A 56027-nucleotide genomic window follows, 5' to 3' on the forward strand; every position below is an offset into this window, starting at 1 on the left:
GTCCGCGGAAATCTGCGTCGCGGAATTGCACATCTGCTCGACGGTTTCAGCCACATTGCTCACCTTCTGGGCCGTCTGCTTGGCGAAGTCGATGGATTTCAGCCGCGTGTGGATCATCGCCGTCACATCGGACGCGAACTTCACGACCTTCAGCACCTCGCCGGATTCTGACAGCACCGGGTTGTAGCTGGCGCTGATCCAGACCTCCGATCCATCCTTCGCCCTCCGACGGTACAGGGAGGTGTGGAACTTCCCGCTTCGCAGGATCCGCCAGAACTCGCGATACTCGTCGGTGTCGCGCACATCGGGGAAGACGAACATGCAATGGTTATTGCCCACCACTTCGTCCAGCCGATAGCCGAGCGCCTTCAGGAAATTGTCGTTGGCATTGAGGATCGTGCCGTCGGGCTGGAAATGGATCACCGCCTGGGAGCGGTTGATCGCTTCGATCTGGGCACGGAAATCGTCGTTGCGGCGGCGCTGCTCCGTCACGTCGGTCGCGAACTTGACCACTTTCCACACGAGCCCGGCCGGATCGCGGATCGGCGTGTAGGTCGCCTGGATCCAGACCTCGCCGCCATCCTTCGCGAAGCGCCTGAATTCCCCGGCTTCGTGTTCACCCTGACGGAGCTTGTCCCAGAAAGCGGCATAACCTGGGCTGGCAGCTTCCGCCTGATCCACGAAAATCCTGTGATGCTTCCCCCGCACCTCGTCCGCACCGTACTTCATCAGGTCGAGGAAGTGCCGGTTCGCCGCCAGCACCGTACCGTCCAGGGCGAACTCGATCACCGCCTGGCTGCGGTCGATGGCAGCGAAACGGCCGTCGGCATCGGCCGCCTTGAGCTTCTCCCCGGTGATGACGGTCGCGAACTTGATCACGCCGGTCGGACGCCCCCCGGCCCCGATGATCGGATTGTAGGTGGCGCGCAGCCAGATATCCTGGCCCGAGCGGTTCACACGGCGGAACTCCCCCGACTGGAACCGGCCGGCCCGCAGGTCGTTCCAGAAGGTCCGGTACTCCTGGCTGCGGGCATGGTCGGGATCGACGAAGAGACTGTGAGGGCGGCCTTCGATCTCGTCCAGCCGGTAGCCCATCGCATCCAGGAAGTTCCGGTTGGCCGTGACCACCGTTCCGTCCATCGTGAACTCGATCACAGCCTGCGACCGGTCCAGCGCGTCGAGCTTGGCCCGCTCCCTGCCGGCGTCCCTGGCGAACAGAAACATGGTTCCTCCATCCCTTCGGTGGGCCGGATGGATGCGCGACAGCCTTCAATCACGGATCCGACGATTCATTTCATGGATACGGCATAAGTCGCACCGGGAAATGAAATAATGGATACGAACCAAGCGGCACCTGCATTCGGCGTTGCCTTTATTCATAGGTGAGAAGAAATTCCGAACCAGTCGGGACTCCCCCTAATGACCGGCATCATCGCTCATATGGATGTTGGCACCGACTGCGCCGCCTTGGTTTTCGTCAGGTCATGGCCGGAGATGGTTTCCGCCTTCCCCGGTCACAGGCTAGCGGCTGGGATGGAACGACGCAGGCCGGGCAGGAGGCCTGCTTTCGGCCGGTGAACGGGCCAGCGCCCGCTCCACCACCAGCTTCTTCAGCGGGCGTGGGATGCGGGTGCGGTCGTTCCAGACCACGACGATGCCGGCGGCCTTGCATTCGGCGGCGAGTTCCCGCCCATTCTCGTAGCGGTGCTGGTCGAGCATCGGCCAGCAGTCGAGCAGGCGGTAATTGAACGGCTGTCCGGCCTGGAAATCGATGAATCCCAGAAACAGCTTGGGATGAAGCAGGACCGGTTTGGCCTGGCGCCAGGACAGCGCCCCGTGGATGCGGTTGTTGGTCACCCCGGTCATTGCAGGGTCAGCGACGACGGCGTGGAGGTTTCGCCGACCGCCTCGCCAAGACGCGCCAGCAGGCGGCTGGTGCTGACGGGACCGTTCAGCGCGGCGAGGCGATTGACCGCTTCGACCACCATCGCCCAGGCCAGTGCCCGTTCCGGCACATCGTCATTGTTCCACATGGCGCGCACGACGGCGATCGCACGGATGAAGTCCTCGGGAACGCCGAAGGGATCGTCGGAATTTCCGGCCATGGCCTATCCTCGGGGCAAGACATGAAATGTTATATCATTACTTATTTCACTCTGCACAGCCCGGCGCCGGATGGCAAGTCCGGTCGTTGCACAGGACAAGCGGCGACCCTACGCCTGTGGAAGGCGGTCCTCCGGACATCGCACGCCCCGACCCGCGGTCGGGACTGCCCTCAGACGATGCTGTCCGGCGAGATGGCCGTCAGCGCCGCCTTGATCTTCGGCACCATGTGGTCGGCGAAGGCCCGCACCTTGGCGGGAACCAGCGCGCGATGGGGATAGAGCACGGCCAGCGTCACCGGTTCCGGCGGAAAATCGGGCAGCACCGGCACCAGGGCGCCGCTGGCCAGATGCTCCGCCACCTCCCACAGCGGCTTCATGGCGATGCCGCGCCCATCGAGCGCCCAGCCGGTCAGCACGTCGCCGTCGTCGGCGTCGAAGCGGCCCGACACCGGCAGCTTCACCGGCTCGCCGCCCTCCAGCACGCTCCATTGATATTGCTGGGTGCCGGGAAAGCGCAGCAGCAGGCAGTTGTGGCCGGACAGGTCCGCCGGCCTTTCAGGCCGTCCGCGCTCCGACAGGTAGGAGGGGGCCGCCACCAGCACGCGCCGCACGTCGGCGATCTTGCGCACGACGAAGCTGGAATCCTTCAGCGCAGCCATCCGAACCGCCACGTCGACCGCCTCGCGCAGCAGGTCGAGCAGATGGTCGGACAGGCGCAGCCGCACCTCCACCAGCGGGTGGGCGGCACAGAAATCGGGGACCAGCGGCGACAGGATGCGACGGCCGAAGCCGAGCGGCGCCGTCACCCGCACGCTGCCCGACGGCACGCCGGAGCCGGCGGCGATGCTGCTGTGGGCACGCTCCACCGCCTCCAGAACCTCCAGGCAGCTCTGGTAGAAATCCATGCCGGTCTCGGTCGCCTGCAACTGCCGGGTGGTGCGGTTCAACAGCCGGACGCCGAGATGGGCTTCCAACTGCTGGATGCGGTGGCTGACCATGGCCGGCGACATGCGCAGGTTCCGTCCGGCAGCCGACAGGCTGCCCAGCTCGACGACGCGGACGAAGATGCGCATGTTCTCAAGCAACGCCATGCTCGCGCGGACTCCCTGTCGGAAGAATGGACCTGACCGGTGGGTTACGGATCGGCAGCGACGCTAGCACGGGTGTTGCGGCGAGGGAATTTCCGCGACGCAGCATGCCCGCCAAAAGAAAAGCCGCCGGAGCGCGGCAGCGCCCCGGCGGCTTTCCGGCCGGACGGGATGGGGCCCGAAGGACCGGATCGTCAGACCAGAACGGTCTCGCTCTCCTCCACCGGCAGGTCAAGGGTCTCCTCGAACTCGGTGACGCTGTCGATGTCGGCACCCATGGAGATGTTGGTCACACGCTCCAGCACCAGCTCGACGACGACCGGCACCTGATACTCGTCCATCCAGGCCTGGGCCTGGGCGAAGGCGTCCTGGATGCGATCGGGCTCGGTGACGCGGATCGCCTTGCAGCCCAGCCCCTCGGCAACCGCGACGTGATCGACGCCATAAACGCCGATCTCAGGCGCGTTGATGTTCTCGAAGGACAGCTGCACCTGGAAATCCATCTGGAAGGCGCGCTGCGCCTGCCGGATCAGGCCGAGATAGGCGTTGTTCACCAGAACATGGATGTAGGGCAGCTTGTGCTGGGCACCGACCGCCAGCTCCTCGATCATGAACTGGAAGTCGTAGTCGCCGGACAGCGCGACGATGCGCCGCTTCGGATCGGCCACCCGGACGCCGAGCGCCGCCGGCAGGGTCCAGCCCAGCGGACCGGCCTGGCCGCAGTTGATCCAATGACGCGGCTTGTAGACGTGCAGGAACTGCGCGCCGGCGATCTGCGACAGGCCGATGGTGGTGACGTAGGTGGTGTCCTGGCCGAAGGCGCTGTTCATCTCCTGATAGACGCGCTGCGGCTTCATCGGCACCTGATCGAAGTCGCTGCGGCGGTGCATCGACCGCTTGCGGCCCTGGCAGTCCCTGACCCAGCCGCCGAGATCCTTGAAGCGGCCCTCGGCCTTCCACTCCTTGGCGACCTCGATGAACAGGTCGAGTGCCGCGCCGGCATCCGACACGATGCCGAGATCCGGCATGAAGACCCGGCCGATCTGGGTCGGTTCGATGTCGACATGCACGAACTTGCGGCCCTTGGTGTAGACCTCGACCGAGCCGGTGTGGCGGTTGGCCCAGCGGTTGCCGATGCCCAGCACGAAGTCGGACTTCAGCATGGTGGCGTTGCCGTAGCGGTGGGCGGTCTGCAAGCCGACCATGCCGGCCATCAGCGGATGGTCGTCGGGGATGGTGCCCCAGCCCATCAGCGTCGGGATCACCGGCACGCCGAGCAGCTCGGCGAACTCAACCAGCTTGTCGGACGCATCGGCGTTGATGATGCCGCCGCCGGCCACGACCAGCGGACGCTCCGCCGCCGCGAACATCGCCAGCGCCTTCTCGACCTGGGCACGGGTGGCCGCGGGCTTGTAGACCGGCAGCGGCTCATAGGTTTCGTCGTCGAACTCGATCTCCGCCATCTGGACGTCGATCGGCAGGTCGATCAGCACCGGGCCGGGACGGCCGCTGCGCATCAGGTGGAAGGCCTGCTGGAAGACGTAGGGCACCTGCGCCGGTTCCAGCACGGTCAGCGCCCATTTCGTCACCGGCTTGGCGATGTCCGGCACGTTGATCGCCTGGAAATCCTCCTTGTGCAGGCGGGCACGAGGCGCCTGCCCGGTGATGCACAGGATCGGGATGGAATCGGCGATGGCCGAGTAGAGGCCGGTGATCATGTCGGTGCCGGCCGGGCCGGAGGTGCCGATGCACACGCCGATGTTGCCGGCCTTGGCCCTGGTATAGCCCTCCGCCATGTGCGAGGCACCCTCCACATGGCGGGCCAGGACATGGCGCATCGTGCCGCGCCGCTGCATCGCCGCATAGAAGGGGTTGATCGCGGCGCCGGGGACGCCGAAGCAGACGTCGATGCCCTCCCGCTCCAGCACCCGCACCGCCGCTTCCGCCGCCGTCATTCTCGCCATCGCTCGACTCCTCACCAAACGCGATTGTTCGTGAGGACAGCTAAGCGCTCTGATGGTGCGTGCGGCAAATCAATGGGTTGCCTTTTCCACAGGCTGGAAAGCGGCGCGAACGGAGGAGTGGGCGTCAGCTGCCGCGGTAGGTCGAATAGGCCCAGGGCGAGACCAGCAGCGGCACATGGTAATGCTGGGAGGCGTCCTTGATGCCGAAGCGCAACGGCACCTCGTCGATGAAGTCGGGGCCGTCGCCGGAGATGGAACCGGTGCGGCGGAAATAGTCGCCGGCCATGAACAGCAATTCATAGCGGCCGGGCATGAGATCGTCGCCCTGCAGCGCCGGAGCGTCGAGCCGTCCGTCAGCGTTGGTGGTGAACTCGCCCAGAACGGCGCCGCTGTCGAGCGAGGTCAGGCGGATGCGCATGCCCGGCGCCGGACGGCCGGCGGCGATGTCGAGGACGTGGGTGGTCAGGCGGCCCATGGGGTACGGTCTCCGCGACGGTGCATCTCTGGATGCCGCAGCTTAAGCCCTGTCCCCTCCCCTGCCCACCCGCGAAAATCCGGAAACTGTCTTCACCCCTGCGCCCAATCGGCCGATTGAACCCCCTGCCGCCAATGGCTTAGCGTAGGTCCCGCTTCGACCGCAGCGTGAAGGCGAGACGACGATGACCGACACCGCCCATCCCCAGGGCTATCCCCGCGACATGATCGGCTATGGCGCCACCCCGCCGCAGGCCAACTGGCCGGGCGGCGCCCGCGTGGCGGTGCAGTTCGTCATCAATTACGAGGAGGGCGGCGAGAACTGCGTTCTCCACGGCGATGCGGCGTCGGAAGCCTTCCTGTCGGAGATCGTCGGCGCCCAGCCGATCCCCGGCGCTCGGCACATGAACATGGAGTCGATCTACGAATACGGCTCCCGCGCCGGCTTCTGGCGGCTGCACCGGATGTTCACCGAGCGCAACCTGCCGGTCACCGTCTATGGCGTCGCCATGGCGCTGGAGCGCAATCCCGAGGTGGTCGCCGCCATGAAGGCCGCCGGCTGGGAGATCGCCACCCATGGCTGGCGCTGGATCGACTACCAGCATCTGCCGGCGGAGGTGGAGCACGAGCACATGCTGCGCGCCATCGAGCTCCACACCCGCGTCACCGGGGAACGGCCGCTCGGCTGGTATCTCGGGCGGTGCAGCCCCAACACCTGGCGTCTGGTCGCCGAGGAGGGCGGCTTCGTCTACAACGCTGACTCTTACGCCGACGACCTGCCCTATTGGGACGACAGCCATGGCCGGCCGCAGCTGATCGTGCCCTACACGCTCGACGCCAACGACATGCGTTTCGCAACCAACCAGGGCTTCAACAGCGGCGACCAGTTCTTCGCCTATCTGAAGGACAGCTTCGACACGCTCTATGCCGAGGGCGAGACGGCACCGAAGATGCTGTCCATCGGCCTGCATTGCCGTCTGGTCGGGCGTCCCGGCCGAGCCGCGTCGCTGGCCCGTTTCCTCGACTATGTGCGCAGCCATGACAAGGCGTGGGTGGCGACCCGGCTCGACATCGCCCGCCACTGGATCGCCGAACACCCCTACACCGCGACGTGAGAGCGCAGCAGATGCCCTATAGCATTGACGATCTGAACCGGATGGACCGCGCCGCCTTCGTCGCGGCGCTGGGCGCGGTGTTCGAGGACAGCCCCTGGGTGGCGGACGCCGCCTGGGAGCAGCGACCCTTCGCCGATGCCACCGCCTTGCGCGCGGCGATGACCGGCATCGTGCGCGCGGCGGGGACGGAGCGGCAGCGCGCCCTGATCCTGTCCCACCCCGACCTCGCCGACCGCGCCAGCCGCCCGGCCAACCTGACCGCCTTCTCGCAGACCGAACAGGCGAAAGCGGGCCTGAACGAGTTGACGAACGCGGAGGCCCAGGAACAACGCGACCTGAACCGCGCCTATCGCGAGCGCTTCGGCTTCCCCTTCATCATGGCGGTGCGCTTCAGCAGCAAGCAGGAGATCCTGGCGGCGATGCGCGAGCGCGTGGCGAACGAGCCGGATGTGGAGTTTGGCCGGGCGCTGGAGGAGATCTACAAGATCGCCGGGTTCCGGCTGGACGATCTGGTTAAGGGATAACACCCACTCCAAAACAGAAAAGCGCGCCGCCCCAACCGGAGCGGCGCGCTTTTTCCGTCGACGTGTCCGTTACGCTTCCATCGCCTTGACGACCTCTTCGGTGACCTTCTTGGCGTCGCCGAACAGCATCATGGTGTTGGGGCGGAAGAACAGCTCGTTCTCGACGCCGGCGTAGCCGGCGGCCATGCCGCGCTTGATGAAGAACACCGTCTTGGCCTTCTCCACGTCGAGGATCGGCATGCCGTAGATGGCGCTGGTCGGGTCGGTCTTGGCCGCCGGGTTGGTCACGTCGTTGGCACCGATGACGAAGGCCACATCCGCGGTGCCGAAGTCGCGGTTGATGTCCTCCAGCTCGAACACCTCGTCGTACGGCACGTTGGCCTCGGCCAGCAGCACGTTCATGTGACCGGGCATGCGGCCCGCCACCGGGTGGATGGCGTACTTCACGTCCACGCCCTCATGCTTCAGCGCATCGGACATCTCGCGCAGCGCATGCTGGGCCTGGGCCACCGCCATGCCGTAGCCCGGCACCACGATCACCGACTGGGCGTTCTTCATGATGTAGGCCGCATCCTCCGCCGAGCCGGCCTTGACCGAGCCCTGCGGACCCTTGGCACCGGCCGCGGCCCCCGCCGCCTCGCCGCCGAAGCCGCCGAGGATGACGTTGAAGATCGAGCGGTTCATGCCCTTGCACATGATGTAGGACAGGATCGCGCCCGAGGAGCCCACCAGTGCGCCGGTGATGATCAGCAGGTTGTTCTGCAGGGTGAAGCCGATGCCGCAGGCCGCCCAGCCGGAGTAGCTGTTCAGCATCGAGATGACGACCGGCATGTCGGCGCCGCCGATCGGCAGGATCAGCAGGAAGCCCAGCGCCAGCGCCACGACGACGATCAGCCACATCGCGACATCGGCGTTCGACTGCACCAGCCAGCCGATCAGGATGACGGTCAGCACGCCGAGCGCCGCGTTCAGCGGATGCTGCATCGGGAAGACCAGCGGCTTGCCGGTGACCAGACCCTGGAGCTTGGCGAAGGCGACGATGGAACCGGTGAAGGTGATGGCACCGACCGCGGTGCCGAGCGCCATTTCAATCAGCGAGCCCTTGGCGATGGCGCCGCGGACGCCGATGCCGTAGGCCTCCGGCGAGTAGAAGGCGGCGAGCGCCACGAAGACGGCGGCCAGACCGACCAGCGAGTGGAAGGCGGCGACCAGCTGGGGCAGCGCCGTCATCTCGATCTTCTTGGCCACCACATAGCCGATGGCGCCGCCGATGGCGATGCCGAGCACGATCATCCAATAGGACTGGACGATGGGCGAGGCCAGCGTGGTCAGGATGGCGATGGTCATGCCGACCATGCCGTAGATGTTGCCCTGGCGCGAGGTCTCCGGGCTGGAGAGCCCGCGCAGCGCCATGATGAAGCAGATCGAGGCGACGAGATAGAGAAGGGCGGACAAGGTTTCCATGGTCTTACTTGCCCTTCTTCTTGAACATGGAGAGCATGCGCTGGGTCACGAGGAAGCCGCCGAAGATGTTGACGGAGGCCAGGATGACGGCGAGGAAGCCCAGGACCTTGGAGAAGCCGAAGCCGGCCGGGCCGGCGGCGACCAGCGCGCCGACGATGATGACCGACGACACGGCGTTGGTGACGGCCATCAGCGGCGAATGCAGGGCCGGAGTGACGCGCCAGACGACGTAATAGCCGACGAAGCAGGCCAGCACGAGCACCGTCAGGCCGGTGACGAAGAAGCTGCCATGGCTGGCCGCCTCGGTGACGGGGACCGGCGACAGCTGCGCCACCTGCACGGCCAGCGCATCGACCTGATTGGTCAGCGCCGCCAGGGTCTGGCGGAACGCGGCGATGTTGCTTGCGGGATCCGGGTGTTCCATGGGATCCGCCTCCTCACGCGGGTTGCGCTTCGCGGGCGTCCGCGAAGGCAGGATGCACGATGGCGCCGTCGCGGGTCAGCGCGATGGCCTTGACGATCTCGTCGTCCCAGTTGACGGCGACGCCGGTGTCTTTCCCGTGCAGCGACGTCAGCAGTGCCAGCAGGTTCTTGGCATAGAGCAGCGAGGCGCTCTCGGCGATGCGGCTGGCGTAGTTGGCATGGCCGACGATCTTCACGCCGTTGGCCGTGGTCACCACCTCGCCCAGCTTGGCGCCCTCGACGTTGCCGCCCTGCTCCACCGCCAGATCGACGATCACCGAGCCCGGCTTCATCGACGCCACATGCTCCGCCGTCACCAGGATCGGCGCCTTGCGGCCGGGGATCAGCGCGGTGGTGATGACGAGATCCTGCTTCTTGATGTGCTCGGCGACCAGGGCCGCCTGCTGGCGCTTGTAGTCGTCGGACATCTCCTTGGCGTAGCCGCCGGCGGTCTCGGCCTGCTTGAACTCCTCGTTCTCGACGGCGACGAAGCTGCCGCCCAGTGACTGGACCTGCTCCTTCACCGCCGGGCGCACGTCGGTGGCCGAGACGATGGCGCCGAGGCGCTTGGCGGTGGCGATGGCCTGGAGGCCGGCGACGCCGACGCCCATGATGAAGGCTCTCGCCGGCGGAACGGTGCCGGCGGCGGTCATCATCATCGGGAAGGCGCGGCCATACTCGCTGGCGGCATCGACGACGGCCTTGTAGCCGGCGAGGTTGGCCTGCGAGGACAGCACGTCCATGACCTGGGCGCGGGTGATGCGCGGCATGAACTCCATGGCGAAGGCGTTCACGCCGGCATCGGCATAGGCCTTCACATGGTCGCGGCTGTTGTAGGGGTTGAGGATGGCGAACAGCAGCGCGCCCTTGCGGATAAGCGCCAGCTCGTCCTCACCGCCTTCGCCCTTTTCAATTTCTTGGGCGATCAGCGGACGCTGCACCTTCAGCACGATGTCGGCATCGGCCAGCGCCGAGGCCGCATCGGCGGCGATGGCGGCCCCCGCCGCCTCAAAGGCCGAATCGGTGATGCTGGAACCGAGGCCGGCCCCGCTCTCCACCACCACGTCCAGCCCGAGGGTTTTGAGTTTCTTGACGGTTTCGGGAGACGCGGCGACGCGGCGCTCGCCCGGACGGCGCTCCCTGGGTATGGCGATCTTCATGTCGTTTGCTTTCGAAGGCCGGCGCCGGCAGCAGGCATGGGGCAGCGGACGGAGGGGCGGCGGCCATGGCCCGCCCACGTCGGTCCACCCGCATCCGGTTCATGGCCGGGGATGCGCCGAAGCGGCGAAATTCACAAAATGGCACTGTCGGGCGGGAAAGGCCGCGCGGCCGGCGACGGAACCCCGCCGGCCACTTGCGCACCGCTTACTGGTTGGCGACGACGGGAAAGTCCCAGCTGTCCGACCCGGCGGCGGCGACCGGCGCGAGGCCGTCGGCCCGCATGTCTTCCAGCTGCTGGCGGATCAGGTCGCGGACGCTGACGACACCGACCAGGGTCGATCCCTCCAGCACCGGGACATGGCGGATGCCGTGCTCGTCCATCAGGCTCAGCACATGGCGCACCGGATCGGACGGGCTGCAGCAATAGGGATCGCGCGTCATCAGCGCCGACACCGCCTGTTCCAGGATGCCCGGCCCGCGGTCGACCAGCGCGCGGACCACGTCGCGTTCGGAAATGACGCCGACCACCGTGTTGCCCTCGGTGCGGCAGACGTCCTTGACCACCAGCGCCCCGGTGTTCTCCGCCTTCATCAGACGCAGTGCGGTGGCGACGGTTTCGTTGATGCGCACCATGCCGATGCGCGTGCCCTTCTTGCGGAGAATGTCCTCGACCTTCATGACGGTCCTCCCCATTCAATATGGCCGGCCCGGCATTCGGGATCCGCGCCGGCCGTGCCACCTGCGTTGCTTACTGGGCAGCCGCCACTTCCCGGGCAGATGCCGGAACCGCCGTGGCCTGCGGCCTGCTGTAGCAGCCGGCGGTCTCCCCGCGCTGCTTCACCAAGGCCAGCACCACGTCGATGGTCGGGGTCGGCACGCCGACCATGCGGCCCATTTCCTGGACCACCGACAGAAGCGGGTCGATTTCCATCGGCCGTCCGCGCTCCAGGTCCTGCAGCATGGAGGTCTTGTGGGCACCGACCGCCGCAGCGCCGTTGATACGGCGTTCGACATCGACGCGGAAATGGACGCCCAGCCGGTCGCCGATCTCCTTGGCCTCCAGCATCATCGCCTTGGCGACGGCGCGGGTCTCGGCATCGCCGCAGATGACCTCCAGCGTGCCGTGGGTCAGGGCGCTGATCGGGTTGAAGCACAGGTTGCCCCACAGCTTCAGCCAAATCTCGTCGCGGATGCGGTCCAGCACGGGGGCGCGCAGGCCGCCGGCCTCCATCGCCTTGGACAGGGCGACGACGCGGTCGGACTTCGACCCGTCAGGCTCACCCAGCGAGAACTTGTCGCCATAGACATGCTGGATGACGCCGGGCTCCACCACCTCGGTCGCCGGATAGACGACGCAGCCGATGGCGCGCTGCGGCCCCAGCCCGTTCCACTGAACCGCACCGGGATCGACCGTCTCCAGCGTACGGCCGTCGAACTCGCCGCCGGTGCCATGGAAGTACCAATAGGGGATGCCGTTGACCGCAGTGACGACGGCGGTGTCGTCACCGAGCAGCGGCTGCATCGCGGGGACGACGCCGGGGACGGAATGGGCCTTCAGCGCAATGATGACGTAGTCTTGCGGGCCGAGTTCGGCCGGGTTGTCGGTGCAGCGGGGATGGACGACGGTCTTCTCCTCCCCCATCAGCAGGGTGACGCCGTTCTCGCGCATCGCCGCCAGATGCGCACCGCGCGCCACCAGACTGACTTCGGCACCCGCCTGGTGCAGGCGAACGCCGAGATAGCCGCCGATGGCCCCGGATCCGTAGATGCAGATCTTCATGCCGGATTCCCCTCTCCCCCGATTTCGCTTTTCGAATGCTGTGGGGCTGGACGACGCCAGCCTGCCCACACCGGCCGCATCCATCGGCTGACCGGTTGCTATTGCAGCGGCATTCAACAGTCTGTCGCGCAAACTGTGCTTGGAGTTTGGTATACCACATACCGTATGTCAATGCGGAATGTGGGGGCACCGGAGAGAATGCGGCACCGGCATTTCTCCGACCGGATCAGGCTCCCTTCGCAAAGAAGTGCAGGGTCAGAGCCGTTCCGATGAGGACGACCAGTGTCTTCAGACTCCTCTGATCGACCCGCTTCGCACCCATGGCGCCGGCATAGCCGCCGGCAACCGCCGCCACCGCCATGGCACTGGTCTCTGGCCACGACACCGCTCCGGCGACGATGAAGGCGCCGACCGCAGCCGCATTCATCAGCATCGCCAGCAGCAGCCGCAGCCCGTTCATGGCGTGGATGTCGCGCAGTCCGAACAGGGTCAGCGCCGCCAGCATCAGAAAGCCGATGCCACCGCCGAAATAGCCGCCATAGATCGAGATGCCGAACTGCACGACCAGAACGCTCCGCCCACCCAGCCGCAGCCGCGACACGATCCATGGCGCATAAGCTCCCACGGCGAAGACGGCAGTCGCGAACAGCAGCAACCAGGGCACGAAGCGCGCGAACACCGCGTTCGGCGTCAACAGAAGCAGCAGGGCGCCGGTCAGCCCGCCGACGAGGCTGATGGCTGCGAAGACCGGCACATTCACCTGACCGCCGGCCGCGATCTCGCGCCTGTAGGCCCAACTGCTGGCCGCCTGCCCCGGAAACAGCGCCACGGTGCTGGAGGCATTGGCGGCCACCGGCGGCACGCCGGCGAACAGCAGGGCCGGAAAGGTGATGAAGGCGCCGCCTCCGGCAACGGCGTTCAGCGCACCCGACGCAAAGGCGGCCAGCATCAGGACGGCGAGACTCATCATGATCGATCCTCCCCTTTCGATCCGTATTGACCGGCATTTCCGTATTCTGTATACAGAATATCAATCTTGGAAGCAGGCTTTCGCCGGGATGCCGGAGTCCGGCGGGTTTGCACAAAGCCGGTCTCAGAACGCGACAAACCGACACCGGAGCCAATGCGGTGGCTCCGGTGCCGGTTCGTTTCGCGGCAGGGTTGCATCCCGGCGGTCAGACGACCGCTATCTCCTTTCCCGGCCAGCCGGGGTCTTCCCCCTTCAGTCGGCGCCCTCGGTCACCAGCTTGCCCATCGGCTGAGGGGTGTCCTCGGCGATCTGGCGGGCGCGCATCGGCTTCAGGACGAACAGGGCCATGAAGGCGGCGATGGCGTTGACCGCGGCGGCGAAGAAGAACACCGTCTGCCAGCTGCCGGTGGAGGCCACGATCACGTTGGCGAAGGGAACCACCAGCGACGCCGTCCCTTTGGCGGTGTAGAGCAGGCCGGCATTGGTCGTCGCGAACTTCGAACCGAAGCTGTCGGCGCAGCAGGACGGGAACAGGCTGTAGATCTCGCCCCAGGCGAAGAACACCAGACCGGTCAGGACGACGAAGGCGACCGGGTGTTGACCCCACTGGTTCAGCGCCAGGATGCCGACGGCCTCGATGGCGAAGGCGACGAACATGGTGTTCTCGCGGCCGATATGGTCGGACACCCAGCCAAAGAAGGGACGGGTCACGCCGTTCAGAACCCGGTCGATGGTCAACGCGAAGGTCAGCGCCGGCAAGGTCAGGCCCATGATGCTGACCGGCATGCCATCGAGATGGAAGTCCTTGGCGATGGGACCGAGCTGGGCGGTGGCCATCAGACCGCCGGCGGCGACCATGACGAACATCAGGTACATCACCCAGAAGACCGGCGACTTCAGCGTCTCCTGCGGGGTGTAATTGCGGCGGCTCTGCACGATGTTGGACTTGGTCTTCGGCAGCAGGGCCGGGTCTGCTTCCCTCAGGAACCAGGCCAGCACGAAGACGACCAAGCCTTGGCCGAGGCCGAAGACCAGGAAGGTCTGCTCGAAGCCCGAGGTTTCGATCATGGTGGCGATCGGCACGACGGTGAGGGCGGAGCCGGCGCCGAAGCCGGCGGCGGTCAGGCCGGCGGCGAGGCCGCGACGGTCGGGAAACCACTTCAGGGCGTTGCCGACGCAGGTGCCATAGACGCCGCCGGCGCCGATACCGCCGATGGCCGCACCCAGATAGAGCAGCGCCAGCGAGTCGGCGACCGAGTTGATGACCCAGGCCAGCGCGCACAGCACGCCGCCGATCAGAACGACGATGCGGGGTCCAAATTTATCAACGAACCAACCTTCGACGGGAACCAGCCAGGTTTCGGTCACGACGAAGATGGTGAAGGCGACCTGGATGGCGGCACGACCCCAGTGATACTTTTCTTCGATGGGGTTGACGAACAGCGTCCAGCCATATTGCAGGTTGGCGATCATCGACATGCAGATCACGCCGATGACCAACTGCATCCAGCGGCCGCCGAGCGGTGCGCCCTGCGCCTCCGAATTCGTATGCTGCATCTATCTATCTCCTCCTAGGAAGCGGTCTTTTGCCGGTTCGGGCGTCGCTTCTGTTTTGATGCTTGAGCGTCTTGTTTGATGCTTCAGAGATTTGACGCGGTTCTTTGCTGTCGGTGGTCGTGCGGCGAGGATGCGGCCTCGGGGCACTCCACGGTTCTTCGGGGGCGGTTTATGCCCCCGCCAGACCGATGCGGTCCTGGGACGGTCTGGAATTATCAATATGGTATACCAGATGCCGAGCAGCAGACAAGCAGTCAGTGGGGCGCACCAACTGTTTCCGCGCCCCGCATTTGCGGCAGCAGCCATGCAGCTTTGGAATGCTGATTTTCCGTTACGCGGAAAGCAGTGCCGGCTGCCTTTGGGCGGCGGATTTGTTGGCATATGGTATGCCAGCGCCGGTGACACGGAGGCCTGTCCCGGCAGAACCAATATTGATAAGGAGTCGACCGCCATGGACCAGCAGCAGACCATCGAGATCGCCGTGGCGCGGGACGATGCCGATATCGCCGCCAGCTACCCGATCATGAAGGAGTTGCGGACCCATATGACCGACGCCGACGCCTACCGCGCACAGATCCGCCGGCAGATGGACGACGGCTACAACCTCGCCCTGTTGCGGATCGACGGCGAGATCGCCGGCTGCGGCGGCTTCCGCGTGCATGAGACGCTGTCGCGCGGCCGCTACATGTATGTCGAGGATCTGGTGACCAGCGCAGCCAAGCGCTCCTACGGTCTGGGCGACAAGCTGTTCGACTGGCTGGCCAACGAGGCGCGGGAACGCGGCTGCGCCCAGATGGAGATCATCTCCGGCATCCAGCGCGGCGAGGCCCACCGCTTCTATCATCGCAAGCGGATGACCATCAAAAGCTTCCAACTGGTGCTGCCGCTCGCCTGAGCGACACGCTGCGGACAACAAAAAAAGACGGCCTGCGGAGGCCGTCTTTTCGTGATGCCGGTGCTGCGGACAGGGAAATGCGGCGCTCAGAACGCGCGCGGGAAGCTGGCCCAGGCCGGACCGGGCGGCAGTTCGTCTTCCTGCTCCTTCAGGTCGGCGGCGGTCGGGTTGGCAAGGCGAAGAGGCGCGGCGGAAAAATCGCGCTGCGACTTGCCGGCATTGGCCACCTGCATCGACAGGATGTGATGGACGGTGCCGCCGAAGACGGACAGCACAAGCGCCAGAACCAGGATTTCCAACATGTTCATCGCTCCGGTGTCTCGGTGGGGTGTTTTTTCCGAACGGCTTCGGCTTGGCTGGATTTTATGACGCGCCGCAAAAATTGGATCAAGTTTTTTGGTATACAAGGTACAAGATGCCGGACATGCACGCATCGCATGCCGCACTCTATTTGCATGCATAACAAACATACCGTGCAGCCAACATTTGCGCTCTGATGCCTTCGTACAATGAGCCGAACAGCGTGAGCGACGATGAGGTCCGCCGCCACCTGATTGGCCGACAAAATTGTTTGATTGGCGTACTGTATTTGGTATACCATATTTACAGCATGATGCCGGACCGCGCACCCCGCCGCTCCCTCATCCGTTCAGCCGCCAGGAGCCACGCCATGAATGTCGAACATATCCTGCGCACCAAGGAATCCCGCGTCGTCGCCGTGCGGACCAGCGCCACGGTCGCCGAAGCCATCCGCCTGATGAAGGCGGAGAATATCAGCGCCCTGATCGTCAAGGACGTCTGCCGCACCGAAGGCAACACGCTGGCCGGCGTCCTGTCTGAACGCGACATCGTCCATGCGCTGCTGGACCGGGGCAGCCCGCTGCTGTCCATGCCGGTGTCGCAATTGATGACCCGCCAGCCCGTGACCTGCGCCCCGTCCGACAGCGTCCGGCAGGCGCTGCAGCTGATGGACCAGCACCACATCCGGCATCTTCCGGTACTGGAGGACGGCCATCTGGTCGGCGTCGTCAGCGCCCGCGACTTCACCCGCCTGCAGTTGCAGGAGTTGGAAGGTACCGTCGCCGCGTCGCCGGAGCCGACGGCAGGCACCGCCTACGCCCATTGATCCACCGCCCCGCCACCCGCCCAGAACCTGGCGCCGCCCAAGCCCCTGAGGCCGGCGGCGCCTTTCCCATGGGAGAAGCCCGCCCGTGACGACCCTGATCTTCACCCATCACGATTGCTTCGCCCACGACACCGGCCCAGGCCATCCGGAAGGCCCCGAGCGGCTGGCCGTCGTCTGGCAGGTGCTCGACCGGCCGGAGTTCCGCGACCTGGAGCGGCGCTCCGCCCCCGAGGCCGATGTGGAACAATTGTCGCGCGTCCACGACCGCCAATATGTCGAAGCGGTTCTGGCGGCGGTTCCCGAAGACGGATATTGCCGATTGGACGGCGACACGCTGCTGTCGCCGGGCTCGCGCGGGGCGATCCTGCGCGCGGCGGGGTCGGTGTGCGCGGCGGTCGATGCGGTCCTGGCCGGTGAGGCGACGAACGCCTTCTGCGCCGTGCGCCCCTGCGGCCACCATGCCGAACCGGCGCGCGCCATGGGATTCTGCGTCTTCAACAACATCGCGGTCGGAGCGGAGCATGCCCGCAAGACACACGGGCTGACGCGCGTCGCCGTCGTCGACTTCGACGTCCACCACGGCAACGGCACCCAGGCGATGTTCGCCGACGACCCCGACCTGTTCTTCGCCTCGACCCACCAGTCACCGCTCTATCCCGGCACCGGCAATTCGTGGGAGCGCGGGGTGGACGGCAACATCCTGAACCTGCCGCTGGAACCTTACAGCGGGTCCGTCGAGTTCCGCCAGGCGGTGGAACGCGCGATCCTGCCGGCGCTGGAGGCCTTCCGGCCCGAACTGCTGCTGATCTCCGCCGGTTTCGACGCGCACACGCGCGACCCGCTGGCACAACTCGGCCTTGCGACCGAAGATTTCGAGTGGGTGACCCGCAAGCTGGTCGACGTCGCCGACCGGGTTTGCGGCGGACGGGTCGTTTCAGCGCTGGAGGGCGGCTATGATGCGACCGGTCTGGCGGAGGGCTGTGCGGCGCATCTGACGGCGCTGAGGCGGGCGTAAAGCGAGGCGGGCTGGCATGGGCGGCGGATTCTCCTCAATCCGCCGCGAACTCCACCCCACAGCCGCGCGCCCATTCCAGCAGGCGCGCGACGGCACCATCCGGTTCCGGCCGCTGCAAGGGGGCCGCCCCCAGCACCACAGCCCCGTTGCCGCCGTCGATGGTCAGCAGGTCGCCGGTACGGACCGTCACCTCGCCCACCTGCATCGTCCCCGCCTCGACATCGATCCGCAGGGCGCGGGCGCCGCAGACGCAAGGGCGGCCCATGCCGCGGGCAACGGTGGCGGCGTGGCTGGTGAAGCCGCCGCGCGCGGTGACGACCCCCGCGGCGGCCTGCATGCCGTGGATGTCCTCCGGCGAGGTTTCCGGCCGGCACAGCACCACCGGCGCGCCGCCGCGGGCCAGTCGAATGGCGTCCTCGGTCGTGAAGGCGGCGCGTCCGGTCACCGCGCCGGGTGAGGCCGGCAGTCCCATGGCAAGCGCGCCGGCCAGCGCCCCGGGCGCCAGCGTGGGGCGCAGCAGCTCGTCCAGCGTCTGTGGATCGACGCGGCTCACCGCCTCGTCCCGGCTGATGATCCCCTCCTCGGCCATGTCGACGGCGATGCGCACGGCGGCATCCGACGACCGCTTGCCGCTGCGGGACTGCAGGATGAACAGGCGTCCGGACTCGACGGTGAACTCGATGTCCTGCATGTCGGCGAAGGCGCGCTCCAGCCGCTCCGCCACCGCGCACAGCTCGGCGAAGACCGCCGGCTGCCGGCGCTCCATCGACCGGTCCGGCTGCGGCTGGGCCGCGCTGAGCGGATCGGGATCGCGGGTGCCTGACACCACGTCCTCCCCTTGCGCATTGGCCAGGAACTCGCCGCACAGGCCGGGGGCGCCGGTGGACGGATCGCGGGTGAACAGCACGCCGGTGCCGGACTCCTGCCCGCGGTTGCCGAACACCATCGCCTGCACCGTCACCGCCGTGCCCATATCCTCCGGAATGCCGTGCAGGGTGCGGAAGGCGACGGCCCGCGGATTCATCCAGGAGCGGAAGACCGCCGCCACGGCCATGCGCAGCTGTTCCGCCGGATCCTGCGGGAAAGGCCGGCCGCAGCGCGTCTCGACCAGCTGCAGGAAACGCGGCAGCAGGCTCCGCCAGTCCTCCGCCGTCAGGTCGCCGTCGCGCTGGATCCCCCGCTCCTCCTTGTGCTCCTCCAGCAGCTCCTCGAAACGATGGCCGGACACGCCCATGACGACGCAGCCGAAGGACTGGACCAGCCGGCGATAGCAGTCATGGGCGAAGCGCGCGTCCCCAGAGGCCGCCGCCAGCCCCGCCACCGTGCGGTCGTTGAGCCCCAGATTCAGGATGCTGTCCATCATGCCTGGCATCGACACCGCCGCACCGGAGCGGACCGACAGCAGAAGCGGCCGGCCGGAATCGCCGAAGCGCCCGCCCGCCCGGTCCTCCAACGATGCGATCGCCTCGTCGATGGCAGCGCACAGGGCGGCCGGAAGCGGATCCCCGGCGGCCAACCCCTGCCCGGCTTCTGCCGCGATGACGAAGCCCGGCGGCACCGGAATGCCGAGCCCGGCCATCTCAACCAGCCGCGCGCCCTTGTTGCCCAGGCGATCCACGTCCGCCCTTCGGGAAAGCCCCGAACCGAAGGGGACGATCACCTCCGGCTGGTCCGCGCAGTGCGGCACGGCGATGGCCGGGGTGGGAAGACGGATGGAGGCGATATCGGACATCATGGCTGTGGTCATCCCGCGCTCAACGCACAATCGGCCTCGTCGAAGGCCATCAGGCGCAGCAGCCGGTGCAGCCCATCCGGGTCGTCGCCGGTCCTGCCGGCGCTCCGGTCCGCGCTGCGCGCCAGACGGGCCCGCTGCCCAGCCCCCGGACCACCGGCCCGCTCGACTGTGGAGGTAAACACCCGCAGCAGCGAGTCCGCCCACGCGCAGGCCGCATCGCTGCCGCCAAGGTCGATCCTGTACCCCGCCGCCCCGCCGCTGACCGGCGCATCGACCAGTTGCCCGCCCAGTTCCGCGATGCGGGCGGCATTGGCCGCAGCAGACGCGGGCGGCAGGGCGGACAGGTCGATCAGCAGCCCACCGCCGCACAGACCTGCGGCAAGCCCGTCTTCGGCGAACAGCGCCCTGTCCACGGCGCGGGCATCGGGCAACAGCAGCATCACGGCGTCGCACCGCTCGGCAAGCGCGCGGAGCGGCCGGCCACCATGGGTGTGGAGATAGGGATGGCGATGGAGCCGGTGCCCCACCTCCCGCAGCCTGTCCATGATCGCATCGGCCACCTCCCCACCCCCGATGAACCCGATATCCATTCCGCGATCCTCCCGCTTCCTCCCGAACGCCCTATTGGACGGCAGTGTGTCGGAGGAGAGCTTCGTTGCGCGGATCGCATCGCACAACAGGACCATCGCGCAATTTTCACATCGCGGAAACCCGCCTAGCCTTGCCTTTTCTTACCCGAGCCTAACATGTTCGGCCGATGTCTCCAGTGGCAAAAAGCCGCATGCCGCCGGTATCCGCCAGACCGGACCGGCCGCAGTCTCAATCAAGAGTGGCAGTATCGGCGATGGCAACGCCTCACCGGTCGCCGCGCAGGCCAGCGCCGCCACCATGTCGGCACAGCCCGCCAGCCGCAGCAGCACCATCCGCGTGGCGAAGACAAGCCGCCGGCGCCCGGCCTTCTCCTCCGCCAGCAGACGGCACGGGGTGGCCCACAGCGAGCCGACCGCCTCGCCGCCGTCGCAGAACGGCTCCTGTCCGGGCGGGGCCGGGGCCAGGAAGAACAAAGTGTCGAAACGGCGCGGCAGCATTTCCGGTGTCACCCAGCGCGCCAGCGGCGCCATGCGTTCCAACGCCGGAGCCAGTCCCGCCTGTGCCAGCGCCGGCCCGAACCCCTTCCCCGCCGCCATCGCGGCGCGCAAGCCCGCAAGAGTTGCGGCTTGCGGTGGATCGCAGGACAGCAGAATTCCGCATTCCTCCACGCATTCCCGCACAGCGGCGACACGGTGGGCAAGATCGGCGCGCGCACCGGCGCCCGGCCAGTGTTCTCGCCAGGACGGATCATGGTCCGCCGCCTCCAGCCGGCCGCCGGGGAACACCGTGGCGCCGGGGGCGAAACGCAGGCCGGCATGCCGTTCAATCGCCAGCAGTTCCAGGCCTTCCGGCCCGTCGCGCAGCAGGATCAGGGTGGCGGCGGGATGGGGCGGAACGGGGGCATCGGGAGCGGTGTCGGACATGCCCCAGTGTCGCCGACCGGCCCTTCGCCTGTCCATGCGCGGCGGGAGGAAGCACTCTCACGATGCGGAATACAGGGCGGGCGGCGTTTGACCGTCCGGCCCATCCCTTCCAGCATCCCGCCATCACCGCCATTCAGCGCGTCATTATTCGCCAGTCCCGCCCCTCCATGCCGAGGGCCGGGCGGAGGAAGGCTGTCGTCATGCCGTTTCACCGCAGCACCAAGATCGTCGCCACGCTGGGGCCCGCCAGCTCGTCGGAAAGCCAGATCACCGCCCTGGCCCAGGCCGGCGTGAACGTCTTTCGCCTGAACGCCAGCCACGGCACCCAGGCCGAACATGCCGAGCGCTATGCCCGCATCCGTGCCGCCGAGGAGCGGCTGGGCCGGCCGATCGGCGTGCTGCTCGACCTCCAGGGGCCGAAGCTGCGCGTCGGGACCTTCGGCTTCGGGCCGGTCGATCTCGCCATCGGCGACCGCTTCCGTCTGGATCTCGACCGCCGGCCGGGCGACAGCCGCCGCGTCTGCCTGCCCCATGCCGAGGTGTTCGCCAGCCTGGAGCCGGGGCTGGACCTGCTGCTGAACGACGGGCGCATCCGGCTGCGCGTTCTGGACTGCGGTCCCGACTTCGCCGAGACGGAGGTGCTGGCCGGCGGCACCCTGTCCGACCGCAAGGGCGTCAATGTGCCGGGTGCCGCGCTGGCGCTCAGCGCCCTGTCGGAGAAGGACCGCAGCGACCTCGCCTTCGGGCTGGAACTGGGGGTGGACTGGATCGGCCTCAGCTTCGTCCAGCGGCCGGAGGACATCCTGGAGGCGCGCGAGCTGATCGGCGGGCGCGCCCATGTGATGACCAAGATCGAGAAGCCGGCGGCCCTGCCGACCCTCGACCGCATCATCGAGCTGTCCGACGCGGTGATGGTCGCGCGCGGCGATTTGGGTGTGGAACTGCCGCCGGAAGATGTGCCGGGCCTGCAGAAGCGGATGATCCGCCTCAGCCGCGCCATGGGCAAGCCGGTGATCGTTGCCACCCAGATGCTGGAATCCATGGTGTCGGAACCGACCCCGACCCGCGCCGAGGCGTCGGACGTCGCCAATGCCGTCTATGACGGGGCGGATGCGGTGATGCTGTCCGCCGAATCGGCCTCCGGCCGCTATCCGGTGGAGGCGGTGGCGATGATGGAGCGCATCGTCCGCCGGGTGGAGGGCGACCCGCTCTACCGCCGCATCATGGACGCCGACCACCCGAGCCCGGAGGCGACCGCCCCCGACGCGCTGACCGCCGCCGCCCGCCAGGTGGCGGAAACCATCAGCGCCGCCGCCATCGTCACCTACACCACCACCGGCTCGACCACGCTCCGCGCCTCGCGCGAGCGGCCGTCAGTGCCGATCCTCGGCCTCAGCGCACAGCATGCGACGGCGCGGCGGCTGTCGCTGGCCTGGGGCGTCCATGCCGTGCTGACCGACGACGTGGCGAACTTCACGGAAATGGTCGGCCGCGCGCTGGCGGCGGCGGCGGATGCCGGGATCGGCAAGCCGGGCCAGTCGCTGGTGGTCACCGCGGGCGTTCCGTTCGGCACGCCGGGCAAGACCAACGCCCTGCGCGTGGTGACGATAGACGGAGAGGATGCGCCGAAGGCGGAGGCCGAGCAGAGGGAGATGGTGGTGGCGTGAAGAGAAGCCGGCGCTCCAGGCCCCCTGCCCATCCCTCCCCCGCTTCGCGGGAANCTCACTCCAGAAAATCGCAATGCTTCTGCACATGCGCGGCCAGACCCATGGTGTGCTCGCGCACCAGCCGTTCGGCGAGGTCGGCGTTGCGTTCCTCCAGGGCCTTGATGATGGCGCGGTGGTCGTGGATCGAGCGTTCGGCCCGGTCCTCCTGGCCGATGGTCAGCTTGCGGATCGCCCGCATGTGAATGAACAGGTTGTCGGTGACGTCCTGGATCAGCTTCGACCCGCTCAGCTGGATGATGCTCTTGTGGAAGGCGATGTTGGCGTCGGAATATTCGCTGACATGGTCCTTCGGGCTGCGCTGCTCGAAGCTGCCGAACAGATCCCACAGCTTGTGGATCTCCGCCGCCGGGGCGTGCTCCGCGGCCATGCGGGCGGCCATGCTCTCCAGCGCCGCCCAGACCTGGATCATCTCGATGATCTCGATCTTGGTCTTGCGCACCACGAAGATGCCGCGGCGCGGCTGCAGGCGGATGAAGCCCTCCTGCTCCAGCAGGGTCAGCGCCTCGCGGATCGGGGTGCGGCTGACGCCGAGCTTGTCGCTGAGCTGCCGCTCGTCCAGCCGGATCTCGCGGTCGTGGTCGTAGATGTCCATCTCCGTGATCGCCTGCTTCAGCGCGTGATAGACCTGACTGCGGAAGGTCGTTCCGGTGTCGAGGGGCTGAACGTTGAGAGCGGGAACGGTCATGAAATGGATGTCCTTATGTCTCGCCGGCTGTAGCGGCGCACCCGGTCAGGCTCCGGCTGATCAGGCGCGGGCTCCGGTCCTTCGGTGTTTTCGTATCCTACATACCAGATGCTTGCAAGGCGCTGAAATGTCCAGGGGGGCGCGGCGGAAGCCCGCCTGATGTCAATCGGGGCGCGACGGCGCGGTTCCGCCCGCCGCCACCGCAAGCAGCGGACCCAGCGCCTGTGGATCGCGCATCGCCAGTCCCATCACCGCCACCCCGGCGGCACCGGCGGCAAGGCAGTCCGCCACCGCCTGCGCCCCGTCGATTCCCCCCAGCGCAACCACGGGCACTCCCCGCTCCGCCCATCTCCGCACCCCCAAGGTGCCGAGGCACGGCCCATAGCCCGGCTTGCTGACCGACGGGAAGATTGGCGACAGGGTGAGGTAATCGACCTGCCCGCGCACCCGCTCCACCAGATCGGCACCGTCCGAGTCGTGGCCCGACAGGCCGATCAACGCCGCCGGCCCCAGCAGGGCGCGCGCCGCCGCCGGGTCGGAGCCTGCCGGCAGATGCACCCCGTCCACCCCCGCCGCCGCCGCCAGCGCCGCGTCGCCGTGCAGGGTGATCCTGGCCCCCCAGGGCCGGGCCCGCCGGAGCAGCGCGCGGGCCAGAGCCAGACGCTCCGCATCGGCCAGGTCCTTGTCGCGCAAGGACAGCCAGCGCAAGCCTGACGCGAAGAGGCGGTCCGCCAACTCCGGCAGCGGCTGGGATGAGAGATGGCGGTCGGTGATCGCCAGCAGCGGCGGACCGGGCACGGGCATAGGTCCAACTCCTCCGATTCGGTCGAACACGGTCGCAAGGCATGGCCCCCCGGCGGTATCCCGGATCCAGAATGTTCCAGTCTGCGGGACACTCGACGGAATCCCTTGGACAAAAAGCGGATCGTCGCGGTGCGGAAAAATGCTTTGTATTGACACTGTTCGCTAAACTGATGATCGTTAAGGCGGGCATGGGGCATTTGGCATGCCAGCAATCATAAGTTGGACCAGAAGCCGCCCCATCCCATGGCCTTTTCCGGACCAGACACCAAAAAGCGCGCGGCAAAGCCACGAAAAAGCAAAAGGTCCGGACGTCCGAACAGAACTTGTCGGGTGGAAACGGGGAGGAAGCACATGGTGCGTGAGACGCACGGCAACACCGCTCAGGTCGCGCCCTGGGGCGGGCGCTGGGTGCAGTTGGCCATCGGCATCATCTGCATGTCGATGATCGCCAACCTGCAATATGGCTGGACCCTGTTCGTCGAGCCGATCGACGACAAGCATGGCTGGGGTCGCACCGCGATCCAGGTGGCCTTCACCATCTTCATCGTCACCGAAACCTGGCTGGTGCCGGTGGAGGGCTGGTTCGTCGACAAATTCGGACCCCGCATCGTCGTGCTGGTCGGCGGCGTGCTGTGCGCCCTGTCCTGGGCGCTGAACGCGGTGGCGGATTCGCTGACGCTGCTCTACCTCGCCGCGGTGATCGGCGGCATCGGCGCCGGCGGCGTCTATGGCACCTGCGTCGGCAACGCCCTGAAGTGGTTTCCCGACCGCCGCGGCCTCGCCGCCGGCCTGACCGCCGCCGGCTTCGGCGCCGGCTCCGCCCTCACCGTCGTGCCGATCGCCACCATGATCGAAACCTCGGGCTTCGAGCAGACCTTCCTGGTCTTCGGCCTCGGCCAGGGGCTGGTGATCCTGGTTCTGGCCTGGTTCCTGGCCGAGCCGCCGAGGACGGGCTACAGCCGCGGCACCGGCTCCGCCGAGCGCCGCCACTTCACCCCGCAGGAGATGCTGCGCACCCCCGTCTTCTGGATCATGTACGCCATGTTCACCATGGTCGCGGCCGGCGGGCTGATGGTCACGGCACAGCTGGGGCCGATCGCCGCCGACATGGGTCTGGTCGATGCGCCGGTCAGCATCCTGGGCCTGACCCTGCCGGCCCTGACCTTCGCCCTGTCCATCGACCGGGTGATGAACGGCATCACGCGGCCCTTCTTCGGCTGGGTTTCGGACCATATCGGCCGCGAGAACACCATGTTCATCGCCTTCGCCATCGAAGCGGCCGGCGTGATGGCCCTCAGCGCCTATGGCGCCGACCCGCTGGCCTTCGTCATCCTGACCGGCCTCGTCTTCTTCGCCTGGGGGGAGATCTTCAGCCTGTTCCCGGCCTGCTGCGGCGACACCTTCGGTTCGCGCTTTGCCGCGACGAATGCCGGCCTGCTCTACACCGCCAAGGGCACGGCGGCCCTGTTGATCCCCATCGGCAACCTGATGGTCGAGGCGACCGGCAGCTGGCAGACCGTCTTCTACAGCGTCGCGATCGTCAACGCGCTGGCCGCCTTCCTCGCCCTGTTCGTCCTGAAGCCGATGCGCAGCCGCTACATCGCCGCCGCCAGCCGCACGGCACCGCGCCTGACCACCCGGCTGGCCGACTGACCGGCAGGACAGGACATGCGAGGGACGCGCCCGCCCGTCGCGGGCGCGTCCTTCCGTCAATGCAGGGTCACCCGCCGCAGGATCAGCGCCAGCGGATGGCCCCCGATGAAACCCGGCCAATCCGCCTGCAGACCAGCCATGCCTATGGCAAAAGGATCCGCAAGGGATCGGTGAGGAAAGCGCCGCGGCGGGCACAGGTGCCGCTTGGCATTCATTCCGGCACTCCAAGGCTTTGCGTGCTACGCTCGCCGGACAGGTTCGAATGACGAGTGAGGAAAGTGATGAGCGCGCGTCCACAGGCCGTTTCGGAGACGCATGTCCAAAATCAACGCACCCGTGTCACCGAATGGCGTCTGACACCGGGAGCCGAGACCGGATCGCATGTCCATGGCTATGATTACGTGATCGTGCCGATCACCTCCGGTGCTTTCACCATCGTGGATCCGGACGGATCGGAGCGGCAGTTCCCCCTGGAGCCGGGACGGTCCTATTTTCGCAAGGCCGGCGTCAGCCACAACGTCATCAACAATGGCACCACGGACATTGTGTTCGTCGAGGTCGAGCTGCTCCAGGAAGGCTGAAGCCGGCGGATGGCTGTCGCGGGTCCCAGCGTCCGCGACGCCGCTCTGACCGTTCGGCAACGGTGAAGCGCCGCGGGTATCCCGGACGCCATCCGGCCGGTGTCAGGCCTCGGCATCGAGGGTATCGGTCCGAACAGCGCAGCGTCTCCGTATTGCCGCCGATCGCCGCCACGATCGAACTGAAAGCCGCCCACTGCAGGGCGAAACCCGCCTCATGATCGAACGCCGTCCGAACCGCGCGCCCGCTGACGTCACGGGGCGCAACGGGCCGATGTCTGTTTCATCCTGATGCCCCCCTCCTCAAGGACTGATACCAGCGGCTCTTGATCCTGACCTGTCGCGNCACCGTGGGTGGGCGCCGCCGGTGCCGCTTCCCGCCGAAGCGTGACCCGCGGCACAAAAGCGTGCTTGCCTGTTATGTTATGATATAACATAACTCTTCATCGCAGATGCCAGCCGCAGATCCCCATGAACCGCATGAGCAGCCTTCCCAACTCCCTGGTTCCCCTGACCACGCCCCATCCCCAGCGACCGCGAGCGGATGGTCATGTCGCCCTGGGCCGCACCTCCTGCGCACTGTCCGCAAGTCTCCGGTCCGACGTGACTCTTGCGGTCTGGCAACGCCGCCTGCCGGCCGGAATCGCCGCCCAATGCGCAAGATTGGGAGGTGCCGACCGTCCGTCCTTCCGTCTCGCCACCACGGCGGAGGATGTGGCCGAGGATCTGGCCGCGGCGCTTCCCTCCCGCTGGATCGAGGGACCGCTGCTCCGCGACATCGTCCGCCTGGTGCAGATCTACACCGACATCGTCGGATGCCCGGCGATCCGGCTGCGGCTCGACAGCGTGGCCGATGACGGTTGCCGCTTCTTCCATGTCGACCATGTCGGCCTGCGTCTGCTCTGCACCTACCAGGGAAGCGGAACGCATTGGCTGCCGGACGGGGCCGTCACCCGCTCCGCCCTGGGCCGGGGCGACAACGATGCCGTGCTGCCGGACCACCGCCGGGTCCGCGCGCTTCGTGCCGGTCACGTCGCGCTGCTGAAGGGCGAGGAGTGGCCCGGCAACCGGGGGCGCGGTCTCGTCCACCGCTCGCCGCCCGCCGACCCGTCCGGCGCACCGCGCCTACTGCTCTGCCTCGATCATGACGACCATTGACCGCCCCCGCTCGCCTTTGGCCGCCTCCGCACCGGCACGGGTCGCCGTGGCCAGCCTCCTGTGCGCCCTCCTCTGGCTGGCCGTCCTCTGGGCGCTGGACTGGACGATCTGACATGACGTTCTTCAATCCCGATGCGACGGCGCCGCCGCTCGTCCGCCTGACCGACCTTACCCTGGGATACCGGCGGCATCCGGCGGTCCACCACCTGAGCGGCGGCTTCCGGGACGGCTCGCTCACCGCCGTGGTCGGCCCGAACGGTGCGGGCAAGAGCACCTTGCTCAAGGCGATGGTCGGCGCCTTGCGCCCGCTCGACGGCCGGGTGACGCTGCACGGCCTGACCGCCGCCGACATTGCCTATCTGCCCCAGCAGGCCGAGATCGAACGCGATTTTCCCATCGACGTGCTCGACACCGTCCTGCTTGGACATTGGCGGCGGGTCGGGCTGTTCCGGTCCATCGGGCGTGGTCTGACGCGGCAAGCGGAGGAGGCGCTGGCCGCGGTCGGCCTGTCCGGCTTTGAAGGGCGCCCGATCGCCGCCCTGTCGGCCGGCCAGTTCCAGCGCGTGCTGTTCGCCCGCCTGCTGCTGCAGGATGCCCGCCTGATCCTGCTCGACGAGCCCTTTACCGCCATCGACGCCAGGACGACCGCCGATCTGCTCGATGTCGTGCGCCGCTGGCATGGCGAAAGACGCACCGTGGTCGCCGTGCTGCATGACCTGGAGCAGGTCCGCAGCCATTTTCCCGACACGCTTCTGCTGGCGCGCGAGCCGGTGGCCTGGGGCAGCACCGCCGATGCGCTGGCTCCCGCCAACCTCATCCGTGCCCGCGCCATGGCGGAATCCTGGGATGACAAGGCCGCCCTCTGCCGGAGGTCCGCGCCATGACCCTTTACGACTTCGCGGTCGGCCCCTTCCTGGAATTCGCCTTCATGCGCCGCGCGTTGGCCGCCTGCCTGGCCCTGTCTCTCGGCTGCGGACCGGTGGGGGTTCTTCTGGTGCTGCGGCGGATGAGCCTGATGGGCGACGCCATGTCCCATGCCGTGCTGCCCGGCGCCGCCATCGGCTTTCTCGCCGCCGGCCTGTCCTTGTCGGCGATGAGCATCGGCGGCTTTCTCGCCGGGCTGGCGGTGGCGCTGCTCGCCGGGCTGGTGTCGCGGGTCACCGCCTTGCGCGAGGATGCCAGTTTCGCCGCCTTCTACCTGATCTCGCTGGCCGGCGGCGTGCTGATCGTGTCGCTGCGCGGCAGCAACGTCGATCTGATGCATGTGCTGTTCGGCACCATCCTGGCGGTCGACGACGCCGGTCTGCTGCTGGTCGCCGGCATCGCGACCGTCACTCTGCCGACGCTGGCGCTGCTCTACCGCCCTCTTGTGGTGGAATGCTTCGACCCCGGCTTCCTGCGCACGACCGGCGGCACGGGAGGGCGGCTGGGCGCGCTGTGCCACCTGCTCTTCCTGGTGCTGGTCGTCCTCAACCTCGTCGGCGGCTTCCAGGCGCTCGGAACGCTGATGGCCGTGGGGCTGATGATGCTGCCGGCCGCCTCCGCCCGCTTCTGGGCCGAGGGGATCGCCACGCTGGCGTTGACCGCCATGGCGCTGGCCTTCGCGTCGGGCATCGGCGGGCTGCTGCTGTCCTTCCACCTGAATCTGCCGTCCGGACCGTCCATCGTCCTGGCCGCCGGGGCCGGCTATCTGCTGTCCCTGACGATGGGTCCGATCGGCAGCCTGCGCACACGCTGGTTTCCCGGCCGGCATCTGGAGGCCTGATGTCCATGGCCCCATCCAAGGAGAACTCCCCGATGAAACGCATATTCGCCGTTTCGCTGACGGCGGCGCTGGCGCTGCTCGCGCTTCCCGCGTTGGCCGAACCGGTGAAGGTGGTCGCCACCTTCACCATCCTCGGCGACATGGTCCGCCAGATCGGCGGCGACGAGGTCGCGGTGACGACCCTGGTCGGTCCCGACGGCGACGCCCATGTCTACGAGCCGACCCCCGCCGACGCCCGTGCGCTCGGGACCGCCAACCTCGTCGTCGTCAACGGCTTGGGAATGGAGGGCTGGATCGACCGGCTGGTCAAGGCGTCCGGCTACAAGGGGCAGGTCACCGTCACCAGCACCGGCGTCAAGCCAATCGCCGGCGAGGAGGAGCATGACGAGGCGGGGCACGAGGAGCATGGTCACGGCCACGCCCACGATCCGCATGCCTGGCAGTCGGTCGCCAACGCCAAGATCTACGCCGACAACATCCTGAAAGGGCTGGTCGCGGCGGCACCGGCCAAGGCCGACACCCTGCGGGCGAACCATGCCGCCTACAAGGCCAAGCTCGACGCGGTGGAGGCGGAGATCAAGGCGGCGCTGAAGCCGATCCCACGCAAGGACCGCAAGATCGTCACCTCGCACGACGCCTTCGGCTATTACGGCAAGGCCTACGGCGTCACCTTCCTCGCCCCCGTCGGCATGTCGACCGAAGCGGAAGCGTCGGCTGGCGACATCGCCAGGCTGATCCGCCAGATCAAGAAGGAGAAGATCAAGGCCGTCTTCGTCGAGACCATCGCCGACCCGCGTCTGCTGGATCAGATCGCACGGGAGACCGGTGCGCGCATCGGCGGCCGGGTCTATTCCGATGCGCTGTCGGCGGCGGACGGGCCGGCGGCGACCTACATCGACATGATGCGCCACAATCTAAGCCAGTTCACCAAGGCGCTGGCGCCCGCCTCCTGACGGCGTGCAGCGGAGCGGGGGCGCATCGCCCCCGTCCCATCGGGCTCAGTCGACCGGCGCCGCTTCCCGGCGCTGGTGTCAAAACCATCCAGGACCGTACGCAAACAGTCGCCCCAATCAGCGCGAATGTGTGGTGTATATTTTTTTGGGCGGAGTTAGAAGCTAGAGCGGATTTTACTGCAAAATCAACGCTCTAGCGAAATCTGGTGGCGGAGGGGATGGGATTCGAACCCACGATAGGGCTTTAAACCCTATGACGGTTTAGCAAACCGTTGCCTTCAGCCACTCGGCCACCCCTCCAGCCAGTGCGGCGTCCCGTGGGGCGCCGCTGGCGTGGGGAGGTTTCTAATGGCCAGCCGTACCCTTGTCAACGCTTACGGAAGCCGAAATACGCTTTTCCTCAAAAAACAAAAGGAAAGGATAAATCTGTGTAAAATTTTATGTACTTTTTAGCGGTCAGCGGTTACGATACAACCATGAGCAACAAAAAGCCTAACAGGAAGCCTGGGTGACGTTCAGCCCCGTCGTGCGAGGTCGTTTGCGAAAGGCACGCCCCACAGGACAGTGACGCCGCACCCAAATGCCGTGGAGGATTCGATGCCCCTGTCACGCCGCTGCGCCGAAACACTGATCGACCTCGTGGAGATCAAGCTGAGCTGCCTGGAAATCACCGACCGCGAAGACCAGCGGGAAAAAGAGCTGCTGCAGCGGTGCGTTCAGGAACTGAACGCCGAACTTCGCGGCGAGAACGGGGCGCTCGCCAACTTCGCAGCCCCCAAGCGCCGTGGCCGCCGGCCCAAGCATCTCCAGTTCCACGAACTGCACGTCGCCTGATCCGGCTCCGCTTCCGGTGTCGGCCCCCACGCCGCCGGATCAGGTCAGTGCCGGTTCCTCCGCCGGCGTCGGCTGGATCGCCGGTGCTTCGCGGGGCAGCAGGATGGTGAAGCGGGTCCCCTGCCCAGGCCAGGACTGAACGGACACCGTTCCGCCCAAAGGGCCGGTGACCGTGTTGAAGACGATGTGCAGGCCAAGGCCGGAACCGCCCTGCCCCCGCTTTGTGGTGAAGAAGGGGTCGAACACCTTCGACAGATGTTCCGGCGCGATGCCGGCGCCGTCGTCGATGAAGTCGATCCGCACCCGCTCGGTCCCATCCGGCTGCGCGGTGATCCGGATCGTACCGGCCGGCTTGTCACCCGTCCGGTCGCCGTCGCCATAGGCATGGACGACGGCGTTGATCACCAGATTGGTCAGCACCTGCCCCAAAGCGCCGGGGAAACTGTCCATCGTCAGTTCGTCGTCGCACTCCACCGCCACCTTCAGGTTGGTGCGCTTCAGCCGCGGGCGGAGCGAGAACAGCAGTTCACGGATGTAGCTGCCCAGTTCGAACACCCGCCGGTCGCCGGAAGACTGGTCGACCGCCACCTGCTTGAAGCTCTGCACCAGCGAAGCGGCCCGATCGATGTTGGCCATCAGCAGGCGGCTGCTCTCGCTCAACCCATCGAGGAACTCCAGGAACTCCGACCGGCGCAGGGTGTTGCCGGTGAAGCGGTCGCGCAGGATCTGCGCCTGTTCGCCGATGTGGCTGGCCGCCGTCAGGCCGATGCCGATGGGTGTGTTGATCTCATGCGCGACACCGGCCACCAGTTGGCCGAGCGAGGCCATCGTTTCGGCCTGGATCAGGCTTTCCTGTGCCTCGCGCAGGTCGGCCAGCGCCTGTTCCGCCGCTTCCCGCGCCTGGACCATCGCCGACTCGGCGGCCTTGCGGTCGGTGATGTCGTAAAGCCAGGTCAACAGAGCCGCTTCGCCGTCCAGTTCGATGCTGTTCCAGGAGGACAGGACCCAGACGATGCTGCCGTCGGGCCGGCGGAATCTGATCTCGGCATTGCGGAAGGGACCTTCGCGGTCGAATCTCGCGATCAGAGCTTCACGGTCGGCGGAATCGGCATAGAGATCGGCCACCGGGGTGCGCATCAGCTCGGTCCGGCCGCGGCCCATCAAGCGCACGGACTGGGCATTGCAGAACAGCCAGCGGCCATCGCGGGTGGTGACATTGACCGCGATGGGCGCCGCCTCCATGATCTTCAACAGCCGCTCCTCGCTGGCGCGCAACCGCTCCTCCTGCCGGCGGGCTTCGGTGATGTCGGTCATGATGCCGGCATAGCGCACCGCCCGGCCGGTCTCGTCGCGAAAGGCGCGCCCCTTGGCGGCAATCCACACCCAACCGCCGCCCTCGTGCCGCAGACGGTAGGAATAGGCGTAGCTGGTCGTCTCCCCCGCAAGATGGGAGGTGATGTGGGCCAGCACCCGCTCGCGGTCGTCCGCGTGCAGCCGCTTCTCCCAGAAATCCGGAGGCATCGGCGGCCGGACTCGATAGCCCAAAATCCGCGGGAAGGTGTCCGACCACCAGCAGGTGCCGGCCATCAGATCGGCATCCCACACGGCGGCCCCGGTCGCCTCCAGCGCCATCTCCAGCCGTTCGCCGATATCCGGTTCATGGATGGCCGACTTCGGCGCGGCGTTCCGGCGGGCGGCCCGGCGCCCGGCATAGAAGCCCAACAGCCCCCCCAGAAGACCGCCGGCGACAACACCCGCCAGCGCCACCATCTCCGGTTCTGCCGCCATGGAACCTCCGCCGTTTCCAGCACTGTGGCGATAATAACCAGGAAAATTCAACTGGGGCTTTGCCGCATCGCCGCACGGCGCCCAAGAAAAAAGCCTCTCCCGCGGGGAAGAGGCTTTCTTTCGGACAGTACGGCAATTGCGGTGCGCCGAACGGATGCGGCGGGCTACCCCTTCAGCTTCTTGGTCAGGATTTCATTGACCATCGCCGGGTTCGCCTTGCCCTGGGTGGCCTTCATCACCTGACCGACGAAGAAGCCGAACAGCTTGTCCTTGCCGCTGCGGAACTCCGTCACCTTGTCGGGGTTGGCCGCCAGCACGGCGTCGATGGACCCTTCGATGGCGCTGGTGTCGGTGACCTGCCGCAACCCCTTCTTCTCGACGATGTCGGCGGCCTTCTCGCCGGTCTCGAACATCGTCTCGAACACTTCCTTGGCGATGCGGCCGGAAATGGTGTTGTCGGCGATCAGGTCGATCAGGCCGCCGAGATTCTCGGCGGACACCGGGCTTTCCTCGATCTCCTTGCCGGCCTTGTTCAGATAGCCGAACAGCTCGCCGGTCACCCAGTTGGACGCCAGCTTCGGATCGCGGCCCTTGGCCACCGCCTCGAAATAGTCGGCCTTCGACTTCTCCGAGACCAGCACGCCGGCGTCATAGACCGACAGCTTGTAGTCTTCGATGAAGCGGGCCTTCTTGTCGTCCGGCAGCTCGGGCAGTGTCTTCTTGATGTCCTCCACCCACGCCGCGTCCAGTTCGAGCGGCAGCAGGTCGGGGTCGGGGAAATAGCGGTAGTCGTGCGCCTCTTCCTTCGACCGCATGGAACGGGTCACGAACTTCGTCGTGTCCCACAGCCGGGTCTCCTGGTCGATCTTGCCGCCTTCCTCGATGATCTCGATCTGGCGGCGCGCCTCATACTCGATGGCCTGCATGACGAAGCGGATCGAGTTGACGTTCTTGATCTCGCAACGGGTGCCGAAGGGGTCGCCGGGCTTGCGCACCGACACGTTGACGTCGCAGCGCATGGAGCCTTCCTCCATGTTGCCGTCGCAGGTGCCGAGATAGCGCAGGATGGAGCGCAGCTTGCGCACATAAGCGCCCGCCTCCTCCGAGCTGCGCATGTCGGGTTCCGACACGATCTCCATCAGCGCGACGCCCGACCGGTTCAGGTCAATGTAGGTCTTGGACGGGTGCTGGTCGTGCAGCGACTTGCCGGCGTCCTGCTCCAGGTGCAGGCGGGTGACACCGACGGTGCGGCTGGTGCCGTCCGGCAGGTCCAGCACGATCTCGCCCTTGCCGACGATCGGCTGCAGGAACTGGCTGATCTGATAGCCCTGCGGCAGGTCGGCATAGAAGTAGTTCTTGCGGTCGAAGACCGAGTGCAGGTTGATCTCGGCCTTCAGGCCCAGACCGGTGCGCACCGCCTGTTCGACGCAATATTCGTTGATGACGGGCAGCATGCCGGGGAACGCGGCGTCGACGAAGCTGACCTGGCTGTTCGGCGCGGCCCCGAATTCGGTGGCGGAGCCGGAGAACAGCTTCGCGTTCGAAATCACCTGGGCATGGACCTCAAGCCCGATCACCACTTCCCAATCGCCCGTTTCACCCTGGATGTACGACATCGTTCCGCTCTTCGACGTTCACGGCACGGGACGGGCCGCGGACCGCCGCGAAAACGGGCGCCCCGGCCATACCCTTGGAATCCTGTTTCTTCTAACGCCCTTTGCGCCCGCGCGCACGCTTTATCGCGCCGCATCCATTCTACCCCCAATGTGCGGCCCGCCACGGACGCTCCGTTAACCCTCGGGCAAGCTTTGCCCGCCACGCTGGAAGGGTGAGCGGGGAGGTGGTGATGTCGGTTCAGGCGCTGGGGCGGAAGATCGGGTTCGGTGTGGCCCTGGGCGGGCTGCTGCTGGTGGGCTCCGCGATCAGCCACGCCGCCTCGGAGCCGGCCGCCATCCGCCAGTCCAGCGTCTCCCTCATCCCGGTGACCGTCAACCCGGCCCCCGCAGCCCCGGCTTCCGCCGAATTCCCAGACGCCACCATGTCGCGCAACGACCAGGGCGACGCCACGATCCTGCGTCTGGACGGCATCATCACGCCCGGGGCGGAGCGCCGCTTCCTCGACGCGCTGCACGCCCTGCCCGCCCGCCGTCCGGTGGTGGTCGAACTGTCTAGCCCCGGCGGCTTCACGGCGGCAGGATACCGCATGATCGATGCGGTGCTGGCCGAGCGCCGGGGCGGGCGGGCGGTAGCCACTCTGGTACGCGACGGCGACTCCTGCGAAAGCATGTGCGTCGGCCTCTATCTGGCCGGCTATCCCCGCTACGCGGCCCCCCGTGCGGAGTTCATGGTGCATGCTCCCCGCATGGCGGAGAACGGCCGGATGACCATGCGCTCCACCCAGACGATGGTGCAGCGGCTGGTGTCGCTGGGCGTCTCCCCCGCCTGGATCCAGCGGGTGACGGCGGCCGGCGGCTTCTCCGGCGTCCGAGACTACCGCGAGACCGCCGACCGCCTGACCGCCGATGGCGCCAACATCGTCACCGACCTGCTGCGTTGATCGGGTCTTCGGCCACCATCTCCGGCGACCGGCCGACGATCCTTTCATAGACCGCGGGGTCGGTCGCCCCCTCGGTTCCGAACACCAGCACCCGTGCATCGGGCGCAAGGCCAAGCGCGAGCCGCACCTCCTCATGTGCCGCGGCGCAGAGCAGCCCGGCCAGCCCGGCGACGCCCGACTCGCCCGCCACGATCGGCCGGCCTCCATGCCTGCCTTCCGCCAGCTTCCGCATGGCGGTGACAGCCCCCTCGTCGGGGATGGTCAGGAAATCGTCGGCGCCGCGTTCCAGGATCGCCCAGGCCAGCAACGAGACCTCGCCGCAGGCCAGTCCGGCCATGACCGTTTGCAGGTCGCCCGACCGCACCGGACGGCCGGCGACGGCGCTCTGGTACAGGCAATCGGCATTGTGCGGCTCCACCACCACGAAACGCGGACGCTGGCGGCCCCAGCTCTCCCACAGATGGCCGCAGACGGCCGCGGGCAAGCCGCCGACACCGCCCTGGACGAAGACGTGGGTCGGCCGTTCGCTGGCGGGAAGCTGGGAGATCGCCTCCTCCACCATCACGGTATAGCCCTGCATCACGTCGCGCGGCACATCCATGTAGCCGGTGTAGGAGGTGTCGGAGACGACGAACCAGCCCTGCTCCGCCGCCTCGGCTGCGGCCCGGCGCACCGCGTCGTCGTACGATCCGTCGACCACCACCACTCTGGACCCGTACGCCTCGATGGCGGCGCGGCGGCCAGCCGAACAGGCGGCGGGCACGTACACCACGCAATTGCACCCGAACACCTGTGCTCCCCAAGCGACCGAACGACCGTGGTTTCCGTCGGTGGCGGTGGTCACGGTCAGCGTACGCGTAACGCGGGCATAGCGGCCCACGACGAGATCCAGCGCCGTCACCGGGACACCGGGCACCCGTGCCGTCACCTCCCGCGCCAGCAGCCGCAACACGGCATAGGCGCCACCCAGCGCCTTGAAGCTGCCCATCGCGAAGCGGGCGCTCTCGTCCTTGTACCAGAGACGGTCGATGCGCGCCTCCCGCGCCAGTCCGGGCAGGGAGCGCAGCGGGGTTGGCGCATAGCCGGGCCAGGCGCCGATCTCGGCCATCGCCTCCTCGAAGGCGGCTCGGCTGAGGATCGCGCGCTCCGACGGGCCGTAGACCCGTTCATGGTCGGCATTCGGATTGGAAAAATGACGCGGCAAACAGGAGGATGGGGAGACGGCGGTGTGGGGCATGGCTACGCTCTCCAGGCCGGCGACGCCGTCGGCGACGGCACTTCCCACGACCGCGGATAACGAGACCAAAAGCCATCGCCCGCCGTCAAGGCGTCAGCACGGGCTCGGCTGCTATCGAATGAAACAATGCCGCCGCGATCAACGCTTCCATTCGCGGCTGGACTTGATGAAATCGGTCAGGGTGACGCCGATCTTGTCGTCGATGATCGCAACCTCGCCGCGGGCGACCAGAACGCCTTCGACATAGACGTCGGTCGGGTCCTTCAGATGGCGGTCGAGTTCCACGACGGCACCGCGGCCCAGCTTCAGCAGGTCGCGGACACGGAGCATGGCGGTGCCGATGACGACCTTGATCTCCACCGGCGCGTCGCCGATGGCGAAGGAGGAGGCGTCGCCGTCATTGGGGTCGGGCGCGCCGAGCAGGTCGTCGATGTTGGCCATGGATGTCCAAGCTCCCGCGCCGGAATGGGCGCCTCCTTACACGAATGGAGCATTCTACACCCCGGACAGGCTAACCGGCAATGGCACCGACCGATGGGGATTGCGACAAGATTGGGCTTTTCCCGCACCTGCGCTTCGCCCACACTGTCGGTCCGCCTGTCTGCCGGCCTCTTCGTTGCCGATACGCAACAATCACGGCAGAACAAGGCATCGACCAACCGTAACCGGGTTCACCGCGATGACCGACAGCAGCATTTCCCCGCTTGTGGACACCTCCTGGCTGAAAAGCCGGCTCGACCGTCCCGGCATCGTCGTCCTGGACGTGCGAACCCCGCCAGCCGGCGGTTTCGTTCCGGGATCGGTTCATTCCGATTACGCAACAGCCGGTTGGCGCACAGTGGTCGGCGGAGGGGCCGGGATGCTGCCGGAGCCGGCGGTGCTGGAGGGGCTGATCGGCAGTCTAGGAATTGGCGACGGCGACCATGTGGTGCTGGTGGCGGCCGGCGCCAATGCGTCGGACATGGGCAACGCCACCCGCGTTTATTGGACCTTCAAGATGCTGGGCCATGACCCGGTGTCGGTGCTCGACGGCGGGTTCGCCGCCTGGACCGCAGCCGGCGGCCCGGTGACGCCCGCACCGGCGGGCCGCGCGCCGACGACCTTCACCGCCCGTCCCCGCAGCGACCTGCGCGCCATCCTGGAGGACGTCGAGGCGGCGGTGAAGGCCGGCGACACGCCGCTGCACGATGCCCGTTCCGCCGAGCAGTTCGCCGGCAAGGCCAAGAGTCCGCAGGCCCGCGCCGCCGGCACCATCCCCGGCGCGGTGAACCTGGACATCGCCCCGCTCTTCTCCGCGGCGGACCATCGCTTCGCCTCGGCCGAGACGGTGAAGGCGATGGCCGACCAGGCCGGACTGCCCTTGCGCGACCGGCCCATCACCTTCTGCAACACCGGCCACCTCGCCTCGGTATCCTGGTTCGCGCTGAGCGAGATCGCCGGCGTGCCCGGCGTACGGCTCTATGACGGCTCCATGTCGGAATGGAGCGGCGACCCGGAACGCCCGCTGCAGACGGAAGGCTGAGTTACGTCCTGGCGCGACTCCGGCGCAGACGGCTGAGGTCGCTGCGCCGCACCAGCCCCAGCAGCACGGCCGCGATGGCATAGACCGCCAGCCCGACCGCCGCCAGCACCGAAAGCCCGCCCAGCCGCTCGAACAGCCCGGTTGCGCCCAGCCACGGCGCCAGCCGTTCGGTCGCCAGCCACAGGCCGCCGGCCATGGCGGCAGCGGCGAGCACCATGCGCGGCAGGTTGCGGATCAGCCGCGCATCGGCCCGGAACAGGCCGCGCCGGTGCAGCAGCAGCGCCAGCAGACCGGCATTCACCCAGGCGCCGACGGAGGTGGCGACCGCCAGCCCGACCTGGGCCAGCGGCCCCATCAGCGCCAGCTTCAGCGCCACATTGATGCCGACCGCCAGCAGCGCCACCCGCACCGGCGTCGCCGTGTCCTGACGGGCATAGAAGCCGTTGACCAGGCTGCGGATCACCACGAAGGCGGGCAGGCCCAGCGCATAGGCCTGCAGGGTGAGTGCCGAAGCGGCGGCATCCGATGGGCCGAAGGCGCCGCGCTGGAACAGCACCGACAGGATCGGCGTGCCCGCCACCAGGAAGGCGATGGCCGCCGGCAAGGTCAACACCAGCGACAGCTCGATGGCGCGATTCTGGCTGTCGACCGCGCCGGCTTCGTCGCCGCTCTTGATCCGCTTGGACATTTCCGGAAGCAGAACGGTCCCGACTGCGATGCCGATCACCCCCAGCGGCAGTTGGTTCAGCCGGTCGGCGTAATAGAGGTAGGACACCGCGCCCGTCGGCAGGGCCGAGGCGATCAGCGTGTCGGCGAACAGGCTGATCTGCGTCAGGCCGGAGCCGAGCGCCGCCGGCCCCAGCACCGTCAGGAAGCGCTTGACGTCGGGCGACAGGCGCGGAATCACCGGCCGCAGCGTCATGTCGGCGCGCCTTGCATCCCAGGCGAGATAGAGAAACTGCGCGACACCCGACGCCAGCACGCCCCAGGACAGCGCATGGCCGGCGCTGGGCATCAGCGGGGTTCCCACCACCAGCGCCGCGATCAGGCAGAGATTCATCAGGATGGGGGCGGCGGCGGCCGAGCCGAAGCGGCTCATGCTGTTCAGCACGCCGCCATAGAGCGAGACCAGCGAGATCAGCAGCAGATAGGGAAAGGTGATGCTGGTGAACAGCACGGCCAGCCGGAACTTCTCCGGCTCGTCGGCGAAGCCGGGGGCGAAGACCGTCATGAATTGCGGCATGAAGGCCAGAACCAGCAGCAGCAGCAGCAACTGCACGATGACAAGCAGGGTCATCACCTCGTCGGCGAAGCGGCGGGCGGATGCAGCCCCGTCCTGCACCAGCTTGCCCGAGAACAGCGGCACGAAGGCGGAGTTGAAGGCCCCCTCCGCGAACAGGGCGCGGAAATGGTTCGGCAGCCGGAAGGCGACGAAGAAGGCGTCGGCCACCGGCCCGGCGCCGAGCAGCGCCGCGGTCAGCACGTCGCGCAGGAAACCGAGCACCCGGCTGGCCAGGGTCAGGCCGCCGACGGACAGGATATGACGGAACACGATGGCAGGGTCGCTTCTGTGATGCGGATGATGCCCGGCGGCATCCTAGCGATGCGCCCGCGTTCGTCATAGGATCGCGGCCCGCATTCGTCCAGAACGCATCTCAAGTCACCCAATCGGTCGAAGGCCCCCGACATGCCGCAGCAGCAAGCCCTCCCCCTGACCTATCTGGAAGCCGGCGAAGCCAATGGCGGAACACCGATGCTGGTCCTGCACGGCCTGTTCGGCTCGGCGCGCAACTGGCAGACGCTGGCCCGCCGCTTCGGCGAATCACGCCGGGTCTATGCGCTGGACCTGCGCAACCATGGCGGCGCCCCGTGGGCGGAGGGAATGAGCTATCCGGAGATGGCGGCCGACGTGCTGCGGTTTCTCGACGACCGCGGCTTCGCCCGCGCCACCGTGGTCGGCCATTCGATGGGCGGCAAGACCGCCATGGCGCTGGCTCTCGCCCATCCGGAGCGGGTGGAAAGGCTGGTGGTCGCCGACATCGCCCCCGTCGCCTACACCCACACCCATGCCCCCTATGTCGCCGCGATGAAGGCGGCGAAGCTGGAGGGCGTCACCCGCCGGCCGGAGGTGGAAGCCCAACTGGCCGATGCCGTGCCGGAAGCGCCGCTGCGCTCCTTCCTGATGCAGAATCTGGTGCTGGAGAACGGCGCCTTCTCCTGGCGGATCAACCTCGACTCCATCGGCGCGAACATGGGCAAGCTGATCGGCTTCCCCGATTTCGCCGGCGCCCGCTATGACGGGCCGGCGTTGTTCATCGGCGGCGGCGCGTCGGACTATATTCGGCCGGAGCATCACGACGCCATCCGCCGCCACTTCCCCAAGGCGGACATCCGTATGATCGACGGCGTCGGACACTGGCTGCATGCCGAACGTCCGGCCGAATTCGCCGCGATGGTGGAAGGATTTCTCTGATTTCCGGCTCGAATCCGCGCACCCGCGCGGGGTTGTAAGCCGAAGCAGATATTGCATCGCCCGGACGTCGGGGCTATCAAGCCTGCGCGCCTTAAAACGCGGCCTGCGAGACAACGCGGCTGCCATTCCTCGAAGGATCGACCGACCATGAGCGTCATCACCGAGATTCACGCCCGCGAAATCCTGGACAGCCGCGGCAACCCGACCGTGGAAGTCGACGTTGCGCTGGACAGCGGCGCCTTCGGCCGCGCCGCGGTTCCGTCGGGCGCCTCCACCGGCGCCCACGAGGCGGTCGAGCTGCGCGACGGCGACAAGAGCCGCTTCGGCGGCAAGGGCGTGCTGAAGGCGGTCGAGTCCGTCAACGGCGAGATCTACGACGCGCTTGCCGGCCTCGACGCCGACGACCAGCGCGGCATCGACCTTGCGATGATCGACCTGGACGGCACCGAGAACAAGAGCCGCCTCGGCGCCAACGCCATCCTGGGCGTGTCGCTGGCGGTCGCCCGCGCCGCGGCCGAGGATGCCGGCCTGCCGCTCTACCGCTATGTCGGCGGCGCCTTCGCCTCGCTGCTGCCGGTGCCGATGATGAACATCATCAACGGCGGCGCCCATGCCGACAACCCCATCGACATCCAGGAATTCATGATCATGCCGGTGGGCGCCGAGACCGGCGCCGACGCCATCCGCATGGGTTCCGAGATCTTCCAGTCGCTGAAGAAGAAGCTGAAGGACGCCGGCCACAACACCAATGTCGGCGACGAGGGCGGCTTCGCCCCCAACATCGGCTCGACCGACGAGGCGCTCGGCTTCGTCATGAAGGCGATCGAGGCCGCCGGCTACAAGCCGGGCGACGACGTCATGCTGGCGCTCGACGCCGCCTCGACCGAGTTCTTCAAGAACGGCAAGTATGAGCTGGCCGGCGAAGGCAAGTCGCTGTCGCCCGAGCAGATGGTCGCCTACTGGGCCGATCTGGTCGGCCGCTTCCCGATCATCTCGATCGAGGACGGCATGGCCGAGGACGATTGGGAGGGCTGGAAGGCGCTGACCGACGCCATCGGCAACAAGGTGCAGCTGGTCGGCGACGACCTGTTCGTCACCAACCCCAAGCGTCTGGCCCAGGGCATCCGCCAGGGTGTCGCCAACTCGATCCTGGTGAAGGTCAACCAGATCGGCACGCTGTCGGAGACGCTGGAAGCGGTCGACATGGCGCACAAGGCCGGCTACACCGCCGTGCTGTCGCACCGTTCGGGCGAGACCGAGGACAGCACCATCGCCGACCTGGCGGTCGCCACCAACTGCGGCCAGATCAAGACCGGCTCGCTGAGCAGGTCGGACCGTCTGGCCAAGTACAACCAGCTGATCCGCATCGAGGAGCAGCTCGGCGTCGCAGCCCGCTTCGCCGGCCGCGGCATTCTGAAGGCCTGATCGCCGTGATGTGAAAAAGCCCCTCTCCGGGTTTCCGGAGAGGGGCTTTTTTATGCGGAGCGGGCGCTCACTCCCCGGCCAGCGCGCCGATCATCTTGCGGACGGCGGTCATCTGGAAGCCGCCCTTGCGGGCGAAGTCGTAGCCGGTGTAACCGAACCAGTCCCAACAGGCCTTGGGGTTGGAGGTCGGCTTGGCGGCGCCGTCGATCTGCGGATACAGCACGACGATGTTGTTGACGTCGGCCCAGCGGTTGTAACCGGCATGCACGGCGAAATGGTCGCCGATCAGGTTCGAGGCCATCTGGCAGCCATGGAAGGCGACATGGATGCGGCAGGTCTGCTGGCCGCCCTCGCAGACTTCCGGAACATAGACATAGCCGGTCTTGGCCATGCCGCTGCGGCTGGGATCGCCGACGAAGGGCGCCTGGTTGAACAGCTGCGGCTGGCGGGCCGCGGCGGGGGCGTTCGGAATCCTGGCGTCGGCGTAGAAGAAGCGGACGATGGCGCCCGCCTGATCATACTGGCAATTGTTGATGTATTCGCTTTTCTCACCCTCCTTCGGGATGAAATCGCAGGCGGCGCCATAACCGTCGGTGATGTAGGCATGCGCCGCTTTCGGCAGCTTCACATAGGAGACGTTCGCCTCCGGCACGCCCAACGCCTTGTAGAACCGGTCGGTGGCGTCGGCGACCGGCCGCTTCACCGTCACGTCACCGTCGCCATTGAACAGGTAGATTTTCGACTGCGCCATGTTGGAGAGCGGATCGATGTCCTTGGCCTTTTCGCGGGACTTGGCGTTGGCGACCAGGGCGTCGACATCGGGTGCGCCCATCGCCACGTCCATGCAGCGCTTCAGCGCCACCACCGCCGGGGCGATGCCGCCTTCGGATACCTCGGCGCAGGCATAGGGGCCGCCGGCGACGAGACCGGCGGCCTTGACCAGACCCGAATAGGCAACCTGAAACTGGCCTGCCATATAGGCACCGGAAGAAATGCCCGACACCGTGGTCTGCGCCGGATCGATCTTCAGCTTCAGATCGGCCAGCCTGACCGGTGCGCTGCTTTGGGCTGCGGCGGGAAGAGGCGCCAGCACGACGAACGCCGCCAGCGCCGATTTCAAAATGACTTGACTGGAAATGGTCATGGGAGAGTCACCTTTGCCCTGCAAGGGTTGTCAACATCGCGTGGACAGCGGCGATCTGCACCCCGCCCTTCGTCGCGTAATCCGCCCCCGTCGTGCCGATCCAATCCCAGCAGGCGATCGGGTCCGCCGAACGGCGGGGCGACAGCTGCGGGTAAATCACGATCAGATTGTTGTTGGCCGCCCAGCGGTTGAAGCCGGCGCCGGTGGTCACCGCGTCGCCGACCTCCGCCGCGGACTGGCGGCATCCGTGAAAGACGATGTGCACCGCGCAGGCCGCTCCCCCCACACAGGCCGGCGGCACAAAGACGTAGCCGGTCGGCGCCAGCCCGGTCCGGTCGGGATCGCCGAACGGGGTCTGGTCGAAGGGGCTGGCAGCCGGCAGGTCCGGGATGGGCGGATTCAGGCCGCCATAGATGTGCGACAGGATTCGCCCGGCCTGGTCATAGTCGCCGCAGGCGTTGACGTAGGGGCTGCGGTTGGCGTTGCAGTCATTGGGGGCGCCGGGCGAGATGAAGCCGTTGCCGGCGTCCAGGCCGGCGTCCAGACGGATCCGGTTCGCCGGAACGTGGGCGGCACGGTAGAAAGCCTCGGCCTCCTCCACCGCCTTGCGGTTCACCACCATGTCGGCACGGCCGCTGAACAGGTAGACCTGGGACTCCGGCAAACGGTCGAGCGGATCGATCGCCCCCACGGCGGCCAGCGGCTGCGCCGCCTCGTACAGCGTCTGCCCGCGCGGCCAGAGCGCGTTGCCCTGCATGCAGGACGCCGCCAGCAGCGGATTTTCCGCGGCGCAGAGGAACGGACCGCCGGCAACCAGGCCGACGCCGGTGATTTCGGTGGAATGGGCGACATGGAATTGCAACGCCATGAAGGCGCCCGCCGCCAGCCCCGATGCCGAGCTCTTCTCGATGACGATCTTGCGCGGAAGAAGCGGGGGCGCCGGTTCGCCGGCCATGGCGCCGGGCAGATCGGCGAAGGCCGCAAACAGCGTCAGCGCTGCAATCCATGCAACCAGGAAATTCCGGCTCCGCCGATACGATGCCACCTGATACGCCTCATCCGCGGTTATAACTGCGGAAGGTAGCAAGGCAATGGCATTTGTCTATTGAAAAGGACCGATCGCCATCCGACGCACGCACATGCAGGATGTCATGCAACCTGTCCGGCCTCGGAGAGGGCCGAATGGGGTTCGGCGGCCATGGGAAAGGCCGGCGGAGCCCCCGCCCCACCGGCCTTCCGTCATCGCTGGCCGAATCGGCGGCTTCAGCCGCGCAGATAGGCCAGCACGTTTTCCGGCGAGGATTCGCCGTAGGGATCGCCATTCTCGCCGGCATCGTTGATGCCGGGCTCCTCGAACCACTTCTCGACCACGCCGTCCTTGACCACCATGGCATAGCGCCAGGACCGGAGGCCGAAGCCCAGATGGTCCTTGTCGATCAGCATGCCCATGCGGCGGGTGAAATGGCCCGAGCCGTCGGGGATCAGCTTGACCTTCTTCAGGTTCAGGCTCTTGCCCCACTGGAACATGACGAAGGCATCGTTGACGCTGAGGCAATAGACCTCGTCGATGCCGAGCTCCTTGAACTCGTCGTAAAGCCGCTCGAAAGCCGGGCATTGCTCGTTGGAGCAGGTCGGCGTGAAAGCGCCGGGCAGGGAGAACAGAACGACGCGCTTGCCCTGGAACAGTTCATCGCTGGCCACGTCCTGCCAGCGGAACGGGTTGGGGCCGTCCACGCTTTCGTCGCGTACACGGGTCTTGAACACCACCGAGGGGACCTTGCGCCCTTCCATTCTCATCTCCGGATATGGTTTCGACTGAATCGGCCTCTGGGGTGAGCCGAGCCGCATCCGGACCTGCCGGGTCCGACGACGCCACGATACCGGCTCCCCCCTCCTCCTCCAACCGGCAATAAGTCATGCACCCCCTTCCGGCAAATTTCCGCAAGACGGGCCGGAGGAGCAGGCAAGACTGGGGTAGGGCTGCGCAAAAGTGGTGGCGTCCCGTGGCAATCCTGTGACGCTTCCGAATGTTAAGGTCCCATTTACCAAGATCGCGTTCCCTGAGCCCGCCTGCATCCAGTGGGCACTGCGCCGACCGGTGACAATTGGAGGGCTCTTTATGCCTGTTTCGACCAAGTCCAACACTATGCAAGGGGCCGGCATCGATAAGCCGGAAGCGGCCTTCAACCGCGCCTATTTTAGCAAGGTACTTGTTAGTGCATTTATCTTCAGCGCCACCATCAACGCGCTGATGCTGGCCATGCCGCTTTATTCGCTTCAGGTGTTCAGCCGGGCCATTCCATCGGGCAATTACGATACCCTGATCATGCTGACCCTCATCGTGGTCATGGCGCTGACGCTGAGCGGTGTGCTGGAGATGGTACGGTCGCGCCTGCTGGCCCGTGCCGGCAACGCGCTGGAGGTGCGGTGGCGCCGACGGCTGACCGCCGACGCGCTGGACGCCGCCGGCCGCGGCCGTCCGGACAACGGCCCGCTCGCCGACCTGATGGAGTTGAAGGCCGCCTTCGCCCGTCCGTCGCTGCCGGCGCTGATGGACCTGCCCTGGGCGCCGCTCTACGTCATCGGCATCTACGTGATCCATCCGATGCTGGCGCTGGTGCTGGTCGTGTCGATGGCGATCATGGCGGCGATGGGCTGGATCGGCTATGTGGCCGTCAGGGACGTCAACGACGAGAGCAAGCTGCCGGCCGGCCGCGCCCAGAAGCTGTTCGAGGCCCTGGCCGCCCGGTCCGACACCGTGCGCGGCCTGCGCATGGGCGACACCGCGCTCGATGCCGTCAACCGCGATTTCCTGACGGCCAGCGCCCTGCAGAATCAGGGCTACGAGCGCAGCGCCTCCATCGGCGCCGCCACCAAATGGGTCCGCATGGTCCTGCAGATCGCCGTGACGGGCATCGGCGCCTGGCTGGTGATCGAGCAGCATTTGTCCTTCGGCGGCATGATCGCCACCTCGATGCTGGTCGGCCGCGGCCTCGCGCCGATCGAACAGACCGCCGGCGCCTGGGGCGGGCTGGTCCGTTCCGCCCAGGCCGTCCGCCGCCTGCTGCCGCTGCTGAAGCGCCTGTCGCGTGAGCCGGAACGTCCCGCCGTGCCCGTCGAGAGCGAACGCCTGACGGTGGAGAACCTGCTGTTCGTCTCCCCCCGCGACCAGAAGCCGATCCTGCGCAGCGTCACCCTGTCGATCGAGCCGGGCGAGACCGTTTGCATCGCCGGTCCCAACCGCTCGGGCAAGTCGGTCCTGGCCCGTCTGCTGGCCGGCGTCGCCCTCCCGTCGGCCGGCACGGTGCGGCTGGGCGGCCTGTCGGTCGCCACCCTGACGCCCGACGCCCCCGAACAGGGCATCGGCTACCTGCCGCAGCAGGTCGATCTCCTGCCCGGCAGCATCGCCGACAACATCGCCCGCTTCACCAGCGCCACCCGCGAACAGGTGGAGGAGGCCGCCAAGGCCGTCGGCATCCACGAGTGGATCGAAAGCCTGCCCATGGGCTACGAGACCGAGGTCGCCGATCCGCTGTCCCCGATCACCGGCGCCAGCGCCCGCCTGATCGGCCTTGCCCGCGCCGCCTTCGGCCAGCCGCCGCTGCTGGTGCTGGACGAGCCGACCGCCGGCCTGGACGAGCTGGGGATCAAGGCCGTCCGCGCCTTCGTGGCCGCCGCCAAGCAGCGCGGGGCGACGACGATCGTCATGACCCACGCCCCGATCTTCGTCGACATGGCCGACCACACCTATGTCCTGAAGAACGGCATGGCGATGGAGCTGCCGCGTCCGGAACAGCAGCAGGCCCAGCCCGGCGCCGTCAACCTCGCCCGCCTCCGCAATCTCGGCCCTCAGGGTCCGTCCGCCGCAACGGCAGGGGCCGCGGGCTGACCGCCGGCACTGCGCCCAGACCCGAACATTCGGTCCCGTTACCCGGCTGGCGACGCCCGACCCGACAGAGCCAAGGAAGCCCCATGACCACGATGACCACGACCTTCCCCGCCCCGCTCTCCTCCGACAGCGGTCCCGAGTCCCCCGCCGGCAAGCCCTCGCGCAAGACCGCGACCATCACCTCGATCCACGCGCTGCGGGCGGCGATGCCGGAGACGGGTGTGCGCGGCCTGCTGCTGGGCGGCTTCCTGGTCCTGGCCGTCGGCTTCGGCGGCATGACCGGCTGGGCGGCGGTGGCCCCGCTCCACAGCGCGATCAGCGCCATGGGTTCTCTGGCCCCGGAAACCGGCCGCAAGGTGGTGAAGAACACCGAAGGCGGTGTGATCAGCGCCATCCTGGTCAAGGAAGGCGACCGGGTCGAGGCTGGCCAGGTCCTGATGCGGCTGGACAGCACCGAGGCGCAGACCCGGCTTGAGATGCTGAACGTCGCGCTGTTCGACACGCTGGCGACCGAGGCCCGCTTGTCCGCCGAGATGTTCGAGAAGCCGGCGATCGAATGGCCTGCCGAGCTGGCCACCCGCCGCGCCAGGGAGCCGGCCGTCGACACCGCCATGCTGAACCAGGAGAAGCTGTTCCAGGTCCGCCGCAGCCAGCTGGAGACCGAAGCCAAGCTGACCCAGGACCGAATCGCCACGCTGGCCGAGGAGGTGAGCAGCCTGGAGAAGCAGCGCGCCTTCCTGGCCCGCGAGATCAAGCTGTCGGACGAGGACATCCAGATCACCCAGGGCCTGCTGGACCGCGGCAACTCCACCCGCACCAAGCTGGTGGCGGCGCAGAAGGAGAATGCCCAGCTGCACGCCCAGGACCATGAGCTGGAAGCCCGCATGTCGCAGTCGCGGCAGCAGGCGGTCGACGCCCAGGGCGATCTGGTCCGCCGCCGCAGCGATTTCCGCGAGAAGGTGCTGATGGAACTGGAGAAGGCCCGCGGCGACGCCCAGAAGCTGGCCGAGCAGATCCGCGACGCCAGGAACCGCCTGGACAACCGCACCATCAAGGCGCCGGATGCCGGCAACGTCGTGATCTACGGCCACCCGGCCGTCGGCGGCACCATCACCGCCAACGAGCCGGTGCTGGACATCGTTCCCGACGACAAGGCCCTGCTGGCCGAAGTCCGCATCCAGCCGAAGGACATCAAGTCGATGGCCGTCGACCTCCCGGTGAAGGTGCAGCTGACCGCCTATGACAGCCGCGTCGTCGGCACCATCGACGGCACCGTGTCCTACGTCTCGGCCGACCGCCTGACCGACAACGCCACCCGCCAGGACTATTATCTGGCCCGCATCCGCCTGAAGGACGCCGATTCCCACGAAGTCCGCCATCTGAAGATCAAGGCCGGCATGCCGGTGGAAGCCCGCATCGTGCTCTCCGCCCGCACCCCGCTGGACTATCTGATCCAGCCGCTGAGCCAGTCCTACGTGAAGGCGTTCATCCAGGAGTGATGGGGTTCTTGGGGAGGAAGGTGCTTTGCCCCCACCCCGACCCTCCCCCGCTTCGCGGGACAANCCAAACGAAAAAAGCCCCCGGCCATCCCGCCGGGGGCTTATTCTTTGCCAGGAAACCTCACCCCTTGCCCGGCCGCAGGTCCGGCCTCGGCGGAACCGCCATCGGGGTGGGAAGCGGTTCCGGCACCTGGATCGCCTCCGTCTGTTCCTTCGTGCGGCGAGATGCCGCACGATCCTGGGCCAAGCGGTCCATCGCCTCCTGGCGCTGCGCTTCGGTGGTCAGATCGGTCGGGCGCGGGGGAACCGTGCCCAGGTTCGGATATTCCGTACGTTCGCCGGTCATGCTGCGGATGGGCGACGTATTGTCGCTGACCGGCGAGGACTGGCCGGTGACGGCGCCCAAAAGGCCGGTGTCCAGTGCCCGGTCGCTGCAGGCCGACAACCCGAAAATCATTGGCATTACAAAGATCAGGGTTCCAAACACCCGACCGACTGCCGCGTTGCCCCGACCGACCTCCTGACTGCCCGTCACCATCATCCTTCCCCGTGTCTGGCCGTGACGCCGCACTTGTGCGACGATCGGTGAAATGAAATGTTCACACCAGCGGTGTATGAGAGGTTCCGGATTTCTCCCGCACCGCACCAGAAGGTTGGACCGCCGCACGCCACCCACAGCGACATGGTGCAGAACGCCCCCTGATAACATCGACCGCAAGCCTGTATAGCCGCCCGTCCGCAAGGCCCAAAGCCCTATCTGGTGAAAGCCGGGCACTGTGGATGATGGTGGCCATACGATGTGACCGACGACGCGACACCCGCCCAAAGAAGAAGGACCGTGCTCATGGCCGAGACCAAGGCCCCCCCTCAGGCTTCCACCCCGGCTTCCCCCCAGGTGCCCGACGTCAAGCTGCCCGACCCGGTTGAGATGTCGCGGGCGATGACCCGCATCGCCGAACAGAGCCAGCGGCTGGTTTCCGAATTCCTCGCGCGCCAGGCCTCCGACGGCGCCGGCCCGAAAAGCCCGGATCCGATGGGCGTCGGCCATGCCTTCCTGGAGATGACCACCCGCATGATGGCCGATCCGGCCAAGCTGATGCAGGCGCAGATGTCGCTGTGGCAGGACTACCTGACCCTGTGGCAGCGCACCACCCAGCGCTTCTTCGGGCAGGAGACCCAGCCGGTCATCGCCCCGGCCAAGGACGACCGCCGCTTCAAGGACGCCGCCTGGGACGAGAACACGCTGTTCGACTTCATCAAGCAGTCCTACCTGCTGAGCGCCCGGTGGATGCAGTCGACCGTCAACCAGGTCGAGGGGCTGGACGACCACACCGCCAAGAAGGTCGATTTCTACACCCGCCAGTTCGTCGACGCGATGGCGCCCTCCAACTTCGTCATGACGAATCCGGAGGTTCTGCGCGCCACCATCGAGAGCGGCGGCGAGAATCTGGTCAAGGGGCTGGAGCATCTGCTGACCGATCTGGAGCGCGGCAAGGGCGAGCTGCGCATCTCCATGACCGACTACGATGCCTTCCAGCTGGGCAAGAACATCGCGGTCACGCCGGGCAAGGTGGTCTTCCAGACCAGCCTGATGCAGGTGATCCAGTACACGCCGACCACGCCGGACGTGAACAAGCGCCCGCTGATGATCGTGCCGCCCTGGATCAACAAGTTCTACATCCTGGACCTGCGCGAGAAGAACAGCTTCATCAAGTGGGCGGTCGACCAGGGCCACACCGTCTTCGTCCTGTCCTGGGTCAACCCGGACGAGACGCTGGCGGCCAAGGGGTTCGAGGACTACATGGTCGAAGGCCCGCTGGCGGCGCTGGACGCCATCCAGAAGGCGACCGGTGAGCGCGACGTCAACGCCATCGGCTACTGCCTGGGCGGCACGCTGCTGGCCTCCACGCTGGCCTACATGGCGGTCAAGAAGGACGACCGCATCAAGTCGGCCACCTTCTTCACCACGATGCTGGACTTCGCCGAAGCCGGCGAGCTGTCGATCTTCATCGACGAGGAGCAGCTGACCTTCATCGAAGGGCAGATGGCCGAGCAGGGCTATCTCGATGGCGCCAAGATGGCGACCACCTTCAACATGCTGCGCGCCAACGACCTGATCTGGTCCTTCGTCGTCAACAACTATCTGCTGGGCAAGGATCCCTTCCCCTTCGACCTGCTGTACTGGAACAGCGACAGCACCCGCATGCCGGCGGCGATGCACAGCTTCTATCTGCGCAACATGTACCAGAAGAACCTGCTGGCGCAGCCCGGTTCGGTGACGCTGAAGGGCGTTCCGATCGACCTGGGCAAGATCAAGGTCCCGTCGCTGTTCCTGTCGGCCCGCGAGGACCACATCGCCCCGTGGAAGAGCACCTACAGCGGTGCCCAGCTGTTCAGCGGCCCGGTCAAGTTCGTGCTCGGCGCCTCCGGCCACATCGCCGGCGTCGTCAATCCGCCGGCGGCCAACAAATACTGCTATTGGACCAGCGACAAGCTGGCCAAGACCTCCGACGAGTGGCTGGAGAAGGCGACCCAGACGCCCGGCTCCTGGTGGCCGGAATGGAACAAGTGGGTCGGCCAGTTCGCCGACGGCAAGGTCCCGGCCCGGCAGCCCGGCGACGGCGCCCTGCCCGCGTTGGAGGACGCGCCCGGCTCCTATGTGAAGGTCAAGAACGGGTAACGGCCTCCCTGCTGGATGAGGAGAATTGCGGAAAGGGTCGCTGAAAGGCGGCCCTTTCTCTTTTGGATCGTCCGGCTGCGCTGGCAAGATTTACACACGGATGTCACGGATTTACACACGGATGTCACGGATTTTCTTGATCCTGGCGATGCTCCGGCTTTTCCCGAGAGCTGCCGCCTCGCGACTCCACATCCGTGAAATCCGTGCTTCAATTCGTGAAATCCGTGTAAATCTTGCCAACCGCTTCCGCACCCCGCAAAGCTCCGACACCGCGGCGGGGGTTTTCCTTTCCGGTCCAATCCGATAGTGTTACGCCCGCGCATGTTAAGGGTTTGTTTGCCCTTTTTACGCCAGCTAAGACCTGCGCACATTCGCACGCCCCGGGGATCCGCCGTTCATGCCATCCGACGCCCAGACCGCAACGATGGGAAACGCCGCGATGGCGAACGCCGAACCGGTCAAGCTCGCCGAACGCTACGAAATCCAGCCCGGCGCGCCGGTCCCCCTGCTGAACGCCGTCGGCGGCAATGCCTTCACCGCCAAGGCGCTGCGTGAAAAGCGGATCGAGCCCTTCGCCATCATCTGCCATGCCGCGGTGCTGCCGCGGATGGACATCTGCTCCACGGTGGGCAGCCTCGACAACGCCACCCACATGCGGCTGCTCGACTGGGGGCTGGTGGACTGGCCGCAGGATCGCGGGCGGCGCTTCTGCCTGGTGTTCGAACGGCCGGGCGGCAAGCGGCTGATGGGGTCGCTGACCGACACGCTCGACCCGATGCCGGAAGACCAGCTGACCCGGCAGATCGTCCATCCGCTGGTGTCGGCGTTGAAGGAACTGTCGAGCCGCGGCGTGGTCCATGGTGCGATCCGCCCGACCAACCTGTTCTACCGCGATCTCGCATCCGGCGGGCTGATGCTGGGCGACTGCGTGTCGACGCAGCCCGGCTATGGCCAGCCGGTGCTGCTGGAAACGATCGAGCGCGGCATGGCCAACCCGGCCGGCCGCGGCACCGGCACGATGGCCGACGACCTCTATTCGCTGGGCGTCACCCTGCTGATCCTGGCGTTGGGCCGCAACCCGCTGGCCGGGCTGGACGACGACGCCGTTCTGCAGGCGAAGATGGAACGGGGGTCCTACCCCGCCCTGGTCCAGCAGCTCCGGCTGCCGCTGGCGATCAACGAGGTGGTGCGCGGCCTGCTGGTGGACGATCCCAAGCAGCGCTGGACGCTGAACGACCTCGATCTGTGGGTGGCCGGCCGCCGCCTCAGCCCGAAGCAGCCGCAGATCTCCCGCCGCGCCGCCCGGCCGCTGGAGTTCCAGGGGGCAGAATACTGGCACTGCCGCACGCTGGCCCGCGCCTTCGCCCGCCATGCCCCCGCCGCCGCCAGCGTCATCGAAAGCGGGGAACTGGACAAATGGCTGCGGCGGTCCATGGGCGACGAGGTGCGGGCGGAGGCGGTGGGCAGCGCCATCCAGACGGCCTCCAGCGGCAAGGGCGGCAGTCAGGGCGACCGGCTGGTTGCGCGCGTCTGCATCGCGCTCGATCCCACCGCTCCCATCCGCTACCGCGGCCGGGCGATGATGCCGGACGGCATCGCCACCATGCTGGCCGACGCCTTCATGCGCAGCGAATCCCCCCAGGCGGTGGCGGAGGTGATCGCCAACCAGCTGCCGATGTTCTGGGTCAACGTCCAGTCCGACTTCAAACCTGAATTCGTGCCGCTGGTGCAGACCTTCGACCAGCTGCGCGGCTTCCTCGACCGCTCCTCCCACGGGCTGGGGGTGGAGCGCGTGTTGTACGAGATGAACCCGACCATGCCCTGCATGAGCGCACTGGTCGCCAAGCAGCTGCCGACGACGCCGGCGGAACTGCTCCGCGCGTTGGACTGGATCGCCGCGGGGGGCGAGCGCCACAAGGACCCCATCGACCGCCAGATCGCCGCCTTCCTCGGCGCCCGCCACAAGCGCGGCGACGAGCTGCTGTTCACCCAGCTCGGCAGCGGGGTGGAACCGATGCGGCGGGTCATCGCCATGCTGACCATCCTGTCCGACATCCAGGCCCGCACCGGCGTGGACGGGCTGACGCATCTGGCCTCCTGGGTGGTGGCGCTGCTCGATCCCGCCTTCCGCCGCTTCCACAACCGGCCCCAGCAGCAGGAGGTCCGCAAGATGGCCGACGCCGCCGCGCACAACGGCCGGCTGACCGAACTGCTGAAGGTGGTCGACGATCCCGAGGCGCTGCGCCGCGACCGGCTGGAGTTCGAAGCGGCGCAGATCGCCTATCGCGAGGCCGATGCGGAGATGGACAAGATCCGCCACACCATCTCCGACCGCAACGCCATCATCGAGACATCGGGGCGGCAGGTCGCCGCCATCGTGTCCAGCCTGTTGTCGACCGTGCTGGTCGCCGGCATCATCCTGTTCTTCGCCTTCTGACCGGAACGCGTAAAGTCTGAATCGAGGGGGGAGGATCGCCATGGCGCGCAAGAAAAAGAAGAAGGGCGGCGCCCTTACGCTGATCCTGCTGATCATCCCGGCGGCGCTGATCGTGCTGCCGACCTCGATCCTGTTCGGAGTCGGGATGATCCCGACCATCGTCGCCTATGTCGTCGACCGCGATCCCGACAAATCGGCCCCGATCACCGTCGGCGGGCTGAATTTCTGCGGTTGCATGCCCTTCGCCATCGATCTGTGGAAGCATCAGCACACCATCGGCGCCGCCGCGAAGATCTTCGCCGACCCGTTGGCCTGGCTGGTGATGTATACCGCCGCGGCGGTCGGCTGGGGCCTCTATTACGGCATCCCGCCGCTGGTCGCCGGCATGGAGGTCTCCCGCGCCGAGAAGCGGGTGGAGGTGCTGAAGCAGAAGAAGGTGGCGCTGGTCCAGGAATGGGGACCGGACGTCGCCGGCGACTATTTCGACGAGTCCGGCGGCCTGGAACCGGGTGCTGAAACGGAAGGCGCATGACGGAACCCGCCGCCTCGCGACAGGCCCCGCTTGCAACCGGACCCGGCAGCGAGGCATGATCGGCGCTACGGTCCGCGAGGTCGGCCGAGGGGTCGGAATGTTCAGCGTCAGCCAGGATGAAGCCGCCGCCATTCAGAGGGCGTTTCACGAAAGCGGCGAATGGGCGGCGGTCGTCGAGTTGCGGCGGCATTTTCCCATTCAGGACAATGTGAACGCCTTGAACGCCGTACGGGCCATCGTCAGATGGGCCCGGCCGCCGCATGCGGCTCCTGCCGACACGCCCGTCTGAGCTGCATCAGCCGACGATGCCGGCCACCGCCCGCGCCACCTCGGCGTGGATCGAATCGTGCTGATTGAAATCCTTCGCCGTCTGGGTCAGGTAGCTGGCGACCAGCAACGGCGGGCGGTTCTCCGGCCAGAGGATGGCGATGTCGTTGGCGGTGCCGTTGGTGCCCGTCCCGGTCTTGTCGCCGACCCGCCAGCCCGCCGGCAGCCCGGCGCGCAGCCGCTTGTCCCCGGTCTTGTTGGCGATCATCCAGTCGGCCAGTTGCCGGCTGGAGTCCGGACGCAGCGCGTCGCCCACCAGCAGCCGTTCCATGCTGCGCACCATGGCGGCGGGGGTGGTGGTGTCGCGCGGATCGCCGGGAATCGCGGTGTTCAGCGTCGGTTCGTTGCGGTCGAGCCGGGTGGTCTTGTCGCCGATGCCGCGCAGGAAGGCGGTGAGGCCGGCCGGGTTGCCGACACCCGGCAGCAGCAGGTTGGCCGCCACATTGTCGCTGAGCGTCATCGTCGCCTCGCACAGCTCGGCCACCGTCGGCGGCGTGCCGTTCAGCCGGGTTTCCGCGAACGGCGCATAGGGCACCAGATCGGCCGACGTCACCGGAATTCGCCGGTCCAGCCGCTCCCTGCCCTGGTCCACCGCCTTCAGCACGGCGGCAGCCAAAAGAAATTTGAAGGTACTGCACATCGGGAACCGTTCGTCCACGCGCCAGCCCTGCAGCCGGCCGGTCCCGGTGTCGAGCATCGCGACACCCAGCCGCCCACCGGTCCGCCCCTCCAGCGCCGCCATGCGTCCCGCCAGCCCATCGGCCGCCGGTTCCTTGCCGTTCGCCGCCTGCGCAACGGCTGTGGAAAACAGCAACGCCCCGCCCGTCGACACCAGGAAACCCCGCCTTCCGATCACTGCGACCTCCATTCTTCGTTGTGATGGCCGGACGATAGAAACCCGGCGCCACGCGAACAAACGAGGTTTCCTCGCGGAAGCCACAAATAAAACTAATGGCGGAAGAGCTTCCCCGGTCCGGTGGCGCCGTGGCACCCTATGGGATGCCAGCGATGGGCAAAGGGAGCGGTCGGATGCCGTTGCGTCAGGACATGGAGACCGGCCGGTTCAAGGCGCGGGCCGAGGATGGCACCGTCCATTCGGTCGTCGAGGTCACCAGCTTCATCCAGATGGTCACCTTCCGCGGCCCCGCCGGCTGGGTGCCGGAAGGGAAGAGTTACCGTCTGGACGAAGGCGAGACGGTGGAGGAGACGGCGGATGGCTGTTTCCGGATCGCCGCGACGGGGTTGGCACTCCGGCGGATCGGTTGAGGACCGGCGGTGCTGTTCCACACCTGCTCTCATCGGCCGTGAAACGGATGCCATCGACACAGCCCAGCCCTGAGAGCCAAGCGGTCTCACCGTTTCTCTTCATCTCATCAATCAGGCGAAGCGGCTGCCGTCACACACTCCGCCA

At 67.2% G+C, this 56027-nt stretch carries 52 protein-coding genes, 1 tRNA gene and 1 pseudogene (1 of these 54 cut by a window edge); 24 read left to right on the plus strand and 30 right to left on the minus strand.

The window, feature by feature from the left end; genetic code table 11:
- The 6 genes and pseudogenes from A6A40_RS21480 to uraH all read right to left on the minus strand — a co-directional run.
- Positions 1 to 1224: pseudogene (locus A6A40_RS21480) on the minus strand (PAS domain-containing protein) (its annotated part extends 123 nt beyond the left edge of the window); the annotation flags it as partial.
- Between the two features lie 297 nt (positions 1225 to 1521).
- Positions 1522 to 1866, minus strand: coding sequence for a hypothetical protein (locus tag A6A40_RS21485; RefSeq protein ID WP_174718540.1), 345 nt, complete (start codon positions 1864 to 1866; stop codon positions 1522 to 1524).
- Entirely contained in the window at positions 1863 to 2105 is a 243-nt protein-coding gene (locus A6A40_RS21490) for a hypothetical protein (RefSeq protein WP_108547875.1), read from the minus strand. Before A6A40_RS21490 ends, A6A40_RS21485 begins: the two co-directional genes overlap by 4 nt.
- Positions 2106 to 2275: 170 nt before the next feature.
- On the minus strand, positions 2276 to 3196 hold the full coding sequence (locus tag A6A40_RS21495; RefSeq protein WP_108547876.1) for a LysR family transcriptional regulator: 921 nt from the start codon (positions 3194 to 3196) through the stop codon (positions 2276 to 2278).
- 191 nt (positions 3197 to 3387) lie between these two features.
- Positions 3388 to 5157, minus strand: a complete 1770-nt coding sequence (gcl, locus tag A6A40_RS21500; RefSeq protein WP_108547877.1) for a glyoxylate carboligase — start codon at positions 5155 to 5157, stop codon at positions 3388 to 3390.
- 124 nt (positions 5158 to 5281) lie between these two features.
- A complete protein-coding gene (gene uraH / locus A6A40_RS21505; RefSeq protein ID WP_108547878.1) occupies positions 5282 to 5632 on the minus strand; it encodes a hydroxyisourate hydrolase in 351 nt (116 codons plus the stop codon).
- 184 nt (positions 5633 to 5816) lie between these two features.
- On the opposite strand from uraH, the gene puuE reads away from it, so the two are divergent.
- Positions 5817 to 6746 carry an allantoinase PuuE gene (puuE, locus tag A6A40_RS21510; protein WP_108547879.1) on the plus strand — a complete coding sequence of 310 codons (930 nt, stop codon included), beginning with the start codon at positions 5817 to 5819 and terminating at the stop codon, positions 6744 to 6746.
- Positions 6747 to 6757: 11 nt separating this feature from the next.
- Positions 6758 to 7270 (plus strand): 2-oxo-4-hydroxy-4-carboxy-5-ureidoimidazoline decarboxylase, encoded by a 513-nt coding sequence (gene uraD / locus A6A40_RS21515; RefSeq protein ID WP_108547880.1) that lies wholly within the window; start codon positions 6758 to 6760, stop codon positions 7268 to 7270.
- 69 nt (positions 7271 to 7339) lie between these two features.
- Here the strand turns inward: uraD and A6A40_RS21520 are convergent, their stop codons facing one another.
- The 7 genes from A6A40_RS21520 to oxlT (A6A40_RS21550) all read right to left on the minus strand — a co-directional run bounded on the left by A6A40_RS21520 (position 7340) and on the right by oxlT (A6A40_RS21550) (position 14664).
- Positions 7340 to 8734 carry an NAD(P)(+) transhydrogenase (Re/Si-specific) subunit beta gene (locus tag A6A40_RS21520; RefSeq protein ID WP_108547881.1) on the minus strand — a complete coding sequence of 465 codons (1395 nt, stop codon included), beginning with the start codon at positions 8732 to 8734 and terminating at the stop codon, positions 7340 to 7342.
- Positions 8735 to 8738: 4 nt separating this feature from the next.
- Positions 8739 to 9158 carry an NAD(P) transhydrogenase subunit alpha part 2 gene (locus A6A40_RS21525; RefSeq protein WP_042704241.1) on the minus strand — a complete coding sequence of 140 codons (420 nt, stop codon included), beginning with the start codon at positions 9156 to 9158 and terminating at the stop codon, positions 8739 to 8741.
- 13 nt (positions 9159 to 9171) lie between these two features.
- Entirely contained in the window at positions 9172 to 10356 is a 1185-nt protein-coding gene (locus A6A40_RS21530; RefSeq protein WP_108547882.1) for a Re/Si-specific NAD(P)(+) transhydrogenase subunit alpha, read from the minus strand.
- 205 nt (positions 10357 to 10561) lie between these two features.
- A complete protein-coding gene (locus tag A6A40_RS21535) occupies positions 10562 to 11035 on the minus strand; it encodes a CBS domain-containing protein (RefSeq protein WP_108547883.1) in 474 nt (157 codons plus the stop codon).
- A 70-nt stretch (positions 11036 to 11105) separates the two neighbouring features.
- Entirely contained in the window at positions 11106 to 12137 is a 1032-nt protein-coding gene (locus A6A40_RS21540; RefSeq protein ID WP_108547884.1) for a 2-dehydropantoate 2-reductase, read from the minus strand.
- Between the two features lie 226 nt (positions 12138 to 12363).
- Positions 12364 to 13107 carry a sulfite exporter TauE/SafE family protein gene (locus A6A40_RS21545; RefSeq protein WP_108547885.1) on the minus strand — a complete coding sequence of 248 codons (744 nt, stop codon included), beginning with the start codon at positions 13105 to 13107 and terminating at the stop codon, positions 12364 to 12366.
- Positions 13108 to 13359: 252 nt separating this feature from the next.
- Positions 13360 to 14664, minus strand: a complete 1305-nt coding sequence (oxlT, locus tag A6A40_RS21550; RefSeq protein WP_108547886.1) for an oxalate/formate MFS antiporter — start codon at positions 14662 to 14664, stop codon at positions 13360 to 13362.
- A 451-nt stretch (positions 14665 to 15115) separates the two neighbouring features.
- Between oxlT (A6A40_RS21550) and A6A40_RS21555 the strand changes: the two genes are divergently transcribed.
- Entirely contained in the window at positions 15116 to 15559 is a 444-nt protein-coding gene (locus A6A40_RS21555; RefSeq protein ID WP_108547887.1) for a GNAT family N-acetyltransferase, read from the plus strand.
- Between the two features lie 86 nt (positions 15560 to 15645).
- Here the strand turns inward: A6A40_RS21555 and A6A40_RS21560 are convergent, their stop codons facing one another.
- Positions 15646 to 15861, minus strand: a complete 216-nt coding sequence (locus tag A6A40_RS21560; protein WP_236783935.1) for a hypothetical protein — start codon at positions 15859 to 15861, stop codon at positions 15646 to 15648.
- Between the two features lie 368 nt (positions 15862 to 16229).
- On the opposite strand from A6A40_RS21560, the gene A6A40_RS21565 reads away from it, so the two are divergent.
- Positions 16230 to 16685 (plus strand): CBS domain-containing protein, encoded by a 456-nt coding sequence (locus A6A40_RS21565; RefSeq protein ID WP_108547889.1) that lies wholly within the window; start codon positions 16230 to 16232, stop codon positions 16683 to 16685.
- An 85-nt stretch (positions 16686 to 16770) separates the two neighbouring features.
- Complete coding sequence (locus tag A6A40_RS21570) at positions 16771 to 17700, plus strand: histone deacetylase family protein (RefSeq protein WP_108547890.1); 930 nt, start codon at positions 16771 to 16773, stop codon at positions 17698 to 17700.
- A gap of 34 nt (positions 17701 to 17734) precedes the next feature.
- Here A6A40_RS21570 and A6A40_RS21575 read toward each other — a convergent pair whose 3' ends face one another.
- The 3 genes from A6A40_RS21575 to A6A40_RS21585 all read right to left on the minus strand — a co-directional run bounded on the left by A6A40_RS21575 (position 17735) and on the right by A6A40_RS21585 (position 20949).
- Positions 17735 to 19435: a pyruvate, phosphate dikinase gene (locus tag A6A40_RS21575; protein WP_236783936.1), complete on the minus strand. Its 1701-nt coding sequence runs from the start codon at positions 19433 to 19435 to the stop codon at positions 17735 to 17737.
- Positions 19436 to 19443: 8 nt separating this feature from the next.
- Positions 19444 to 20025 (minus strand): NAD(P)-binding domain-containing protein, encoded by a 582-nt coding sequence (locus A6A40_RS31605; protein ID WP_158279331.1) that lies wholly within the window; start codon positions 20023 to 20025, stop codon positions 19444 to 19446.
- 141 nt (positions 20026 to 20166) lie between these two features.
- Positions 20167 to 20949, minus strand: a complete 783-nt coding sequence (locus tag A6A40_RS21585; RefSeq protein ID WP_108547893.1) for an NUDIX hydrolase — start codon at positions 20947 to 20949, stop codon at positions 20167 to 20169.
- 200 nt (positions 20950 to 21149) lie between these two features.
- Between A6A40_RS21585 and pyk the strand changes: the two genes are divergently transcribed.
- A complete protein-coding gene (pyk, locus tag A6A40_RS21590; RefSeq protein WP_108547894.1) occupies positions 21150 to 22616 on the plus strand; it encodes a pyruvate kinase in 1467 nt (488 codons plus the stop codon).
- Between the two features lie 55 nt (positions 22617 to 22671).
- Here the strand turns inward: pyk and A6A40_RS21595 are convergent, their stop codons facing one another.
- Both A6A40_RS21595 and A6A40_RS21600 read right to left on the minus strand, forming a co-directional pair.
- Entirely contained in the window at positions 22672 to 23361 is a 690-nt protein-coding gene (locus A6A40_RS21595) for a GntR family transcriptional regulator (protein WP_108547895.1), read from the minus strand.
- A gap of 162 nt (positions 23362 to 23523) precedes the next feature.
- Positions 23524 to 24165: a thiamine phosphate synthase gene (locus A6A40_RS21600; RefSeq protein ID WP_108547896.1), complete on the minus strand. Its 642-nt coding sequence runs from the start codon at positions 24163 to 24165 to the stop codon at positions 23524 to 23526.
- A 351-nt stretch (positions 24166 to 24516) separates the two neighbouring features.
- On the opposite strand from A6A40_RS21600, the gene oxlT (A6A40_RS21605) reads away from it, so the two are divergent.
- The 6 genes from oxlT (A6A40_RS21605) (at position 24517) to A6A40_RS21630 (ending at position 30272) form a co-directional block, all read left to right on the plus strand.
- Positions 24517 to 25818 carry an oxalate/formate MFS antiporter gene (gene oxlT, locus A6A40_RS21605; protein WP_108547897.1) on the plus strand — a complete coding sequence of 434 codons (1302 nt, stop codon included), beginning with the start codon at positions 24517 to 24519 and terminating at the stop codon, positions 25816 to 25818.
- Positions 25819 to 26099: 281 nt separating this feature from the next.
- Complete coding sequence (locus A6A40_RS21610) at positions 26100 to 26399, plus strand: cupin domain-containing protein (RefSeq protein WP_108547898.1); 300 nt, start codon at positions 26100 to 26102, stop codon at positions 26397 to 26399.
- Between the two features lie 468 nt (positions 26400 to 26867).
- On the plus strand, positions 26868 to 27554 hold the full coding sequence (locus A6A40_RS21615) for a DUF1826 domain-containing protein (RefSeq protein WP_108547899.1): 687 nt from the start codon (positions 26868 to 26870) through the stop codon (positions 27552 to 27554).
- A gap of 113 nt (positions 27555 to 27667) precedes the next feature.
- Positions 27668 to 28438 carry a metal ABC transporter ATP-binding protein gene (locus tag A6A40_RS21620; protein WP_108547900.1) on the plus strand — a complete coding sequence of 257 codons (771 nt, stop codon included), beginning with the start codon at positions 27668 to 27670 and terminating at the stop codon, positions 28436 to 28438.
- Entirely contained in the window at positions 28435 to 29319 is an 885-nt protein-coding gene (locus tag A6A40_RS21625; protein ID WP_108547901.1) for a metal ABC transporter permease, read from the plus strand. Before A6A40_RS21620 ends, A6A40_RS21625 begins: the two co-directional genes overlap by 4 nt.
- A 32-nt stretch (positions 29320 to 29351) precedes the next feature.
- A complete protein-coding gene (locus A6A40_RS21630; protein WP_108547902.1) occupies positions 29352 to 30272 on the plus strand; it encodes a metal ABC transporter substrate-binding protein in 921 nt (306 codons plus the stop codon).
- Between the two features lie 207 nt (positions 30273 to 30479).
- Here the strand turns inward: A6A40_RS21630 and A6A40_RS21635 are convergent.
- Positions 30480 to 30572: transfer RNA gene (locus A6A40_RS21635), tRNA-Ser, on the minus strand.
- A 297-nt stretch (positions 30573 to 30869) separates the two neighbouring features.
- On the opposite strand from A6A40_RS21635, the gene A6A40_RS21640 reads away from it, so the two are divergent.
- Positions 30870 to 31106, plus strand: coding sequence for a hypothetical protein (locus tag A6A40_RS21640; RefSeq protein ID WP_108547903.1), 237 nt, complete (start codon positions 30870 to 30872; stop codon positions 31104 to 31106).
- A 39-nt stretch (positions 31107 to 31145) separates the two neighbouring features.
- Here the strand turns inward: A6A40_RS21640 and A6A40_RS21645 are convergent, their stop codons facing one another.
- Entirely contained in the window at positions 31146 to 32894 is a 1749-nt protein-coding gene (locus A6A40_RS21645) for a PAS domain-containing sensor histidine kinase (RefSeq protein ID WP_108547904.1), read from the minus strand.
- 164 nt (positions 32895 to 33058) lie between these two features.
- Complete coding sequence (gene gatB / locus A6A40_RS21650) at positions 33059 to 34510, minus strand: Asp-tRNA(Asn)/Glu-tRNA(Gln) amidotransferase subunit GatB (RefSeq protein ID WP_108547905.1); 1452 nt, start codon at positions 34508 to 34510, stop codon at positions 33059 to 33061.
- A gap of 230 nt (positions 34511 to 34740) precedes the next feature.
- Between gatB and A6A40_RS21655 the strand changes: the two genes are divergently transcribed.
- A complete protein-coding gene (locus tag A6A40_RS21655; protein ID WP_108547906.1) occupies positions 34741 to 35451 on the plus strand; it encodes an ATP-dependent Clp protease proteolytic subunit in 711 nt (236 codons plus the stop codon).
- Here the strand turns inward: A6A40_RS21655 and A6A40_RS21660 are convergent.
- On the minus strand, positions 35432 to 36688 hold the full coding sequence (locus tag A6A40_RS21660) for a diaminopropionate ammonia-lyase (protein WP_108547907.1): 1257 nt from the start codon (positions 36686 to 36688) through the stop codon (positions 35432 to 35434). The genes A6A40_RS21655 and A6A40_RS21660 overlap by 20 nt on opposite strands.
- A gap of 138 nt (positions 36689 to 36826) precedes the next feature.
- The gene (gene fliN, locus A6A40_RS21665) at positions 36827 to 37129 is read right to left on the minus strand and encodes a flagellar motor switch protein FliN (RefSeq protein WP_014188019.1); all 303 of its coding nucleotides are present in this window, start codon (positions 37127 to 37129) and stop codon (positions 36827 to 36829) included.
- Between the two features lie 238 nt (positions 37130 to 37367).
- Here fliN and A6A40_RS21670 point away from each other — a divergent pair, with 238 nt between their 5' ends.
- Positions 37368 to 38210 carry a sulfurtransferase gene (locus tag A6A40_RS21670; protein WP_108547908.1) on the plus strand — a complete coding sequence of 281 codons (843 nt, stop codon included), beginning with the start codon at positions 37368 to 37370 and terminating at the stop codon, positions 38208 to 38210.
- Position 38211: 1 nt separating this feature from the next.
- Here the strand turns inward: A6A40_RS21670 and murJ are convergent, their stop codons facing one another.
- Positions 38212 to 39762 (minus strand): murein biosynthesis integral membrane protein MurJ, encoded by a 1551-nt coding sequence (gene murJ / locus A6A40_RS21675; RefSeq protein WP_108547909.1) that lies wholly within the window; start codon positions 39760 to 39762, stop codon positions 38212 to 38214.
- A 135-nt stretch (positions 39763 to 39897) separates the two neighbouring features.
- Here murJ and A6A40_RS21680 point away from each other — a divergent pair, with 135 nt between their 5' ends.
- The gene (locus tag A6A40_RS21680) at positions 39898 to 40683 is read left to right on the plus strand and encodes an alpha/beta fold hydrolase (RefSeq protein ID WP_108547910.1); all 786 of its coding nucleotides are present in this window, start codon (positions 39898 to 39900) and stop codon (positions 40681 to 40683) included.
- 147 nt (positions 40684 to 40830) lie between these two features.
- Positions 40831 to 42108, plus strand: a complete 1278-nt coding sequence (eno, locus tag A6A40_RS21685; RefSeq protein ID WP_108547911.1) for a phosphopyruvate hydratase — start codon at positions 40831 to 40833, stop codon at positions 42106 to 42108.
- A 67-nt stretch (positions 42109 to 42175) separates the two neighbouring features.
- Here the strand turns inward: eno and A6A40_RS21690 are convergent, their stop codons facing one another.
- From A6A40_RS21690 to A6A40_RS21700, 3 genes are all read right to left on the minus strand, one after another.
- The gene (locus A6A40_RS21690; protein WP_108547912.1) at positions 42176 to 43252 is read right to left on the minus strand and encodes an extracellular catalytic domain type 2 short-chain-length polyhydroxyalkanoate depolymerase; all 1077 of its coding nucleotides are present in this window, start codon (positions 43250 to 43252) and stop codon (positions 42176 to 42178) included.
- A gap of 7 nt (positions 43253 to 43259) precedes the next feature.
- Positions 43260 to 44297 carry an extracellular catalytic domain type 2 short-chain-length polyhydroxyalkanoate depolymerase gene (locus A6A40_RS21695; RefSeq protein WP_108547913.1) on the minus strand — a complete coding sequence of 346 codons (1038 nt, stop codon included), beginning with the start codon at positions 44295 to 44297 and terminating at the stop codon, positions 43260 to 43262.
- 218 nt (positions 44298 to 44515) lie between these two features.
- Complete coding sequence (locus A6A40_RS21700; protein ID WP_108547914.1) at positions 44516 to 45043, minus strand: peroxiredoxin; 528 nt, start codon at positions 45041 to 45043, stop codon at positions 44516 to 44518.
- A 328-nt stretch (positions 45044 to 45371) separates the two neighbouring features.
- On the opposite strand from A6A40_RS21700, the gene A6A40_RS21705 reads away from it, so the two are divergent.
- Together A6A40_RS21705 and A6A40_RS21710 are read left to right on the plus strand one after the other, a co-directional pair.
- Positions 45372 to 47141: a type I secretion system permease/ATPase gene (locus A6A40_RS21705; protein WP_236783937.1), complete on the plus strand. Its 1770-nt coding sequence runs from the start codon at positions 45372 to 45374 to the stop codon at positions 47139 to 47141.
- Between the two features lie 83 nt (positions 47142 to 47224).
- Positions 47225 to 48640 carry an HlyD family type I secretion periplasmic adaptor subunit gene (locus A6A40_RS21710; protein ID WP_108547916.1) on the plus strand — a complete coding sequence of 472 codons (1416 nt, stop codon included), beginning with the start codon at positions 47225 to 47227 and terminating at the stop codon, positions 48638 to 48640.
- A gap of 121 nt (positions 48641 to 48761) precedes the next feature.
- On the opposite strand, the gene A6A40_RS21715 is transcribed toward A6A40_RS21710, so the two are convergent.
- On the minus strand, positions 48762 to 49103 hold the full coding sequence (locus A6A40_RS21715; RefSeq protein ID WP_236783938.1) for a hypothetical protein: 342 nt from the start codon (positions 49101 to 49103) through the stop codon (positions 48762 to 48764).
- Positions 49104 to 49484: 381 nt separating this feature from the next.
- On the opposite strand from A6A40_RS21715, the gene A6A40_RS21720 reads away from it, so the two are divergent.
- The 4 genes from A6A40_RS21720 (at position 49485) to A6A40_RS21735 (ending at position 54578) form a co-directional block, all read left to right on the plus strand.
- Positions 49485 to 51320, plus strand: a complete 1836-nt coding sequence (locus A6A40_RS21720; protein ID WP_108547917.1) for a PHA/PHB synthase family protein — start codon at positions 49485 to 49487, stop codon at positions 51318 to 51320.
- Between the two features lie 397 nt (positions 51321 to 51717).
- A complete protein-coding gene (locus tag A6A40_RS21725) occupies positions 51718 to 53757 on the plus strand; it encodes a protein kinase family protein (protein WP_236783939.1) in 2040 nt (679 codons plus the stop codon).
- A 40-nt stretch (positions 53758 to 53797) separates the two neighbouring features.
- Positions 53798 to 54289 (plus strand): hypothetical protein, encoded by a 492-nt coding sequence (locus tag A6A40_RS21730; RefSeq protein WP_108547918.1) that lies wholly within the window; start codon positions 53798 to 53800, stop codon positions 54287 to 54289.
- A 97-nt stretch (positions 54290 to 54386) separates the two neighbouring features.
- Positions 54387 to 54578: a hypothetical protein gene (locus tag A6A40_RS21735; RefSeq protein ID WP_236783940.1), complete on the plus strand. Its 192-nt coding sequence runs from the start codon at positions 54387 to 54389 to the stop codon at positions 54576 to 54578.
- Between the two features lie 6 nt (positions 54579 to 54584).
- Here the strand turns inward: A6A40_RS21735 and bla are convergent, their stop codons facing one another.
- Positions 54585 to 55472 (minus strand): class A beta-lactamase, encoded by an 888-nt coding sequence (bla, locus tag A6A40_RS21740; protein ID WP_108548070.1) that lies wholly within the window; start codon positions 55470 to 55472, stop codon positions 54585 to 54587.
- Between the two features lie 173 nt (positions 55473 to 55645).
- On the opposite strand from bla, the gene A6A40_RS21745 reads away from it, so the two are divergent.
- Complete coding sequence (locus A6A40_RS21745; RefSeq protein WP_108547920.1) at positions 55646 to 55882, plus strand: hypothetical protein; 237 nt, start codon at positions 55646 to 55648, stop codon at positions 55880 to 55882.
- The last annotated feature ends 145 nt before the right edge of the window (positions 55883 to 56027 follow it).

This window comes from Azospirillum humicireducens (genome assembly GCF_001639105.2).
Classification (GTDB): Bacteria; Pseudomonadota; Alphaproteobacteria; order Azospirillales; family Azospirillaceae; genus Azospirillum; species Azospirillum humicireducens.

Bases quoted from the DNA above. Each gene is read 5' to 3' on its own strand.
- A6A40_RS21530 (WP_108547882.1), bottom strand. From the start codon at position 10,356: ATGAAGATCGCCATACCCAGGGAGCGCCGTCCGGGCGAGCGCCGCGTC.
- A6A40_RS21705 (WP_236783937.1), top strand. From the start codon at position 45,372: ATGCCTGTTTCGACCAAGTCCAACACTATGCAAGGGGCCGGCATCGAT.
- uraH (WP_108547878.1), bottom strand. From the start codon at position 5,632: ATGGGCCGCCTGACCACCCACGTCCTCGACATCGCCGCCGGCCGTCCG.
- A6A40_RS21640 (WP_108547903.1), top strand. From the start codon at position 30,870: ATGCCCCTGTCACGCCGCTGCGCCGAAACACTGATCGACCTCGTGGAG.
- A6A40_RS21545 (WP_108547885.1), bottom strand. From the start codon at position 13,107: ATGATGAGTCTCGCCGTCCTGATGCTGGCCGCCTTTGCGTCGGGTGCG.
- A6A40_RS21735 (WP_236783940.1), top strand. From the start codon at position 54,387: ATGTTCAGCGTCAGCCAGGATGAAGCCGCCGCCATTCAGAGGGCGTTT.
- A6A40_RS21535 (WP_108547883.1), bottom strand. From the start codon at position 11,035: ATGAAGGTCGAGGACATTCTCCGCAAGAAGGGCACGCGCATCGGCATG.
- fliN (WP_014188019.1), bottom strand. From the start codon at position 37,129: ATGGCCAACATCGACGACCTGCTCGGCGCGCCCGACCCCAATGACGGC.
- A6A40_RS21720 (WP_108547917.1), top strand. From the start codon at position 49,485: ATGGCCGAGACCAAGGCCCCCCCTCAGGCTTCCACCCCGGCTTCCCCC.
- A6A40_RS21555 (WP_108547887.1), top strand. From the start codon at position 15,116: ATGGACCAGCAGCAGACCATCGAGATCGCCGTGGCGCGGGACGATGCC.
- uraD (WP_108547880.1), top strand. From the start codon at position 6,758: ATGCCCTATAGCATTGACGATCTGAACCGGATGGACCGCGCCGCCTTC.
- A6A40_RS21600 (WP_108547896.1), bottom strand. From the start codon at position 24,165: ATGCCCGTGCCCGGTCCGCCGCTGCTGGCGATCACCGACCGCCATCTC.
- A6A40_RS21565 (WP_108547889.1), top strand. From the start codon at position 16,230: ATGAATGTCGAACATATCCTGCGCACCAAGGAATCCCGCGTCGTCGCC.
- A6A40_RS21485 (WP_174718540.1), bottom strand. From the start codon at position 1,866: ATGACCGGGGTGACCAACAACCGCATCCACGGGGCGCTGTCCTGGCGC.
- A6A40_RS21540 (WP_108547884.1), bottom strand. From the start codon at position 12,137: ATGAAGATCTGCATCTACGGATCCGGGGCCATCGGCGGCTATCTCGGC.
- A6A40_RS21495 (WP_108547876.1), bottom strand. From the start codon at position 3,196: ATGGCGTTGCTTGAGAACATGCGCATCTTCGTCCGCGTCGTCGAGCTG.
- A6A40_RS21615 (WP_108547899.1), top strand. From the start codon at position 26,868: ATGAACCGCATGAGCAGCCTTCCCAACTCCCTGGTTCCCCTGACCACG.
- oxlT (WP_108547897.1), top strand. From the start codon at position 24,517: ATGGTGCGTGAGACGCACGGCAACACCGCTCAGGTCGCGCCCTGGGGC.
- gatB (WP_108547905.1), bottom strand. From the start codon at position 34,510: ATGTCGTACATCCAGGGTGAAACGGGCGATTGGGAAGTGGTGATCGGG.
- A6A40_RS21525 (WP_042704241.1), bottom strand. From the start codon at position 9,158: ATGGAACACCCGGATCCCGCAAGCAACATCGCCGCGTTCCGCCAGACC.
- A6A40_RS21715 (WP_236783938.1), bottom strand. From the start codon at position 49,103: ATGCCAATGATTTTCGGGTTGTCGGCCTGCAGCGACCGGGCACTGGAC.
- A6A40_RS21700 (WP_108547914.1), bottom strand. From the start codon at position 45,043: ATGGAAGGGCGCAAGGTCCCCTCGGTGGTGTTCAAGACCCGTGTACGC.
- A6A40_RS21670 (WP_108547908.1), top strand. From the start codon at position 37,368: ATGACCGACAGCAGCATTTCCCCGCTTGTGGACACCTCCTGGCTGAAA.
- A6A40_RS21655 (WP_108547906.1), top strand. From the start codon at position 34,741: ATGTCGGTTCAGGCGCTGGGGCGGAAGATCGGGTTCGGTGTGGCCCTG.
- A6A40_RS21645 (WP_108547904.1), bottom strand. From the start codon at position 32,894: ATGGCGGCAGAACCGGAGATGGTGGCGCTGGCGGGTGTTGTCGCCGGC.
- oxlT (WP_108547886.1), bottom strand. From the start codon at position 14,664: ATGCAGCATACGAATTCGGAGGCGCAGGGCGCACCGCTCGGCGGCCGC.
- A6A40_RS21630 (WP_108547902.1), top strand. From the start codon at position 29,352: ATGAAACGCATATTCGCCGTTTCGCTGACGGCGGCGCTGGCGCTGCTC.
- pyk (WP_108547894.1), top strand. From the start codon at position 21,150: ATGCCGTTTCACCGCAGCACCAAGATCGTCGCCACGCTGGGGCCCGCC.
- A6A40_RS21595 (WP_108547895.1), bottom strand. From the start codon at position 23,361: ATGACCGTTCCCGCTCTCAACGTTCAGCCCCTCGACACCGGAACGACC.
- A6A40_RS21725 (WP_236783939.1), top strand. From the start codon at position 51,718: ATGCCATCCGACGCCCAGACCGCAACGATGGGAAACGCCGCGATGGCG.
- A6A40_RS21620 (WP_108547900.1), top strand. From the start codon at position 27,668: ATGACGTTCTTCAATCCCGATGCGACGGCGCCGCCGCTCGTCCGCCTG.
- A6A40_RS31605 (WP_158279331.1), bottom strand. From the start codon at position 20,025: ATGGATATCGGGTTCATCGGGGGTGGGGAGGTGGCCGATGCGATCATG.
- A6A40_RS21610 (WP_108547898.1), top strand. From the start codon at position 26,100: ATGAGCGCGCGTCCACAGGCCGTTTCGGAGACGCATGTCCAAAATCAA.
- A6A40_RS21730 (WP_108547918.1), top strand. From the start codon at position 53,798: ATGGCGCGCAAGAAAAAGAAGAAGGGCGGCGCCCTTACGCTGATCCTG.
- eno (WP_108547911.1), top strand. From the start codon at position 40,831: ATGAGCGTCATCACCGAGATTCACGCCCGCGAAATCCTGGACAGCCGC.
- A6A40_RS21625 (WP_108547901.1), top strand. From the start codon at position 28,435: ATGACCCTTTACGACTTCGCGGTCGGCCCCTTCCTGGAATTCGCCTTC.
- A6A40_RS21520 (WP_108547881.1), bottom strand. From the start codon at position 8,734: ATGGAAACCTTGTCCGCCCTTCTCTATCTCGTCGCCTCGATCTGCTTC.
- A6A40_RS21560 (WP_236783935.1), bottom strand. From the start codon at position 15,861: ATGTTGGAAATCCTGGTTCTGGCGCTTGTGCTGTCCGTCTTCGGCGGC.
- A6A40_RS21660 (WP_108547907.1), bottom strand. From the start codon at position 36,688: ATGCCCCACACCGCCGTCTCCCCATCCTCCTGTTTGCCGCGTCATTTT.
- A6A40_RS21710 (WP_108547916.1), top strand. From the start codon at position 47,225: ATGACCACGATGACCACGACCTTCCCCGCCCCGCTCTCCTCCGACAGC.
- A6A40_RS21575 (WP_236783936.1), bottom strand. From the start codon at position 19,435: ATGATGTCCGATATCGCCTCCATCCGTCTTCCCACCCCGGCCATCGCC.
- puuE (WP_108547879.1), top strand. From the start codon at position 5,817: ATGACCGACACCGCCCATCCCCAGGGCTATCCCCGCGACATGATCGGC.
- A6A40_RS21680 (WP_108547910.1), top strand. From the start codon at position 39,898: ATGCCGCAGCAGCAAGCCCTCCCCCTGACCTATCTGGAAGCCGGCGAA.
- A6A40_RS21690 (WP_108547912.1), bottom strand. From the start codon at position 43,252: ATGACCATTTCCAGTCAAGTCATTTTGAAATCGGCGCTGGCGGCGTTC.
- A6A40_RS21745 (WP_108547920.1), top strand. From the start codon at position 55,646: ATGCCGTTGCGTCAGGACATGGAGACCGGCCGGTTCAAGGCGCGGGCC.
- A6A40_RS21490 (WP_108547875.1), bottom strand. From the start codon at position 2,105: ATGGCCGGAAATTCCGACGATCCCTTCGGCGTTCCCGAGGACTTCATC.
- A6A40_RS21585 (WP_108547893.1), bottom strand. From the start codon at position 20,949: ATGTCCGACACCGCTCCCGATGCCCCCGTTCCGCCCCATCCCGCCGCC.
- gcl (WP_108547877.1), bottom strand. From the start codon at position 5,157: ATGGCGAGAATGACGGCGGCGGAAGCGGCGGTGCGGGTGCTGGAGCGG.